We start from the raw sequence: 57,671 nt of genomic DNA, 5'->3' as shown, positions 1-57,671 counted from the left end.
GCCGAGGTCCTCAAGGCATGGAACGGCGAGACCGACGCGCTGTGGCGCAAGCGCCTCACCCGACACGTGCGCGGCTGCCAACGCTGCGCGGAGCTGAGCGCCGACCTGCTGGCGCCGGAGAAGCTGCTGCCCGGCATCGCCTCCTTGCCGGTGCCGGTCCTCCCGATGCACGGGCTCAAGGCCGCGGCGGCGAAGGCGGGCGCTTTCAAGGGCGTCGGGCTGCTCGCGCACCTGCAGCAGTTTGTGCACACCAAAGCGGCCGTGGCCACCGCCGTGGCCGTCGTGGCCGGAGGCGGGATCGCGTTCGCCGTGTACGAGACGCCGACGAACGGCGACGGGCCGAGCGGGACGGCCGCCGCGGTCCGACCCAGCCACGGGGCACTGGCGCTGAATCCGTCGCGGCCGGCCGCGACGGCCGGCACTCCGGCGGCTCCGAAACCGTCCGCGTCGGGGCTGCCGGCGCGGTTCACCGGCGTGACGACTGCCGACATCTTCGTCGCCCCGGGCGGTGACGACGCCAGCGACGGGAGCATCGCCCATCCGTACGCGTCGCTGAGCAAGGCCGCGGCCGTTGTTCGGCCCGGTCAGACGATCGCGATGCGCGGCGGCACCTATAGGCCGACGACGCCGATCACCATCGACACCAGCGGCGACGCCACACACCGGATCACCCTGAGCTCGTACCGCGACGAGCACCCCGTCATCGACGCGAGCCACATCCCCGCCGACAAGTGGACGGTCACGCAGCACGGCTCGTACTGGAGCGTGCAGGGCTTGGAGGTCGAGAACTCCGGGAGCCACGCGTACGTCTGCCTGTCCTGCGAGTACGACGTCTTCCTTCGCCTGTCGATGCACGACAACGTGGAGTCCGGCCTGACTCTGCGCGACGACGGCACGATCGGCAACCAGGTGCTCGACAGCGATTTCTTCAACAACCACAACCCGGCCGACCAGGGTCAGACCGGCATCGGCATGGGCATCAAGTTCGGCTCGGGCGAGGACAACATCGTGCGCGGCTGCCGCGCGTTCGACAACGCCGACGACGGCTTCGACTTCGGCGACTTCGCCAGCGCCATCGACATCCAGCACAACTGGGCCTACGGCAACGGCGTCAACCGCTGGAACGTGGCCGACTGGCACAGCAACGGCAACGGCTTCACCCTTGGCGGCGGCACCCCGCCGGCAAGCGCGAGCCTCAGCATGCGCCACAACGCCGCCTGGGACAACATTCACGACGGCTTCGCCGACGGCGGCAACCCCGCGGAGTTGTTGCTGCAGAACAACACCGCGTTCCGTAACGGCGCCACCGGCTTCGACATGCCGAACAGCCCGGCGACGATGCGCAGCAACGTCGCGATCGGCAACCACACTCCGGTCAGCATGGGCGCCGGCGTGCGGACCAGCCGTAATACGTGGGACGACGGCACCTGGACCGCGTCGATGTTCCGCTCCACCGACGCCACCGCCGCGCAGGGCGCCCGCCGCGCCGACGGCAGCCTGCCCGCCACCGACTTTCTCACCACGGGCAACGGTATGGGCGCATCCATGCCGGAGTCCTGAGGTTCACAAGCTCAGGGCTGTCTCACCATCGTCCGCGGCGCGCTGAATGGCGTGGTCGGCAAAAAGCCGGATCGCCACCGTCAACTTTTCGTTATCCGGCCGCCGGACGGTGCACCTATACATCGATGACTATCACACTCTGCCCTGGAGGATCCATGCATGCAGAAAGACGGCCACGGCGGCGCCGGCACACGGTCCGGGTCGCCGGTACCATCGCCGCGCTCCTGACCGTGCCTCTGACGGTGCTCGCCGTATCGACGTGGCCCTCCGAGGCGGCCAGCACCCCCACGGCCGGCGGCGTCTACACCCTGGCCAGCGGCGCCAGCGGCAAGTGCGTCGACGTCACCGGCGCCTCGACCGGCAACAGCGCCCTACTGATCCAGACCGCCTGCAACAGCGCCGCGACCGACCAGCAGTTCACGGCGGTCACCCAGGGCAGCGCCTTCAAGCTGGTCAACACCAACAGCGGCAAGTGCGTCGACGTCCCCAGCGCGACCACCACATCCGGCACGCAGCTGTGGCAGTACACCTGCGGTACCAGTACCAACCAGCAGTGGACGTTCGCCGCGTCCTCGGCAGCGTCCGGCAAGTTCCTCGTGAAGAGCGTCTCCTCCGGGCTCTGCCTGAGCGACAAGGACGGCTCCACAGCCGGCAACAACCCGATCGTGCAGGAGACCTGCTCCGACATCGCCCGCATGCAGTGGTCGTTCAACTACGTCGCCGGCGCGACCTCCAGCCCACCCCCGACGACCGGTACGCCCACGGTCGCGTCGGACGGCACCGGCCGGTACACGACGGTGCAGGCGGCCATCAACGCCGTGCCGGCGAACAACACCAGCCACGTCACCATCACCATCAAGCCGGGCACGTACCGGGAGATCGTCACCATCCCGGCGAACAAGCCCTACATCACGCTGCAGGGTCTCGGCTCCTCGCCCAACAGCACGGTCATCGTGGACAACCACTGGGCCGGGGGCAACTTCCCCGGCGGCAGCGCCACGATGTTCGTCAACGGTCACGACAGCGTGCTGACGAACCTGACCGTCAGCAACGACTTCGACGAGAGCACCCAGACCAGCGGGCAGCAGGCGGTGGCCCTGCAGTTGGACGCCGACCGCTCGATCCTCAGGAATGTCCGGCTGCTCGGCGACCAGGACACCTTCCAGATCAACGACGACGCCCGGCTGTACGTGGTGAACTCGTACGTCGAGGGCACCGTCGACTTCATCTACAGCGGCGGTACCGCCGTCTTCAACGCCTGCTCGATCTACGAGAAGCGCAGCACCGGCGGCCCCATCACGGCGGCCAGCACGGACCCCGCCAAGACCTATGGGTTCCTGTTCTACAAGTCGACCATCACCGGTGCGGCGAACAACGTCACCCAACTGGGCCGGCCCTGGCGGCAGGGCGCCCAGGTGCTGTACCGCGAGTCGAGCCTCAGCGCCACCATCAAGGTTGCCCAGCCGTGGACCGACATGGGCGACGCCACCTGGAAGAACGCGCGGTTCCTCGAGTACAAGAACACCGGCGCCGGGGCCACCGTCAACAGCAACCGGCCCCAGCTGAGCGACTCGCAGGCCGCCAACTACACCCCACAGAAGTACCTGGCCGGCTCGGACGGCTGGAACCCCATGTGACGGCAGCCGTCCGGGTGCCCCAACCACTACTCCATGGAGAGATGACAACAATGGTTCCCAAGCTACGAGGCCGCAGGCTTGCCCTCCTGATCGCCGCCACGGTGCCCGCGCCTGCCGTCGTCCTGGCACTGGCGGTGTTGCCTTCGGAGGCGGCCACCGCGCCCGTCACCAATGGCGTCTACACCCTGGCCAGTGGCGCCAGCGGCAAGTGCGTCGACGTCACCGGCGCCTCGACCGGCAACAGCGCCCTACTGATCCAGACCGCCTGCGACAGCGCCGCAACCCACCAGCAGTTCCGGGTCGCGGCGCAGGGCAGCGCGTACAACCTCATCAACACCAACAGCGGCAGGTGCGTCGACGTCCCCAGCGCGACCACCACGTCCGGCGCCCAGTTGTGGCAGTACACCTGCGGCACCAGTACCAACCAGCAGTGGACGTTCACCGCGTCCTCGGCAGCGTCCGGCAAGTACCTCGTGAAGAGCGTGTCGTCGGGCCTGTGCCTGAGCGACAAGGACGGCTCCACGGCCGGCAACAACCCGATCGTCCAGGAGACCTGCTCCGACATCTCACGCATGCAGTGGTCGTTCAACTACGTCGCCGGAGCCACCTCGTCGCCGACCTCCGGCGGCGGTCGGACCTGGTCCAACGTGGCGGACGGGTTCGCGAGTACCGAGGGCGGCACCACGGGCGGGGCCGGCGGCACCTCGGTCACCGTGACGACCTACGCCGACCTGCTCAAGTACGCGACGTCCAGCAGCGCCTACATCATCCACATCAGCGGGACCATCACCGTACCCACCTACGGCTACGAGATCCCGGTGACGTCCAACAAGACGCTCATCGGCCTCGGTACCACCGGTGTCATCAAGAACGGTGGCATCTTCCTCAACGTCGGCGTGCACAACGTCATCATCCGCAACCTCACCATCGGCTACACCGCGATGCCCGACGACGACCCGGACGACAAGGTCTACGACTACGACGGCATCCAGATGGACACCGCCAACCACGTCTGGATCGACCACGACAACTTCGTCCAGACCAACGACGGCATGATCGATAGCCGCAAGGACACCACCGACGTGACCGTGTCCTGGACCATCATGTCCAACCACAACAAGACCTTCGGCATCGGCTGGACCGACAACGTCACCGCCCGGATGACCATCCACCACAACTGGATCCACGACACCAACCAGCGCAACCCGAGCGCCGACAACCTCGCCTACGCCCACCTCTACGACAACCTCCTGCAGAACGTCAGCAGCTACGGCAACTACTCGCGGGGCGCCACGAAGATGGTGCTGGAGAACAGCTACTTCGAGAACGTCAACAACCCGTACTACTACGAGACCGACACCGGAGCCCAGCTCAAGCAGTCCGGCAGCATCCTGGTGAACTGCACCGGCTCGCACACCACGAACGGGTCGGCGTTCAACCCGAGCAGCTTCTACTCGTACACCCTCGACCCGGCCGCCAACGTACCCAACCTGGTGAAGACGTACGCCGGCCCGCAAAGCAACATCAGCATGTAGTACCGCACGCGCGAGACGCCGCGCCCCCCGGCCATCCGGTCGGCGGGCGCGGCTCGCCGGTCTGTTTCGTGGACCGTGTTCCCGGCGATCCCATTCTCGTCACCCCCAGCGGCGGTACTGGCCCGCGAGCAGCAGGTCACGTGTGGGGATGGCCGGTGATGCCGTCCAGGACGGTGATCAGGTTGTGGTGGAAGGTTTCCTCGGCGTTGAGGTGGGCGCCGTCGATGACGAGCCGGGCGACGGTTGGGTAGCGGCCCGTTTCGAGCATGCGTGTCACGTAGGGCCCGAGCGCGGACTGCCAGGCGGCCACGTCGGTGCCGGTAGAACGGGCGGTGCGCCGCTCGGTGACCTCTCTGCGGAGCGCCCCGATGATGAAGCCGTTGAGGGCGCCCAGGGCCCGCTGGAGGTCGTCGATGCCGCGTACGCCGGGAGCCTGGCTGAGCGCCGCCGCGGTCGATTCGCCGACGGCGAGCGCGTGGGGTCCCAGGTGTGGCCTTCCGCCGAGCAGGTCGGAGAACCACTCATGCTCAAGGGCGGCATCGCGGGTCCGGTGAACGATGGCCAGGACCGTGGCGCGCCACTCGGAGTGGCGACTGGCCTCGGCGATCTGGGCATAGACGGCGTCCACCATCAGATCGAGCAGTTCGGACCTGTTGATCACGTAGTCGTAGAGCCGCATCGGACCGACACCGAGCTCTTTGGCGAGCTTGCGTACCGACAGCCCGTCGAGGCCGTGTGCGTCGGCGAGCCGGATCGCCGTGGCGGCGATCTTCGCGCGACTCAGCGGCACCGGCGCCGCCCGCGATTGAGGCTCGGGCCGTTCCCAGACGGGCAGCGGTGCGCTACCGTACGGCGTATCCATAAGCTACAGCGTACGGTAACGGAGATGATGATGCGAATCGCGATCGCCGGGGGTGGCCTCGGCGGCCTGACGCTGGCCCGAATCCTGCACCGGCACGGCATCGACGCCGTGGTGTACGAACGCGAGGCGAGCCGATCCACGCGATCGCAGGGCGGAATGCTCGACCTGCACCCGGAGTCCGGGCAACAGGCCCTGGCCGACGCGGGCCTCACCGGCCGGTTTCGATCCGAGGCGCGGCCGGAGGGCGAGGAACTTCGCATCCTCGACCCGGCCGGACGCACCCTCGTGCACCACAAGCCACAACCCGGTTCATTCTCCGGACGCCCCGAGATCGATCGGAGCGTACTGCGTGATCTTCTGCTCGATTCACTCCCCGGCGACGCGGTGGCCTGGCGGCACAGGCTCGTCGCGGCGACGCCACGACCCGACGGAGGCTTCGGGCTGGCGTTCGATGGCGGCCACAGCGCCGACTGCGACGTCCTCATCGGCGCGGACGGCGCACGCTCGGTCGTCCGGTCGCTGCTCACCGACGCGGCACTGTCCCACGTGGCCACCTTGGTAGAGCTGAGCATCGGCGACGCCGACCGGCGCCACCCGGACCTCGCCGAGTTGGTCGGCCCCGGAAACCTGTGGTGCATCGGCGTGAACCAGATCCTTGCGGCGCAACGCCTCGGCGACGGCAGCATCCGAGTCGGAATCTCGTTGCGCGCAGAGGACCGCGACCTCGACACCTACCGCAGCAAGCGCACCCTGCTGGACATGTTCGACGGCTGGGACCCCAACCTCACCGCACTCATCGAAGCCGGCGACAGCGCGCCAATCCCACGCAGGATCGAGGCGATGCCCACCGGCACACGCTGGGCCCACCGGCCGGGCATCACCCTTATCGGCGACGCCGCGCACCTCATGCCGCCGGTAGGCGAGGGCGCCAACCAAGCCATGCTCGACGCCGCCGAACTCGCCGCCGAACTCGCCACCAACCCCGCCGACCCGGACGCGGCGATCCGGAGGTACGAAGAGGCGATGTTCACCAGAACTCACCCGATCGCCGACATGTCCGCACGAGTCCAGGCGATGATGCTGTCCCCCACCGCGGCCGACGACCTCGTTCGCTTCTTCACGCCGCGGCCCACCGAGCCGGCACCCGCGAATTGACAGTCCCCTGCCGGTGGTCCCAGGAGTCCGGCTCGGACCGGGGGTGCGGGGCGCCATTCCGGCAGCCCCGCACCCCCCACCCGTCTCTGTGGCGGTCGCTGCTCAGGAGAGCGACTCAACACACAGGACGAAGTCCTCGGAGTTGACCAGTGGATCGTCTTCGTACAGGGTCTCGGTGTAGTCCGTGTCGGCGCAGGCGTCCTCGCTCGTTGTCCCCTTGACCTTGAGCAGTACCTTGAGCGCGCCCTTGGTGTCGCAACTCGCCTTCACCACGAGGCTGCCGTAGTAGACCAGGCAGTCGCCCTTGTTGAGCTTGTCCAGGTCACCATGGATCGTTTCGTCGGTCGGACTCGGCTTGGCCGCGTCGCCCTGGCTCGGTGATGAGTCGGCGCTGGTGCCGCCGGCCTGCGACGACGTGTCGGACTTGTTCACCAGCGCCGCGACCGTGCCGCCGCCGCAGCACAGAACCAACACGCCGATGACGATGCCGATGATGAGTGGCTTCCGGTTCCGCTTCTCAGGCGGCGCGGCCATCGGCGGCGTGGCCATCGGCGGGTACCCGGGCGGACCCGGGTTGTGGTACGGATTCTGACCGCCGTCCTGCGGCGAGCCGTACGTCGACAACGTGTTCCTCCTACATATACAGACAGCACTTCGGACGCTCGGTCGATGGGCCGGCAGTCCGGACCGCGCCTGACGCGCAGCGGTTTCGGAGGATCGGCGCTGCTGCTGGTGATTTGTTGACGATCCGCTGATGCGGTGTTTTGTCCCGAGCGGAGCCATCCGGTAGCCTTTTCCTCTTTCCGGATGCTGGCATCGTCGCGGGAAGAGGTCGGACGGGGGCGAGATGGAGTTTCGACTGCTCGGTCCGGTCGAGGTGTGGGTTGCCGGCCGGCCGGTCGACCTTGGCTCGGTCAAGCGACGGACCATTCTGGCGGCCTTGCTGCTCGAGGTGAACCAACCGGTACCGATCGATCGATTGATCGAGCTGATCTGGGGCGCGGAACCGCCGCCGCGGGCGCGCAATGTCGTGCAGGGGCACCTCTCCCGGATCCGTCGCATCTTGCTTGACGCCGGTGCCGAACAGGCGGGGGTGGCCGTCGACACGCGCTCGCCGGGGTACGTGTTGTACGCCGATCCCGAGCTGGTCGACGCACATCGTTTCCTGCGCCTGGTGCGCGAGGCCAGGCCGGCGGCCGACCCGGAGGCCGCCGAGCTGCTGTCCCAGGCGCTCGCCCTGTGGCGGGGACCGGCCCTCGTCGGCCAACCGCGGGCGGAGGAGTTGGGCGCGACGCTGGCCGAGGCCCGCCAGCTCGCGATGGAGCAGTACGCGGATGCCGCCCTGCGACTGGGCCACAGCCAGCAGTTGCTCGGCGACCTCACCGAGCTGGCGGTCGCGTACCCGCTGCGGGAAGGGTTGGTCAGCCGGCTGATGACGGCTCTGGCCCGGGCAGGTCGGCAGGCCGACGCGATCGATTGGTACAACCGCACCCGGCGGCGGCTCGCCGAGGATCTCGGCGTGGATCCCGGGCCGGATCTGGCTTCGGCTTTCCAGGCCGTCCTGAATTCGACCGCCGCGCCGTCGAGCCCCCGGCCGGTCACGGTCGACGGTCCGGCCGCCGAGCCTCCCGCGGCGTCCGGCAACGCGCCCGTACCGGCGCAACTACCACCCGACGTGTCGCATTTCACCGGGCACCAGGTCGAGTTCGCGGCGCTGCTGGTATCGGGCGAGCGGACGGGATCGCCCGACGCGGCCCGGGTGTCGGCGATCGTCGGGCCGGGCGGAGTTGGCAAGACAGCATTGGCGGTCCACGCCGCGCACCGGCTCGCGGCGCTGTTCCCCGACGGGCAGCTCTTTCTTGATTTGCAGGGCTTTGCCGAGGCCGAGCCGCGCAACGCGCACGCGGCACTGGGCATCCTGTTGCGCGCGTTGGGGGTACCGGCACGTCAGGTACCGGTGGACACGGCCGAACGGACGGCGTTGTACCGTTCCCGGCTGGCCGGCAAGAAGATGCTGATCCTGCTGGACAATGCCAGCTCCTCCGCGCAGGTCCGGCCGCTGCTTCCCGGCTCGTCGGGGTGTTTCACGCTGGTCACCAGCCGCCGCCAGTTGGACGGGCTGGTCGCACGCGACGGGGCTGTGCAGTTCACCCTCGACACCCTCGACCAGGCAGCCGGCGTGGAGCTGCTCGCCAGGCTGATCGGGCCACAGCGCTGTGCCGCCGAGCCACGTGCCTGCGTGCGGCTGGTCGACCTGGCCGGACGGCTCCCCCTGGCTCTGCGGATCCTCGCGGCCCGAGCGAACTCCGTTCCCGGCCGGCCGATCGCGCAACTCGTCAGCGCGCTCGACGATCAGCGCCTGCACCTCGACAGACTGTCCACTGAGGACGGCGACACGAGTGTCCGCTCGGCACTGCTGTTGAGCTACCAGACGTTGTCGCCGCCGTCCGCGCGGGTGTTCCGGTTGATGGGTCTGCTTCCCGGCGCGAGCCTGCCGCCCTATCTGGTGGCCGCGCTGGCCGGCTGCTCGCCCGCCGAAGCGGAATCCGTGCTGGGCGCTCTGGCCGCGGTACATCTGGTCCAGCGCGGGGCATCCGGCCGGTACGGGATGCACGATCTGGTGGCCCACCACGCCATGGAGCGCTCCATCGAGGACGAGCCCGCGACCGAACGCCGTGCCGCGCTGGCCCGCCTGGCCGACTGCTGCCTGCTGACCATCAGTACGGCGGAGCGCGCGGTCTCGCCGGACCTGCCCATGCCGGAGTATCGCGTCGAGCACGTTCCCCCCGTACCGCTGGAATTCGCCACGCCCGCGGACGCGGACGGCTGGCTCGATACCGAACAGGAGACCCTCCGTGCGGTGATCCGGGTGGTCGCCGAGTACGGGCTGCACGAGCGCGCCTGGCAGCTGGTCCATGCGCAGTGGCCGCTCACCGAACGCAACGAGCTTTGGCAGGAGGCGGTGAGCCTCGGGGAACTGGGCGTCGACGCGGCGCGGGCCACCGGCGACGCGCGCGCCGAGCTTCGCATGCTCCGGTACCGGAGTCTGGCCTACAGCAGCCTGAGCCAACACCAGGACGCCGCCCGGGCCGGCCGGGACCTGGTGACGATCGCGGAACGGTTGCAGAGCCCGGAGGACATGACGGCGGCGCTGCTGAGCCTCGCCGGCATTCACTGGCGGGCCGGGGAACACCAGGACGCGGTCGACTGCCTGCTGCGCAGCCTGTCACTGGCTCAACAACACGAGCTGCGCTACCGGGAGGCACAGGTACTGTCGAAGCTGAGTTGCGTACGCCTGGATCAGGGCCGGCCACATGACGCGATGGCCGATGCCCGCCGCGCGGTCGAGTGCTCGGCCCGCCTGGCCGCCCCGCAGATCGAGGGGCAGGCGCTGATCAACCTGGGCAACGCGCTGCGGCAGCTGGGCGAGTTCGACGCGGCTCTGGTCGAGTACCGTCGCGCGCTCCCGTTGGTACAGCGGGGTGGGATACGGGTGGCCGAGGCCGAGGTGCTGTACATGATGGGTCACGCGCTCGCCCATGTCCAGGGCCCGGCCGCCGCGCAGGTACCGTGGCGCCGGGCGCTGACCCTCTACACCGAACTGGGCCGGCCGGAGGCCGACGAGGTCGCGTACGAGCTGGCCGGTTGTTAGAGCTTTCCGAGTGCCTCGCGGGCCTGCGTGACAAGCTCGGGTACGCCGGTCAGCTCGGCCAGCCGCAGGCCGATCCGGTAGGCGTGGTGCGCCGCGGCCCGGTTGCCGTTCTTCGCCTGTACGTCGCCGAGATCCAACGCCGTCGAGACGATGTCTTCCGTGAAATCGGCCGCGTGAGTCAGCGCGTGCCGGAAGGCCGCCTCGGCGTTGGCCAGATCGCCGTGCAGGATCCACAGCGCGCACGCAGCGAGCGGCTGTGCGTCGGCGGCCGATTCCGGTACCCGACGCCAGGCCGCCCCGGCCTGATCGAAGCTGCCCGTGCGCACCAGAATCGCGCCGAAGAGTACCCACGCGCGGGGAACCAGGCCGGGGAATCCGACCTCGCCGAGTCGGGCGACCGCGGTCTCCGCCCCGGCCATGCCGTGCTGGTACCAGAACATCAGCGCGATCTGGGCGGCGGCCTGCGCGGCATGCCTCGGGTGCCCGGTGCCCATCGCTTTCTCGAAGGCGCCCAGGGCTCCGCCGAGATCCTGTTGTTCCAGGAAGCGCCGCCCCGCCTCCAGCGCGCCTATGGCGACGACCTCCGGGTCGGTCAGGTCCATGTGCTTGATCACAGACTGGAGTTCGTCCAGGTCGCCCAGTCCGGCCAGTTCGTCGAGCATGCGCCGGGCCTTGGCCCGGTCGTCCGGGCCGCCCCGCTCCGCCGCGACCCGCCAGGCCCGACCGGCGGCCACGAGGTCGCCCTGCCGGTACAGCATGATGCCGAGATTCACCGCGGACTTGCCGCTGTGCTCCGGCTCGTTCAACGCCATCGCGCCCTCGTAGGCATCCCGTGCGCCGGCCAGCTCGCCGCCGTCCTCCAGCAGCGCGCCGAGGTTGAACAGCGCGTAGGCCGCTACCCGCGGCTCGGCTCCGGCCGCCACCCGGCGCAGCTCGAGCACGCCGGCCTCGACCTCACCCTGCTGGCGGGCGAGCACCAGGCCGAGGTTCACGCCGGCCATGTCGGCCGCCCAGCCCTGCCCGGCCCGCGCCCGGCGCAGCAGGTCGACCGCGCGGTCCACCTCGCCCCCGGCCAGAAGGACGGAGGACAGGTCGAACGCCGCCATCGGCGCGAACCGCGGGTGCCCGGACGCCATGGCCCGTTCCAGGGACTCGCGCGCACCGTCCTGGTCGCCCTGCAGGGCTCGGACGGAACCCAGGTGGTAAAGACCACCGACGGACACCTCCGGTACACGGCAGGTCGTCGCCTGTTCGAACGCCGCGGCGGCCGGGCCGGGTTCGCCCTGGGCGAGCCAGATCCGTCCCCGACCGATCGCCGCCCGCCCGACCACCTCCTCGGCCGTCGCCGGTACCGGTCGCGGCGCCACCCCATGCTGGGCGAGCGCCCGGATGTTTCCGGCCGCTACCGTGGTGACCTGCCCCCGGCCGTGATCGGCCGCGTGACGCAACGCCGCCTGTGCCGCGTCCATGTCCTCGTCGACGAGCAACGTGCCGATGCGCAGCGCGGCGTGTGGCGCCAGCTCGGGTTCCCCGCCCTCAACGATCCGGGCGAACCAGTCCAACGCCTCCGCGATGTACCCGTGCGCCGTCAGGTCCTCGGCGGCGTCGGCCATCATCTCCGCGCTGACCCGCTCGCCCGGGATGTCGGCGGCCATCGCCAGCAGCCCGAGGTTGACACCGCTGCCGGGTGACAGCTGCGGTATCTTCTCGACCTTTCTCGCCATCCGAACGCCTCTCTCTATCCGCCGATTCGCCTGGCGGCTCATCGGTCGGCCACCGGCTCACGTACCGGGCCGGTGCTGGATGGTCCCGGAGTTCGTTGGCGTTTCGTTGACGACCGGCTGACGGCCGGACGGACGTGTGCATGATGGCGGCCAGGACGCCTTCACTGTGACCGGCGACGGTGACTGGCGCGCGCCGACCGCTCAGCGGGCGACCTTGGTGCGGCTCATCGGGAAGTCGCCTGGGATGGCCGACCAGACCGGAACCAGGTCCCAGTTGAGGAGTCTGACCGGCGAGCTGGCCAGCACCCACATGACCGTACCGCCGTTGTCGAGCATGCCGATGAGTTCACCCTCGCCATCGCCGTCGATGTCGGCGGAGGTGATGACCGACCGGGTGAGCACAGCGCTGTCGCTGGGGTACTCGAGCGGGACCACCCACGGCGTCGAGTACCCGTAGATTCGCTTGTCGGTACCGTTGAATATCCTGATCTCGGCATTGCTGACCACCGCGATGTCGTCCATGCCGTCGTTGTTCTGGTTGAACGTCGTCAACTGGGCAGGCTGGCCGACATTCGGCTCCCAGTTCGGGTCCCAGTAGATCTGGTACGGCTCGCTCGGTCCCCCGGACGGGTGGTTGGGCCAGACCCAAATGATGGAGAGCGAGTTGGTGTAGTCCGTCAACCCGACGAGTTCGTCGCGGCCGTCGCCGTTGATGTCGCCGGCGGTGAACCCCCACACCTCCGAGGGCGGGTACCAGCCCCTGAGCGACTGCCAGCTCTCGTAGGGCTCGCTCGAGCCGTCGCCGACGCTCGCGGTGCCCGGGAACACCCAGACCCCCATGGTGTCGTCGGGATAGTGGTACACGGCGATCAGGTCGTCCTTGCCATCGCCGTTGACGTCGCCCGCGGCCACCTTCACGTCGCTGAGCCAGAAGTTGCCCGGCGGGGTGTACCAGACGCGGTACGCGTCCGTCGCGGTCGGTCCGGAGCCGCCCGTGCCGGGAATGACGAACAGCCCCGCGGCGCCGTTGCCGTAGTCGTACAGGCTCATGATGTCGGTGCGCCCGTCGCCGTTGAAGTCACCGGCGACATTCTTCGTCGCGCTGATCCAGTAGTTGCCGGGCCCGGTCTCCCACGCCTCGTAGGCCCCGATCTGCCCGGGCTGCCCGTCCGGCCGGTTCGGCGCGCCGGGGAACACCCACAGCCCCGTGTCGCCATTGCCGTAGTCGAACAGCGCGAGCAGGTCACCACGCCCGTCGCCGTTGAAGTCCCTCTTCCCGTCGGCCCAGGCCGGGGCGGCGACCATGACAACACCGAGTGTGGCGAGTACCGCGGCAAGTGTGGCCGACACCAGTCGACGTGCACGACGGCTCCACCGAAATCTCATGATCGCTCCCGGCATCCAAGAGATCGAGGAGAGTGACTGTAGCCGAGGTTCGACACAGACCGCCAGGGGGCGCTCACCACCGGTCACACGGCGCCCGGGTCTCCGCGACCCATCGCTCTCAAGCCTGGACGGCCGCGGGTTACTGCACGGACAGGTGGACGTGGTTGTAGTGATCGCCGGCCGGAGTTCCATCACCCTGGTAGGCACGCCATCCGCTACCCGGCAGCCAGATGCGCTTGTACCAAATCACGTAGAGCACGGCGAGCCGGTCGGCGTTGGCGAGCAACCAGGCGGCCAGCCGGTCACCGTACGCCTTGTCCGCCCCGGTCGCCTTGGCGTCGACGAAGGTGGTGGCGTTGGCGGAGAAGTCGCATGCCCGCCCCAGCGGGTGCTCGCCCGACCCGCCGTCACGGTGGCACGAGACGTAGTGGGTGAATCCCGCCTTCTTCACCTCCTGCAGAGCATGCAACATGCGCGGCGTGATGCAGCCCGAGGTGGTGGGGTCGTCGATCGAACAGGATTCCTTGGGCCAGCTGCCGTCGGCATTGCGAGGCGCCGGGGTGGCGGACGCGGCGCCACCGGAGGGACCGGCGGTCGCGTCTCCCCCACCTGCCGCCTTCAGCGCCGCCTCGGCATCTTTCTTCTGTTTGTCCATGATGGCCAACTGGGTCTGCTGCGCGGTGATTTCTGTGGTGATGGCAGCCTGTTGCCGGTCGTACTGCGCCGCTACCGCATGCAGTTGGCGCAGGGCTCCGTCGTCCCGGCGGATCTGGGCCTGCACGCTGGTCGCCCGGTCGAGGAAGTCGCTGGTCGACGCGGAGCCCAACAGGACACCGAGGCTGCTCAGTCGCCCGGTCTTGTAGACGGCGACCGCGGTGGCCTGCACCTGTGTGGTCAGCGCGGTCAATTGTGCCTTGGTTGCCTGAATCTGCGTCTCGAGTTGGGCTTGGTGGCTTTTCGCCGCGGTCAGGCGCCCTTGCGCGTCGTTGTAGCCGCGGGATGCCGCGTCCAGTTGCTTCTGCAGGGTGGCGCTGGTGCCGCCGTCAGATCCGGCAGGCCCGGCAGAGGCCGGAACCGGTCCGGCCACCACCAGCACGGCGCCCACCATCGTGGCCAGAACACCCGCCAGGATACGGCGTGTCACCAGGGTCCTTGGGGCTCGACGCATTCCGGCAGGCTACTACCATTCTTCGTAGCCGGACGAGGCCCGATCCGTAACCGCCACCCACCCGGTTTTCCCTTTTCGCCGCGTTATCGGGCCAATAGCGGCGAACCATCCGGCGTCTGGCGCGCGGCACACGCTCGTTTCTCGGACGGGGTCTGCCGGTGCGGTCGCACCGACAGACCCACGGGCCGGATTCCGGATGGTTTCGCCTCTTGGCCGCTACCGCCAGTCGCCGAGCTGTTCGACGTATGCCTGCCCGGTCACCGGCTTGCCGCGGTACTGCCCGGTGACGCTGCTCGCGCCCTCGAAAATGCCACCGTCGGCCTGGATCTCCTGGCCCTGCGGCCGGGCGACGACGGTGAGGCTGGCGTTCAACGCCGGGATGCTGACCGCCCACCGGGTGCCGTACCGCTTTGCCGTGGTCGGGCTGGTCCAGAAGCCGGATGTGCGGTCGGCCAGCGGGTTGACCGCGACGATCTCCTCAGTCCCGTCGGGGTGCAGCACAGTCGCGTAATGGACCTCGTCGCCCTGCGCGAACAGGTCCCAGAGGTTCACCCGGTCGCCATCGGACAGCTGCAGCGCCATCCAGGTCCACTTCTGCGCGGTACTCCAGTCCCAGGTGCCCCACTGGCGGTCCAACCACGACTGGCCGGTGACCGGGTAGGTGTGATTGTTCTCGGTCAGCGTCCCCTTCGACGCGAGGCTGGGCAGCGAGTAGTAGTAGCTCGTGCCGCCGAGGAAGGGCATCAGCCCGGTGCCGTTGTTGTACAGCGCGGGTCCCTGGGAGTCGAGCGTCAGGTCGATTTCGCCGACCGGCAGGGTGGCGTGCAGGCGCATCGCGTCCATCGGTCCGGACAGCGTGGCCGAGGGCGCGCGCACATCGAGCGTGGTGCTGGAGAAGCTGGTCTGGTCGGGCGAGTAGGTCTGGCTCTGGGTGTAATACGCGCCGGTGGTCTCATCCGTGATCGCGATCAGGGTCTGCGGCGCCTGGCTGGCGACGATCTGCACCTCGTAACCGAACCGGTGGCCGCCGGCGCTGAGGTGGCCCACCACGTACCACCATTCCTGCGGCGCGTCCGGATGCGCCGCCTGGTCGGCCGGCAGCCGCACGAACGCCGGAAACGCGGGGGCGTCCGCGGCCTTGCTTGTCGCGACCGGGTCGGGACCGGCCTTGGCCACCGCGGGCCCTGATGTCGCGCAGGCCAGCACGGCGCCTAGTGTCAGGGTGAGAATGGCCGTGGACCGACGTCGCTGTTGTCGCATGTTGTTCCCCGTCTACTACGGTTGCCTGGAGTTGTTTCTCGCCGCGGATCGTGCGCACGTCCTGACGGACATGAAGAAGCCGCCGACCCGACCCCTGTGACAGCACGACCGTGTGACGCGCACCACCGCGAGCCGCCCAGAAAGATTCCGCACGACTGTCGAAACGCGGACGCCACGTTCGACGCGTTGAACAGATGCCGAGCCTTGTGGCCACACAGAGAGGAGCTCTCCATGGCACTCGTGATCTGCGACATGTCCATCTCGCTCGACGGGTACGTCACCGGCCCGAACGACAGCCGCGAGAACCCGTTCGGCGACGGCGCCGGAATGCTGCACGACTGGATGTTCGACGCGGCGACCGACGACGACCGGGCCCTCCTACAGGAGATGATCGACGGCGCCGGCGCGGTCGTGATGGGCCGCACGTCGTTCAACAAGAATGAAGGCGGCGGCGGTTGGGGCGAAGGTGGCCCGCTCGGCGACATCCCGTGCTTCGTGGTCACCCACCACAAGCCGACCGAGTCGTACCCACCGGTGTACACGTTCGTCACCGACGGCGTGGCCAGTGCGATCGAGCAGGCCAAGAATGCGGCGGGCGACAAGGTCGTCGGCCTGCACGGCGCAACCGTCATGCAGCAGGCACTGCCCCTCGGCCTGGTTGACGAGATCCGCGTACACGTGATCCCGGTCCTGCTGGGCGGCGGCACCCCGCTGTTCGCCACGCTCGACTCGTCGATCGCTCTGGAACGCACCCGGACCCTGGTGACCCCGGCCGCGACCCACATCGGATTCCGCGTGGTCTCGTGAGCCAGCGGTCAGCACGAGGCTCGTGGATCTGTTCGGCGAAGCTTGGCACTCCGCCACCCTCTCGCCGCGGTCAGTACGGGGGGAGGATGCCGCGCCGCAGCGCCGCGGTGACTGCCGCCGTACGGTCCGAGACGCCCAGCTTTCCGAACGTCCGCAGCAGGTGCGTCTTCACCGTCGCCTCGCTGACTAACAGCTCCCGGCCGATCTCCGCGTTCGTCCGGCCCGCGCCGACCAGGCGCAGCACCTCAATCTCGCGCGGGGTCAGGTCGAGCGGCGAACGCATCCGGGACACCAGCCGCGCCGCGACCGCCGGGGCGAGCACCGTCTTCCCGCGCGCCGCCGCGCGGATCGCTCCGGTCAGTTCACTCCGGCCGGCGTCCTTCAACAGGTATCCGGTGGCGCCGGCCTCCACCGCTCGCAGGATGTCCGCGTCATTCTCGTACGTGGTGAGCACCACCACCCGGCAGTTCGGGTCTCGCGCCAGCAGGTCCCGCGTCGCCTGCACCCCGTCGCCATCCGGCATCCGCAGATCCATCAGCACCACGTCCGGCTCGTAGGCTCGGGCCACTGCGACCGCATCCGCCGCCGACCCGGCCTCGCCCACTACCTCGATGTCGTCCTCCGCACCGAGGATCCCGCGCAGGCCCTCCCTTACCACCGGGTGGTCGTCCACGAGCAGCACTCGGATCACGTTGGCACCTCCACGGTGAGCACGGTGCCGGAGCCCGGTGTACTGCGGATGGCCAGGCGGCCGCCGGCATGCGTGACCCGTTCACGCATGCCGGTCAGGCCGAAGCCCGCCGCGGCGGTCGGGTCGAAACCCGCGCCGTCGTCCGAGACCTCCAGCCGGACCGCGCCGGGCAGGTACCGCAGGCGCAGCGCCGCCCGCGCCGCCTCCGCGTGCCGCCGGACGTTCGTCAATGCCTCCTGGGCGCACCGCAGCACGATCACCTCCGTACCGGCGTGCAGCCCCCGCGGCTCGCCGGTCAGCTCCCACGACGTCGTCACATCGGTCTCCTCGCCGAGCCGGCCGACCAGCCGACGCAGCGCGTTCGGCAGCGAGGAACCGGCCAGCTCCGTCGGCGGCTGCGCTGAGACCAGGGCGCGTGCCTCGGCCAGGTTCTCCCGGGCGGCGCGCGCTGCCCGCTCCCGGTGCATCCGGGCCTGCTCCGGCGGAGCCGACTCTGCCGCCTCCAACAACATGAGGATGCTGGTGAAACCCTGCGCCAGCGTGTCGTGGATCTCCATGGCCAGCCGCTGCCGCTCGGCGAGCATCCCCGCCTGCCGTTCCGACTCGGCCAGCTCCGCGCGGGTGGCGACGAGCTGCGCGATGAGGTCGGCGCGCTCCCGGCTCTGCTGGATGATCCGCTGGATCCACCAGCTGAACTGCGCCCCAAACGCCATGCACAGCGCCACCACGCCGACCACCGCGACGACGCCGACGCTCGGCGAGCTGACCGCCTCGACCACCGGCACCACGTTGAACAGTGCCAGCGCGAGCATGCCCCAGCCGATTGGCAGCAGCATGAACGACTGCGGGACCAGCGCGAACAACACCACCGAACTGGTCAGCGTAGCCACCTGCGCGGTCATCAACAGGCCCAGTACCCCGAGCTGGTAGCAGACGGTCCGGGCGGGCACCGGGCTGTCCCGGCGAGCCCGGCGCCCGACCAGGCAGTACCAGGGGACGAGCGCGCACAGCGCGGCGATCGATACGACACGGCCGATGCCGGCGCCCGTACTCCACACTGCGGCGAGCGACCCGGCCAGGACGATCCCGCAGTACGCGTCGCGCATGATCATGCCCCGTTTCCAGGCATGCTCGGCTGGTACATGGGGCAGGGTCTCCGACACGCGGACAAGCATGCCGTACGGATCAACCCGCGCGGCGCTCCCGGTACGCGGCGGCCAGCGCGTGCGCCGCCCCCCGGCCCTCGACCTCGATCTTCTCCCCCTCGGCCAGCACGAGCGTGACCTGCTGCCAGGTCCGTCCCGGGGTCACCGTGATGTCCGTGATGCGGTCCAGCGAGACCTGACCGACGTGCTCGCCGACCCGGTTCAGCATCGGGTCCGCGCGCCAGACGTGCAGCGCGTCCGCCGTGATGCCGAGGATCATCGCCGCGTCCAGTGGTACGTCGGTGCGTTCGGTGATCCGGTGCGCGGCGGCCCGCGCCGCCGGCCGGGCGATGAGGTAGTTGCCCAGCGGGGACAGCATCCGGGCCGGGCCGAGCACGGTGTCGACCCGGGCGTACACGGCGGCGCGCAATTCCTGGCCGAGCTCGGCGGACAGCGCGGGAACCAGTTCGTCGTCCTTGAGATGTTTCATGCCGGAAGCATCGCTGCCGGCGCGGCCATCCGCCGTCCACCGGTCGTTGACGCCCGTGTCCACCGATCGATGGACGGCGGGCACAGGTCCGCTAGACCTTCACGATGCGACGCATCCACGATGTACGGGCCGCCTTGGCGGCCTGGGACACGGCCGCCTGCGGCGCCATCAGGTCGAAGCCATGGAACCCACCGGACCACACGTGCAACTCCGCCTGCCCACCGGCCCGCCAGATGGCCGACGCATAGGCCACGTCCTCGTCGCGGACCGTCTCCACGGAACCCCCGTAGATGAACGCCGGCGGCAGGCCGGACAGGTCCGTCGCTCTGGCGGGCGCGGCGTACGGCGAGACGTCCGGCCCTCCGCGCGCGTCGCCGAGCAAGGCCGTCCAACCGCTATCCATCAACGTGTGGTCCCACATGTCCCGGCTCGCCATCTGTCGTACCGACGGCGTGTCGTCGCGGTCGTCGAGCATCGGCGCCAGCAGCAGCTGTCCCGCAAGCTCCGGACCGCCCCGGTCCCGAGCGAGGAGCGCCACCGCCGCCGCGAGCCCGCCCCCGCTACTCGCACCGGCGACGACGAGGCGGCCTGGGTCGATGTTCAACTCCGTCGCGTTCGCCGCGACCCACACCAGACCGGCATAGCAGTCCTCGATCGGCGCGGGGTGAGGATGCTCCGGTGCGAGCCGATACTCGACGGAGATCACCGCGGCGCCGACCGATGCGGCGAGGTCGACCATGTCAGGCAGGTTTGTGCGTCGATCGCCTAAGATCATGCCGCCGCCGTGCATGGCATAGATCGCCGGGGTCGGCGCCGAGGCACCCGTCGGTCGGCATACCAGGAGGGTGATGTCGGATTCCCCGGCCGGTCCGGGCACCGTCCGTTCGAAAATCTGGAACTCGCCGCCGCGGCTGAGCTCGTCGCCCGACGATGGCTCCACACCCGTGGGCCCGGAACGGAACGCCGAGATCAGGTTCGGCGTTGTCGGCGACGGCATCACCTCAGCGAATACCGCGGCTGACTCCGCGAGCTCTGGGTCGTACGGCGGCGGAGGGCCGATCTGGTCGGTGGACGCGGTGGTGTCAGTCACGAGTGTTCTCCCGTTTCGTGGTCCCGGCGAGCAATCCATCGAATGCAACCGAAGGATTGCACGTGTGAGTTCGCAGGCGCAACCTTACGTTTGCACTTCCAGTGCTCGACGCGAGCCATTGGCCCGATAGTCCAGCGGCTGAGCGCGACCGATGCCTCCGCCTTGACGCAACTTGCCGGTTGCGCGTTGGTATCCCGTCATGCAAGACTCTAGTTGCATGACGGCGAGGACGGACGAAGGAGTCATTCGATGAGTGAAGACCGCATCGAGCGCGACACGCTGATCGCGGCACCACTGGAGCGGGTGTGGTCGCTGGTGGCGGAGCCCGGGTTCTGGGTGTCGCAGGAGGCGAGCATCTGGGCGGGTGACGAGGCGGGCCTGGCCGGCGTGGTGGCCAGCGAGGGCTCGTCGACAATGACGAAGAACCCCAATGTCGGTGAGGTCGCGGTGCGGGTGGAGAAGGTCGAGCCGCCGACGTATGTGGCGTACCGCTGGTCCAGCGCGTTCCCCGGTCAGGAACTGCACGAGAACAACAGCACCCTCGTGGAGTTCACGTTGAGCGCGGAAGGTGACAAGACACGGCTGCGCGTCGTCGAGAGTGGCTTCGCAGCGCTGGCCGGATCCGAGGGCCTGCGCGAGGAGGCGTTCCGGTTCAACACCGAAGGCTGGCCTTACGTGTTCGAGGCCGTCAGGAACCGCGCCGAACAGGCCCGATGAACACTCAGGAACGTCTCGGCGCCGTCGAGGCGGTTGACAGCGTTCTCGTCGCCCTGGCCGACCCCACGCGACGTAACCTGCTCGACCTGCTCGCCGCGAAGGGCGAAGCCACCGCGACCACGCTTGTCGAAGGGCTGACCGTCTCGCGGCAGGCGATCGTCAAGCACCTCGCCGTCCTGGACGCCGCCGGGCTCGTGTCCTCCACGAGGGTGGGACGGGAGGTTCGGTACCAGGTGCGGCCGGCCGCGCTGGATGCGACGGCGCGGTGGATGTCCGCGGTCGCGGCCGGGTGGGATCGGCGGCTGGCCAACATCAAGCGCCTCGCCGAGGCGGCGGAGCGGGACTCGCGTTAGCGACCGCGCCGCGAATCCGTCCTGTCCACTGAGGACAGCGGGAAAGCGCGGCTGTTCGCAACTGACCGGACAAAGGGACGGGAGGCGAACGAGTCGATCGATGGAGGAGCCGATGGAGCCATCAGGCACCGTAGGGACGGAAAGCCGCACAAGCGCTCCTGGCGCGAGGACGAGCAGCACGACGACCGCGACGGTTGCCGCGATGACGGCGACGCTCGGGCTCGCCGCCGTGTCCTGGGTCGTCGCGGTCTGGCAGATGAACAACGGCATGGACATGGGTGTCGCGACTCGGCTCGGTCCGTTCGCGTCCTTTATCACTCTGTGGATGCCGATGATGGCGGCGATGATGCTGCCGGGCGCGGCTCCGGCGGTGTTGAGACGCCTTCGCTCCGGCGGCCGCATGCACACCGTGCCGCTGTTCGTCGGGTCGTACCTCGCCGTGTGGACACTCGTGGGCGTCGCCGTTTATGCACTGTACCGACCGCACGGACCCTACGCCGCCGGTGCGATCGCCATCATGGCGGGATTGTTCGAGCTCTCGCCGTTCAAGCGACACTGGCGCCGACGCTGCCGGGAGCGTGTCCAGTCTGGACTGATGTTCGGGCTCCACTGTGTCGGGTCGTGCATCGGGCTGATGCTGATGGTGGTGGCCATAAGCGTCATGAGTGTCACCTGGATGTCCGTAGCAGCCGTCCTCGTTCTCACCCAGAAACTCCTACCCGTGAAAGCCGCCATCGATGTGCCGCTGGCACTGGCGATCGTCGGACTCGGAATTCTGATCTGGGTCGCGCCCTCGTCGGTTCCCGGCCTCATGCCGACGATGTGAGAAGTCACGGGCGACGGCGCACGCCGAGCCGTCGCACCAGACAACAATGAGAGGAAACAATGACCAGTCACAAGGTAGGAACGCGTGACGAGTGGCTTGCGGCCCGGCTGCAGTTGCTCAAAGCCGAGAAGGAGCAGACACGACGCAGCGATGAACTCGCGCAGCGGCGCCAGGAACTGCCCTGGGTCCGCGTCGAGAAGGAGTACCGTTTCGAGACCGAGGATGGCCCAGCGTCCCTGCCGGATCTGTTCGCTGGACGCTCGCAACTCCTCGTGTACCACTTCATGTTCGGACCCGACTTCGAGGCAGGGTGTCCGTCCTGCTCGGCGATCGCGGACGGCTTCGATGGCTCGGTCGTCCACCTGGCCAATCACGACGTGACACTCTGTGCGGTCTCGCGGGCTCCTGCCGCGAAACTACATGCGTACAAGCAGCGGATGGGTTGGAGTTTCCCTTGGGCTTCTTCGTTCAATAGCGACTTCAACTACGACTACGGAGTGACGCACACCGAGCAGGACTGGAACGCGGGGGCCGTCAGGTACAACTTCCGCGAGATGGACCTCCGAGCACCAGGCGAACAGGAGTCGACTGCCACCGGGCCGAGCCTGGAAAGCGGTGGCTCGGTTCTCGACCAGTTGGCGTCGTCGGCCGGAACCGACTGGCCGACGTACAGCAAGGAGGGGCCCGGCGTCAGCGCGTTCGCGCTCGAGGACGGGGTCGTTTACCACACCTACTCGGCATACGAGCGTGGGATCGACGAACTCTGGGGCATGTACCGGTGGCTGGACCGCGCGCCGCTCGGTCGCAACGAGACCGGCTTCTGGTGGCGCCACCACGACATGTACGACAAGCAGTAACCGGACGCGGTGAGGCCGGGACACCATGCGGTGTCCCGGCCTGGCGCCGCGCGGCCAGCAAGCCGCTCCACAGGGAAGAGTTCATATATCGAAAGTCATCATTGCGAAGGTGGTGGGCGCCGGGATCTAATGATCGCGCCCGGTACGGGTGCCGTCCAGACGATGGGAGCGTGCAATGAACGCAAGCGTCAACAGATCGGCCGACAGCCGGCGGGTCCGACCCGGCCGCGCGGCGACCGCGCGGCTCGCCCTGCTGTCCCTGGTGACCACCGCGACGCTGGTGCTGCCGTCCCACCCGGCCGCGGCCTACTATCCGGATCCGTACGCCTACGTCCCCAGCTGCACGAACTACGGCACGTCGGTGGTCTCGCTCGCCACAAACACGGTCGTCAAGACGCTGGCCATCAACGACTATCCCGGCGCTGCGGCGATCAACCCGGGTGGCACCCGTGCCTACGTCACGGTGCCGAACACGCGCCAGATCATGGTGTTCGACACCCTTCATGACACGCTGCTGACCACCATCAACAACGCGGGATCGAGCCCCAACGCCATCGCGATCGACCCGTCCGGCTCATTCGCCTACGTCACCAATTCCAACTACCACACAAACAGCCCAATGACCGTCGTCGACCTCGCGACCAATGCCGTCGTGGCCAGCATTCCCGTCAGCGGCGACCAGGGATACCTGGCCTTCGACCCGACGGGAACCCGGGTGTACGCCGGCAACTGGACCAATGGCGTGTCCGTTGTGGACACCGCCACGCACACCGTCGTCGCCACCATTACCGTGGGCTGGAGGCCGACCGGAGTCGCGGTCGACCCGACCGGCACGCGGCTCTACGTCGCGAACGGCTTGGACGACACCGTGTCGGTCATCGACCTCGCGACCTACGCCACCGTCGCCACGATCGCGGTCGGCTTGGATCCCGAGGGCGTGACGCTCAATCCGGCCGGCACCCGGCTCTACGTCGCGAACAGCTCGAGCAGCACGATATCGGTCATCGACACCGCGACCAACGCCGTGGTCGCCACGTTCACGGCCGGCTACGGCGTGCAGTCGATCGCGTTCAACCCGGACAACCCGGCGGTCGGATACTTCGTTCGAGACGCCTCCGGCATGGCGCTGTACCGCTTCGACACCGCGACGAACACCACGACCGGGTACGTCGGTGTCGGCAGCAACCCCTGCAACCTGGCCGTCAGCCGCGGCTACGGCGCCTGACGGACTCCCCTGGGGCCGCGTCGCCGGAGCCGACGAGGTCCTCCATCGATCGCTGGGCAGGGCGCGCAAGGCCGCGGTCCGACACACGCCGTCGGGCCGCGGCCGATCCTCGTCGGAACGGTCGACAACCTGCAGGCTAGGCGTCCGCGACGGCCTCGACCACGAGCTCGCGCAGTTCACGGTCGAGAGCGGGCAGGCAACAGGTCGGTGAGCAGCTCAGCGGCGCGCTCCACGGTCAGCGCCTCGGGCACCCGAGCAGCATGCGTCAGACATCCGGAGTGTAGAGCAGTTGTCGTGCTACCGAGGCGCATGTGTTGGCGCCCTGCTGCAGGCCGGTGTACGTCTGCGAGCCGGCGAACTGCATCTCCACTGTGAGTACCCAGTCCGGATGGACGGCCATGCAGTTGATGTGCCACCGCGCGTCGGCGTAGATGTAGGTCCAGCCGTTCTTGATCGCCGTGTCCTTCGCCAGCGACTGTGGAAGGGCGTCGATGATCCCCCAGTGCCCGCCCTGCACCTTCACGTTGGACGGGTTGTTGTCCCTTACATCGCCCCGGACATGCCGCATCTTGTCCAGCAGCCACGGCGTCCATTTCGGGCCGGCGGCCGTGCCGTCGGCGATGCATCTGCCGTAACGCACCGCGTCGGCCGGGGTGATCTGGGTGTAGCTCCAGCTCTGTCCGGCATGTGTCTCGGTCAGTTTGCACGTGGACACGAGTCGCCTGATCGACCCCAGCCCGCCGTCTGCGCCGTAGACCGTGGTCGCGGCGTCGTCATTGCTGTCCTCGATCATCAAGGTGATGGTGCGCAGCATCGCATCGGTCGGTTGGGCGCCGCCCAGACGGGTGAAGTAGTCCGCGGCCAGCCAGGGTTTGACCATCGACTCGGTGGTGTTGACCATCGTGTCCTTGTTGGTCGATCCGATCAGCTTCTTGGCTCGCAGGTCCAGGAACGCCCAGCCGAACCGTTCGAAGCTCGGGCTTGTGGGGATGGTGACCTGGCCGGCTCTCAGGGTCGGCGGTGGCGGCGCGGCCTGCATCGCGATGTTGGCCCGGCCCGGGGTCGGGGAGGTGGCGCCGTACGCCTGTGCGGCGACGTTGTAGAGCCTGGACCGAGTGGCCGGTACCAGGATGACCAGCGCCCCCGACGCGACCGCCACGATCAGACCGCTGAGCATGAGCAGGCGAAGACGCGTCATCCGGGGGCTCCAGGAGGGTGGGTGGGGCGCGTGGCACTGGTCAAGCGGCGCGCCGCCCACCCGGCGGACGGGCGGCGCCATCCGCACGGTCAGCCCAGCTGACTGATCACCGAACTGGCGTTGCCCGGAACCGGGTTGAGTCTCGGGTACACGCTGCGGCACCCCTCTGGGCCCAGCAGCCCGGCCACCCCGAGGGTACTGGCCTCGACCTCAAGGTTCATCAACCCTATGTGGTAGACCGTCAGGTCGCTCGTCGGCCCGCTCGGTGGTATCTGGCTCGTCGGGTGCCCGTCGATCGTGGTGTTCGGCGTGTCGAAGCCCTTCCCGCCGACCCTGTCCTGGTCGCGGTATGCCGTCGCGTTGACGATCAGCCTCTCGTCTTCCCGCTGCTGCTCGGTCCGACCGGCGCTGAACGCCATCTCGGCGTACCAGGGCGAGTCGTCGGACTGCGTCGAGGAGTTGATGCTTGTCGAGACCCGCCGGAGCCCGGAGGGCAACGCGCCGACCCGGAACGGCACCGTCACCGAGGTGGTCGTGCTGACCTGGAGCTTCTCCGCGACCCGTACCGCGATGTCGGCCACGTCCGCGTTGGCGTCGGTCACCTGTATCCGGGCCCACCCCTGCGGCGCGTACCGCCAGTCCAGAAACGCCTCGGGTATAGTCGCTCCACTGTAGACGGTCCAATTCGCGTCCTGCCCGTTCACCGACGCCGGGATGGTGCGGGTCACCGTGGCCCGGCCGACCAGGCGCTGCGGTGGCGGCGGGGTGACGCCGCGGGGGTACAACGTGACCGACACACCCTGCCAGTCGTGCCCGACAACCGGGTACGCCATGAGGACTGCCATCATGCCCTGCCCCGTGGCGCCCACTTCGTACGAGCGCTGGTCGTAGCGGCCGGGAACCCAACCGAACTTCAGGTACAGCTTGAGCGGGTCGAAGCTCGGCGGCGCCACATCACCGGACATGGTCGGCAGTGCCGACACGGCCGGCAGGCCGGCGACGTCGTACCCTGCCGTACCGCGGGCCGGCAGCACCCTCGGTACCGTGACCGCACCCGCGGCGAGCACCGCCACCACGAGTCCGGCGCAGGCCGCCCGCCCGTACCGGCGCTGCCGCCGGCCGACCGACATCGCCCGCTTCACATCTAGAACGCTGGACGGCGGCTCATCGGTCGTCGCCTCTGCGTGCAGCAGAGCGGCGATCTCCACCTGTTCGCTCAACGCCGTGTGCCTCCGTCACTGTCGATTGCCGTGGGTACCGCGTTCATCGCGCACCTGCCTTCACCGTGAGCGAGCGGCGCAGCGTCGCCAGCGCCTTCGATGTCTGGCTCTTCACCGTGCCCGGCGAGCAGGCGAGCGCATCCGCTGTCTCCTCGACGGTCAGATCCTGGAAGAAGCGCAGCACCAGCACGGCCCGCTGCCCCGGCGCGAGACCGCGCAGCGCCGCCATCAACGTGACCCGGTCGTCGGGATCAGAGCCGGCCGGCGCCGCACGGTCGGGCAGTTCGGTGGTCAGCCGTACGCGGAACCAGCCCAGCCGGCGCTCGTCCAGCATCCGGCGCAGCAGCATGGTGCGCACCAGCGCGTCGAGGTTGTCGGCCCGTCGGGCCTTCGGCCACTTGCGGTACAACTCCGTCATGGTGCGCTGCACGACATCGTCGCCGCGATCCCAGTCGCCGCACATCAGGTACGCCGTGCGCCGCCACACCGTCATGCGGGACCGCACGTACTCGGTGTACTCGGCGTCGGCGTCCAGAGTCCCGTCGGTCGCGGCACTCATCGAGCGTGCCGGCACGGTACCCGCGTCCCGGCCGTCCCGCGCGAACCGCCGGCGGCACCCCGGGCCTGCCGCCGGCGCCACCCACGTCTCTGCTCAGCCATCCATCGCTCCCGTCGATTCGAAGGGTCCACAAGAGTGGTCGATCGCGGGTCGGCGTGGCGTTGCCTTGGCGGGCGCTATTTCTCGGCCGTGCCGGATTTTCCGCTGATGGACTCCTGGTAGATGTCCGCGTAGGTGCGCGAATCCTTGACCAGGTCGTCGCAGAAGGCGGCGACGTCGTTGCCGATGAGTTCCAAGACTCCCTTGCCGGCCGTGACGCCCTCCTCGAAGAAATCGACGATCCCCGAGAGCAGGCGCCCGTCGGCCAAGTCGACCGGTCCGACCTTGAAGAGGTACCTCTGCATCTCCTTGTAGACGATCTGGTAGTCCGGCGGGAGTGCCTTGACCCGCGCCAGGTGCGCCCGCCACTGCTTCTTGCCCTCGATGATGTCCTGGATGCCCACGTCAGCCTCCCAGCCGGCCCAGTTTCCTCGCGACGTTCCTGTTCAGCTGCTCGCGCCACCGGTCGCGGTAGGTGCGAGCCCCTTCTCCGCCGGCCAGTGCCGCGCAGAAGCCCTTGATGTCGTCGCCCAGCACCTCGTGAATGCTCTGCCCGTCCGCCGCTGTCTCTTCGAGCAGGCCCAGAGCGCCGTCGAGGATCGGCATCAGGTTGCGACCCGTAAAGCCCGAGTAGGGAAAGAGGTGAGCCTTGATCTGTTCCCACGCCGCCCGGTAGTCGGCCGGCAATGCCTCGGCGCGGGCTTCGAACGCCTTCCATTCCCTGGTGAGATCGCTGCCCGTGATGGTCTCCCAGAAGTTCATCTCCCACCCTCCTTAAGCTTGTCGATTCGTGACGAGAGGTACTCCCACTTCGTCCAGAACGTCGCGAGTTCTTCGCGTCCCGCGTCGTTGAGCGCGTAGAACTTGCGCGGTGGGCCCATCCCGGATGGTCGCTTCGTCACCTGGACGAGCCCGTTCTTCTCCAGCCGCAGCAGGATGGTGTACACCGTCCCCTCGATGACGTCGGCGAAGCCGAGCTCGTTCAGCCGACGCGTGATGGCGTACCCGTACGTCTCCTCGCTGCGGATGATTTCCAGCACGCAGCCCTCGAGCGTGCCCTTCAGCATCTCCGTCAGGTCGTCCATCGCGGGCCCTCTCCGGTCCTCCCGGTACTGAGTGGCACCGAGTACCGCTATACGGTATCACCGAGTAGTGGGCTCTGGCCAGCGACTGGCGGGCAGCCCGCTCCCCCGGGCAGTCGTTATCCGGACTTCGTTGTCCGGCGTCCACCTATCGACGCCTGACAACGTTTGTGCGGTACAACCAGCACGCTGCCCCACCCCGGCAGCATCAACGCGGATGCAGAGGAGCCCGTCATGATCAGGTTCCAGACGGAACACCGGAGAACGCGGAGCTGGCGCAGCGCCGCGATCGCGACCGTGGCCGCCGCGGCGGCGGTCGCGGCGATGGTATTCAGCCCTGGCGTGTCGTTCGCGGCGACCGACGTCCAGACCGCACAGACAGACCTCAACGGACTGAACTACAACGTCGGTTCGGTCGACGGCGTCGTCGGGCCGAAGACCCAGGCGGCGACGTCGGCCTTCCAGAGCGACCGGTGCCTGAGCGTGGACGCCGCCATCGGAGCGGGGACGCTCGCCGAGTTGAAGACGGTGGTCCAGCTCGTGCAGACCAAGGCCGGCATGGCAAGTCCCGACGGGAACTACTCGTCGGCGACCACGAGCGCGGTCAAGAGCTACCAGAGCGCGCACGGTCTCTCCGCGGACGGCGTCGCCGGGGCGGACACCATGACCTCGATGGGCATCGCCCGGATCGTCGCGAGCTGCCGTCCCGCCGGGGCGACGCAGGGCGAGACGATCGTCAACATCGCCAAGGCCGAGGTCGGTACCCGCGCCGCCAGCAACTGCGTACCGGGCAAGGGGTACAACATCTGCGCCGACTGGTGCGCCGCCTTCGCCACCTGGGTCTGGCGCTACGCCGGGGTCAGCATCCCGTTCGAGACCTATGTGCCGACGGTCTACGACTGGGCGGTAAGCCACAACAAGTGGTACGGGACGAGCCAGCTCAGCCTCGCGCAGCCCGGTTACCTGATCATCTTCGGTAACGCGACCGACCGGTACCACATCGGAGTCGTCGACCATGTCAGCGGCTCCACCGTCTATGTCATATCCGGCAACACGACGAACAGTTCCGGGATCTGGGGCGCGTGGGACAAGTCGTACGCGTTGTCCAGCTCGAACTTCTACGGCCTGGTACACCTGTGACCCGCCGGTCGCGCGGCCTTGCCGGCGTCACTGCCGGCATCGCCGCCGTCGGCTCGCTGCTGCTGGGAGGGGTGTCGGCCTCGGCCGCCACCCCGTCCTCGACCGGACAGCGGGATTTCGCCGTGGCCCAGCAGAGTTCCGCCTCGAGCCAGGGGAACAAGGCAGCCCAGCAGGAGGATGCCGACCACGCGGGATCGGGGCTCTCGGCCCGCGTACCGGCGCCGGCGGTCAAGCCGTTCTCGACGGGTACCCTCAAGGGCCTCGACGTGAGCGGGTACCAGGAGAACGTCGACTGGCCGTCGGTGGCCACGAACGGTGCGACGTTCGCCTACATCAAGGCGACGGAGAGCACCGACTACGTCAGTAGCTACTTCGGCCAGCAGTTCGACGGCTCGGCCGCGGTGGGGCTCATCCGGGGCGCGTACCACTTCGCGCACCCCGACGCCTCCAGCGGTGCCACCCAGGCCGACTACTTCGTCGACCACGGCGGCGGCTGGACCGCTGACGGCAAGACCCTCCCCGGTGCCCTGGACATCGAGTACAACCCGTCCGGGAGCACCTGCTACGGGCTGAGCCCGGCGTCGATGGTCAGCTGGATCGCCTCGTTCGTCGACGAGTACCGGGCGCGTACCACCCGGTACCCGACCATCTACTCGACGGTGGACTGGTGGGCCTCCTGCACCGGCAACAGCACCACTTTCGGCGCCCACGATCCGCTGTGGGTCGCCACCTACTCCGGAGCGTCGACCCCGCTGCCCACCGGCTGGAACACCTACACCGTCTGGCAGAACGACGACTCCGGGACGTTCCCCGGCGATCAGGACCTCTTCAACGGAACCCTCGACGCTTTGAAGTCGTTCGCGCTGGGCGACTACAGCCCGCCCCCGCCACCGCCCGGCACCGGCTGGCCGATCGTGCGGCAGGGGCAGAAGGGCCGGCAGGTGACCACGCTGCAGTACCTGCTCGACGCGAACGGTGCGTCGTTGACGGTGGACGGGAAGTTCGGTCCGGGTACCCGTAGGGCCGCGGCGTCGTTCCAGTCGGCCCACGGGCTGACCGCGCACGGGATCGTCGGCGCGAACACCTGGCAGTGGCTGATCGTCACCGTGCGGCAGGGCAGCACGGGGCTGGCTGTCAAGGCGTTGCAGGCCGAGCTGAACGCGCGCGGTGCGTCGTTGACGGTGAACGGGCAGTTCGACGCCGATACCGGTGCGGCCGTGCTGTCGTTCCAGGCCGACCAGGGGCTGGAAGCGGACGGGATCGTCGGTCGTAACACCTGGCGGGCGCTGGTCTCCTGAAAGCTGGTGGCTCTCCGGGAGTCGGTGACCTCGGGAGAGTCGCTCGGTCCTACTGAACCCCAGAGGGTCGTTCAACGTCGAACGGCCCGTGCACATCGACCGGCGGTGACCTGCCCTGGCAGGTCACCGCCGGCGGTGCTGATGGCCGGAAAGGCCATGACCCGCCGGCGAAGGCGGTGCTCCGGCGCTCGTCGAGGGCGTCCGGGCGGTCAGCGCCGCGGGCTGTCGGACCAGCCGGGACTCACCAGCCCCGACTCGTACGCGGCGACGACCAGCTGCGCCCGGTCCCGCGCGTACAGCTTGGTCATGATGCGGGAGACGTGAGTCTTCACGGTCAGCGGGCTGACGAACAGCCGCTCGGCCAGCTCGGTGTTCGACAGGCCCGTGGCGACCAGCGCCAGCACCTCGCGTTCGCGGTCGGTGAGCTGGTCCAGCTGGCGCAGCGTCGCGGGTGCGAGCTTGGCCCGGGTCGCGTACTCGGACATCAACCGCCTCGTCACCGCCGGCGACAGAAGGGCATCGCCATCGGCCGCCGCGCGCACCCCACGGATCAGCTCCTCGGGTTCGCTGTTCTTGACCAGGAACCCGGCGGCACCGGCCCGGATCGCCTCGAAGATGTACTCGTCGATCGCGAACGTCGTCAGCATGACTACATGCACGCCGCCCAGCCGGGGGTCGGCGACGATCCTGGCGAGCGCGGCGAGGCCGTCGAGGCCCGGCATGCGGATGTCCATGAGTACGACGTCGGGCCGCAGCCGCGCGATGAGCTCCAGCGCCTCCTCGCCGTTGCCGGCCTGGCCGACCACCTCGATGTCGTCCTCCAGGTCGAGCAGCGTCGCGATGCCGATCCGCACGAGTGCCTGGTCGTCGACGAGCACCACGGAAGTCACTTCGGGGCCTCCCTCATGAGTTGGGTCCGATCGGCAGCGTCGCCTCCACCGTGAAGCCGCCCCGCGGGTCCGGCCCGGCGTCGAACCGCCCGCCCAGCGCGCTCACCCGCTCCCGCATGCCCACCAGCCCGATGCCGCTGGACCGGCGCGCCGCCGGGGCGCTGGTCGCGGACGCCGCCACGTCGGCGGGTTGCCGCGGGCCGGCGCCGACGTCGTTTGTCACGAGTACCGACAGGCTGCGCTCCGCGTACGTGATCCGCACCAACAGGCTCGCGCCCGCCCCGGTGTACCGGATCGCGTTGGTCACGGCCTCCTGGACGATCCGGTACGCGGCACGGTCGACGGCGAAGGGAACCAACCGCGGCGGCCCGACCGAGTTCAGCGTCGCGCGCAGCCCGGCCGCGTGCGCGCCCTCCAGCAGCCGGGCGAGGTCGACCGGGGACGACACCAGTGGCGCCGGATGCCGCGCCTCGTCGTCGCCGGGGCCCGGATATTCGGCGCCCTCGTCGGTGGAGCGCAGCGTGTCCAGCGCGAACTGCAGGTCGGCGAGCGCGGCGTTGCCCGCCTCCTTGATGGCGCGCAGCGCGTCCGCCGTACGGCCGGGATCCCGCGCGACGAGCCCGAGGCCGGCGTTGGCCTGGACGGTGATCAGTGCGAGCTGGTGGCCGAGCGTGTCGTGCAGTTCCCGCGCCACCCGCAGCCGTTGCTCGCTGGCCCGGCTGCGGGCCGCGTCCGCCTCGGCGCGCGCCGCCTGGGCGCGCCGTCCCGCCTCGGCACGCCGGGCCCGGGTGCGGATCCGGATTATCTCGGCGGCGCCGGCGAGCACGAGCAGCCAGGCGGCGAGACCGAACTGGGTACCGGCGGCCGAGTCGCCGACGAGCGGCCGGACCGCCAGCAGGTACCCGCACGCGAGGACGGCGTACGCGACCCAGCGGCGGCCCCACAGGATGGCGGCGAAAGTACCCATGATCGCAGGCAGGTACGCCGGACCGGGCGGGTACTTGGCCAGGTTGTAGCCGGTCACCGCGAAGAACGTGACCAGCAGGGTGACCGTCGGGGCGCGGCGCCACCAGGCCAACGCGCCCCCGGCGACCAGCAGTAGGGCGACGCCGCCGGCGTCCAGCGGCCGCGCCGCCAGGTCGGGCCGGCCCTCGTGCCACCCGTTGACTCCGATGCTGACCGCGACCGTCACTCCGGTCACGGTCGCGGCCAGCACCCCGTCACGGACGGCCGGTCGAGCTACGTTCACGCGGCTCCTCCCACGGCTGCACGCGCCCAGTGGCGATCACTCCGACGCGATCGCGACCAGCGGATCGAGTCGGGCCGCCCGGCGCGCCGGTCGGGACCCCGCGACCAGTCCGGCCAGCGCACCGATCAGTACGATCAGCGCGATCCGTACCCACGGTACGGCGAACACCTCGCCACCGCCGGAATTCGAGGTCGTCGACGAGAGCGCCCAGCCGAAGAAGACACCGAGCACGGTGCCCGAGACGGTACCGAGGGCGGCGGTGAGGAGCGCCTCCCACTGGATGATCCGCCGTACCTGCGCCCGGCCCGCGCCCACGGCGCGCAGCAGCCCGATCTCCCGGTACCGCTCCGCCACCGCCAGGGCCAGCGTGTTGGCGATGCCCAGGATCGCGATCACGACGGCGAGGGCGAGCATCACGTACACCACGTTGAGGAGCGTGCTCGCCCCGGCGACGGTGTCGTCGACGAATTTCGCACGGCCGGCGACGGCGAGGCCGCCGTACTCCCCCGCGATCGACGTGACCGCCGCGCGTACCGCGCCGGTGTCGGCACCGGGGGTGGTCACCACGTACACCGCGGAGACGAGTTGCCGGGGATTGTGCGCGGACCAGACGTCGGCCGGCACGATGTAGTCGCTCAGCGGCGCGGTCGGCCGGTACAGCGCGCCGATCGGCAACGTCTCGGTACGACCGTCGACGAAGGTGACGTCCACCCGTGAACCGGTGTGCCAGCCGTGCTCCTCGGCGACCGTCCGCGACACAGCCAGCCGCCCCGCGCCGGCCGCGATCGTGAACGCGCGGGCGAGCGCGACCGGGTCGGCGACCGTGACCGTCTGCGCGGTACCGGCGATGCGAGCCTGGCCGGTACCGACCCCGGCGGCCGTGCCAACCCCGGGTACCGCGGCGACGCGCGTGGCGACCTGGGGACTGAAGCCGCTGTTGCCGTACGCGCTGCCACCACCCGAGACGACGAGGTCCCCGGTGAACATGGCGCCCAGCGTGCCGGTCGTCGACGCGGAGATGGACGCCCCGATGACCGCGAACATCGCCACGAGCGCGACACCGACCATCAGCGCCGCCCCGGCGGACGCCACCCGTGCCGGCGACCGCAACACGTTGCGTTGGGCGATGCGGGCGTTGACCCGGTTCGCGCCGCCCAGGAACCGGCCGGCCGCCCGCGCCGCCCACGCGCACGTCGCGGGACCCAGGATGATCAGACCGACGAGCGTGGCGACGGCGGCCACGCCGGTCACGACGTCCGAGGAGCCGGCAGCGCCGAAGGCCGTGCCGGCAGCACCGGCGGCGGTGACGGCGAGCCCGGCGACTGGCCGGGCGCGCGAGGCTGCGGAAGTGTCCACCGCGACGGCCGTCAACGCGGCCAGCGGCGGGGTCCGGGAGGCGCGTACCGCCGTCGAGAGCGTCGCGACCACGGTGACCACGACGCCGACCCCGACGGCGATGAGCGCATCCGCGACGGTAAACACGACGCCGTGCAGCGGCAGCGGGAGCCCGAGGCCGGCGAACGCGCCCTTGAGCCCGGCGGCCATGCCGTAGCCGGCCGCGACGCCGGCGACCGAGCCGACCAGCCCGAGCACGGCGGCCTCGAGAACCAATCCGCGCAGCGCCTGGCTCCGCCGCGCGCCGAGCACCCGCAACAACGCCAGCTCGCGCGCCCGACCGGCGGCGACGACGCTGAACGTGTTGTGGATACTGAGCGCGGCGACCAGCAGGGCGATGCCGGCGAAGATGTCGAGGAACGCCTTGAAGAACTTGAGGAAGCCGTCGTCGACCGTGGCGATCTGGTCGCGGGTCGCCTGCCGGCCGCCGACCGCCTCGACGCCGTCCGGCAGCGCGGCCCCGATCGCCGCGACGAGTGAATCCTCGGCGACACCGGTGTCCGCGCGTACCACGATGTCGGACACCGCCCCCGAGTCACCCAGCAGGTAGCGCTGCGCACCGGCGAGGGTGAACGCCACGTAGGAACTGCCGCCGTTGGCGTCCTGGCCGCCGTAGGTGGCGATGCCGGTGACGGTCACCCGCACCGGGTCGGGGGCGTACACGGTCGTCGTGCTGCCCGGCGTCAGGTGGCCCGCCGTCGCCGATGCCCTGTCGATGACGATGTCGGCGGGTCCGCGCGGAGCCGATCCGGCCACGATCCGCCACGGATTCAACGCGGCGTCGGCGATCCACGTACCGGCGTCGCGGGGGCCGAGGCCGGTGACCAGTTTGCCGTCCGCGCCGGTGATCGTCGCCGCTCCCTTGGCTTCGGCCTGGGCATCGGCCACGCCCGGAGCGGACCGGACCGCGTCGAGGACGGACACCGGAATCGGCCCCCGGATCTCGTCCGCGCCGCTGGCTACCTCGGTCCCGCTGCGTACGATCGCGTCGACGCCCCGGTTCGCCGTCTGGTACGACGTGTCGATCGCATCCGTCATGGTCGCGGACAGGCCCAGAATTCCGGCCAGGAACGCGACGCCCAGGAACACGGCGACGAACAGCCCGACGAGGCGACGACGGCGAAACCACAGACCGCGCAGGGTCACCCGGACCACGGGGGCGCTCATCGTGCCACCTCGCTGCGCTCGCCGGCACGATGAGGCACGACCGCACTGCGCCCCATGACTCGCTCGCTACGCTCACTCATCGTGTCAGGCCCTTCATCGCGTCGAGCACCCGGTCAGCGGTGGGCTCGGTCATGACATCCGCGATCCGGCCGTCGGCGAGAAAGACGACCCGATCCGCGTACCCGGCCGCGCCCGGGTCGTGGGTGACCATGACGACGGTACGGCCGAAGTCCGTGACCGCCGACCGCAGCAGACCGAGCACGTCGCCACTGGCGCGGGAGTCCAGATTGCCGGTGGGTTCGTCGGCGACGATCAGGTCGGGGTCGGTCACCAGCGCCCGCGCGACGGCCACGCGCTGCTGCTGCCCGCCGGAGAGCTGACTCGGCCGGTGCGCCGACCGCCCCCGCAGCCCGACCGCGTCGATCACCCGATCGACCCGCGCGGCGTCCAGCCGGATCCCCGCCAGCTCGGCCGGCAGCGAGATGTTCTCCGCCGCGCTGAGCGTCGGCAGAAGGTTGAAAGACTGGAACACGAAACCGATCCGGGTACGGCGCAGCGCGGTGAGGCGCCGTTCGTCGAGGGTACCGAGGTCGACATCGCCGAGGTACACCTTCCCGGCCGTGGTCCGGTCCAGCCCGGCCAGGCAGTGCATCAGTGTCGACTTGCCGGAGCCGGACGGCCCCATCACCGCGGTGAAGGCTCCCGCGGGAAAGTCGACGGTGACGCCGTCGAGGGCGGTCACCGCGGAGCCACCCCGGCCGTACACCTTGCTGGCAGCCTCGGTCCGGGCGGCGACGTCAGCGACGAGCGTCGCCTGGCGGCCCGAGGGTCTGGTCTGTGACATCGAAGATCTCCTGATGAGGTACGGGCGCGGTTCGTCCGGTGCCCGTACCAGCACACCTCGTCACCCGCGCGCCGGCGTCGCACCGGTGGAGACAATCGGCGGTACTCCCGCCGGAGTACCGGGCACCGCACCGGCGGCCGGCGCGTAAGACCGGCGAGGTACCGCGATCGCCTTCCCGAGTCGCACGCGCCTGCCCGGCCGCGCCGCGATACTGGGCCGGTCAGGCGAAGGATCGAGGAAGGTACGCGACAATGACGCCAGAACGTGCGGTGGAATCCGGTGTCCCGCGGGGCGGCGGGTTCCCGAGACTGCGGCCGCTCACCCGCAAATCGGTACTCGTCCTGCACATCGCGTCGGCCGGTTCATGGCTGGGCATCGACGTCGTCATGGGCGTGCTGGTCTTCACCTCGCTGGTGCGCAACGACACCGCGACCGTCGCGCTGTGCTACCAGGTGCTCGGCCTCGTCGCCGTATGGCCCCTGTTCGTCGCCGGCCTCACCTGCCTGGCCACCGGCATCGTGCTCGGGCTCGGCAGCCGGTACGGGCTTGTACGGTACTGGTGGGTCGCCACCAAACTGGTGCTGAACCTGATGCTCACCGGGCTGGTGCTGGTCGCGCTGCGGCCGGGCCTGGACGAGCTGAGCCGGGTGGGCCGGGAGTTGGCCGCCGGCAAGCAGGTGGACGCTGCCCTGCACGGAATGCTGTACCCGCCGATCGTCTCGCCGATCGCCCTGATCCTGGCGTTGCTGCTGGCGGTGTTCAAACCGTGGGGCCGCATCCGGGCGGCCGGCGAGCCGACCGCGACCAGGAGTGGGGCGGCGGAGCAGCGAGCGTTGGATGCTCCGTGACCAACCTCACGCATCCGTGCGGCCAGCCTGCGTCATCTGACGTATGGACGGACGAGGCCGGTCGATGTTTCGACCGACAGGTCGCGTCATCGCGCCAATGTCTGGCCCGTGGTGCTGCCGGCACGATACTCGAATGTTGAGTAGCAGAAGACCGTCAAGAGCCATGGCGACAGTCCGCCACCGCATGCGGGCATTGGCAAGATCTCTCATGGTAGTGTCCGGCCTCGCCTTGTTCGCCGTGTCCGGACCCGTCAGTCTGGCCCGTCCCGCCGCGGCGGCCACGACGGCCACGACGATTCCGTCCACCGCGTCAGAACGTGCCGAACTCGCCCAGTGGTGGGCGCCGGTGCATTTCCAGGACGTCGACACCAGCGGCGAGACCGCATTCGGTGGCGAGTCCGACTACCTGACCTCGTACGACTTCGACGGCGACCTCAACGGCCGCAACAACTGGGAGAACGCCAGCGAGTTCCCGCTGAAGGCCCACGTGTACTACTCGGTAGTCCAGACGCCGAGCTTCTCCTACCTGATCTACATGTTCTTCCATCCGCGCGACTGGGCGGACGCCGCCCTCGACGACTTCGAGGAGGACGCGACCGAGCACGAGAACGACGCCGAAGGCGTCCTGATCGTCGTGGCCAACGACGGCTCGGCGCACGGAACGTTCAAGGCCGCCATCACCGTCGCGCACAGCAATTTCTACTCCTGGGTACCCGAAGGCAGCGACTTCTCCAGCGGCGCCGAGGACGTCGACGGTGCGATCGCGACGACGAGCAGCCCGCACGACGACGGTCATCAGCGCCCGTGGACGGCCCAGCAGGCCAGCACCCACGCCGCGTGGGCCATGGGGGCTACCCGGAAACCCTCCCCGGACCTCGGAGACCAGTACCGGAACGGCGACGGCATCCTCTACTACCCCGGCACCACGGCCGAGGTGCCCGACGGACCCAACGACCGGGACGTGCAGTACACCCTGACCGACATCTTCGCCCCAGGTGGCATGTGGGACAGCCGCAACCTGACCACCCTGTTCGCCACGCCGAACAACTTCGCCGGCGACGACAGCGGCAACCCGTACGGCGCGGCCTGCGGCGAAGGCGCGGTGGCAGGACCGGCGGACGGTGACTGCGCAACCGATGCCGCCAACCCGGCGTGGGCCTGGGACGACGCCGATGACTTGCCGGGCAAGGGGTACCTGGCTACCAACCCCGCTGATCTCGTCTACAACTACTTCAACTGGCCGGGCAAGCCCGCCTCCGCCGACCTCGACTACACCTGGAACGCGTACAACGGCGTCACCCCGCCCGACCCCACCGCGATCAACGGCGGAGCGGGCGATCCGATGGAGGCGCAGCCGGGTGGCGACGACGGCGGCACCAAGCCGCCGACCGGCGCCCAGAACACCTGCCGCCCGGACGGCCTGACACCGACGCCAGGCGTGAACACCCCGTACTGCGACGTCTACGACTCCGATGGCCGGGAGTGGCTGGGTCAGGGGCGGTCCCGGCGGGTGATCGGCTACTTCAACGGCGACCGCACCGGCGCCGACGGCAGCCCCTACTACCTCGTCAAGAACATCCCGTGGTCGCAGGTGACGCACATCAACTACGCCTTCGCCCAGGTCGAGAACAACCGGATCTCCGTGGGAGCCGCCGGCCCGAACAACCCGGCCATCGGCATGACCTGGCCCGGCATACCTGGCGCCGAAATGGACCCGAACCTGCCGTACCAGGGGCACTTCAACCTGCTGACCAAGTACAAGCGGCTGCATCCGCGGGTCAAGACGCTCATCTCGGTGGGCGGCTGGGCAGAGTCCGCCGGCTTCTACGCGATGACCACCAACGCCAACGGCACCGTCAACACCGCGGGCATCGCCACGTTCGCCGACTCGGTCGTGGATTTCCTCCGCCGGTACGGCTTCGACGGGGTCGACATCGACTTCGAGTACCCGACGGCGCTGGACCAGACCGGCAACCCCAACGACTGGCCGACCGCGCAACCCCGCCGCCTGGGGCTACCCGCGGCGTACGTCACGCTCATGCAGACCCTGCGGGACCGGCTCGACCGCGCCGCCGTCACCGATCAGCACTACTACCTGCTGACCTCCGCCGCGTCCGCCTCCGGCTACCTGGTACGTGGCATGGAGAACCAGAAAGGCCTGCGCTACCAGGACTTCACCAACCTCATGGCGTACGACTTCCACGGCACCTGGAACGACGTCGTCGGACCCAACGCGCCGCTCTACGACGACGGCAAGGACCCCGAACTGTCCGACCTGTACACCACCCCCGAATACCAGGGCATCGGTTACTTCAACACCGACTGGGCCGTGCACTACCTGCGCGGCGCGGTCGCGGCCGGCCGGATCAACATCGGCGTGCCGTACTACACCCGGGGCTGGCGCAACGTCACCGGCGGCGACGCCGGCATGTGGGGCACCTCGCAGCGCACCGGCTGCGAACCCGGCACCGGAATCACCCGGCGGTGCGGCGACGGTGCCGTCGGCATCGACAACATCTGGCACGACAGCAGCATCCGGGGCGGCGAACTCGGCAGCGGCACCAACCCGATGTGGCACGCCGAGAATCTCCAGGCCGGGGTACTCCCCAGCTACGCCGGAGCCGTCGGACTGGACCCGAACTCCGACGCCGACGACAGGCTCACCGGCACCTACGAGCGGCACTGGGACCCGACGACCAAGTCGGCGTGGCTGTGGAACGCCACCAAGAAGACCTATCTGTCCATTGAGGACGAGCAGTCGGTCGATGCCCTCGTCGACTACGTCAAGGCCAGCGGGGCGGGCGGCGTCATGATCTGGGAGCTGTCCGGCGATTACGACTGCCCCGCGACCGTCACCGCCGACCGGCCGTGCACCATGGGATACACCCTCACCCGGCGCATCCACGACCGGCTCGACGGCGCGGCAGCACCCGGCGCCAGCCGCAGCGACGGCAGCACCGTCAAGCCGCCGAGCACGACCGCCAACCTCACCGTCGACCTGGTGCAGTACAAGGACGGCCTCGCGGACCTCTACCCCATGCAGTCGGTCGTACGCATCACCAACAACACCGGCGTCACCATAGGCGGCGGCAAGGGCAACGTCCTGTCCTTCGACCTGCCGACGTCCACCTCCGCCCTGGTCAAGGACGGCAACTGGCAGACCGCCGCCACCGGTGGCGCATGGACGCTGACCGCCGGCCGCAGCGGCCCGAACGCCGGCACCGGCCTCGGCGCGACCTTCCACCGGGTCAGCACCACACTCGACTACTGCCAGATCATCCCCGCCGGTAAAAGCCTCGACCTGCCGATCAAGTACTACCTACCGGTGACCGGCCCGGTGAACACCACGCTTCAACTGGCCGGCAAGACGTACACACCAGCCTCGGAGAACCTCCACGCCGCCACCAACACGACCCCACCGGCCGGCGGCTGCTCCGCACCCGCCTGGGACTCGACCAAGGTCTACGATCCCTCGAAGCAGCCGGTCGAACAGCTCACCGTGAAGTACCAGAACAACATCTGGCGCGCCAAGTGGTGGACACAAGGCAACATCCCGGGTACCGGGGTGGACTCGGACCACGAGCCTTGGAAGCTCATCGGCCCAGCCAGCTAGCCCCACCACCATGATCTGTGAGGGCGTCCCTCAAGCCAGCTGCTTGAGGGACGCCTTGATCATCCGAAGGCATCCGACGGGACTCGTCAATCGGAGAGATAGACCAAGGTTTGAGGCTGCGATGGTCGGGGGTTCAAACCGTGGGGCCGCATCCGGGCGGCCGGCGAGCCGACCGCGACCAGGACGGGTACACCAACGTGTCCCAACTGACCCTCTCCGGCGACCGGATCGGGTGCTCGCGACTGATGGGCACGCACTGGTCAAGGAAGGCGCACTCGACGCCCACTGGACCGACGAATATGCGAATGTCACTGACCTGTCCCTGAACTAACCACGTCGACGCGACAACCGGATCGTCGTGAGAGAGTCCCTTTGACGGTGCCATCATGTGACCGATCGCGGCGAGCAGGGCGGCCCTGAGATACAACAGCACCACACGGGGTGGCGACCGGACCAGGTCGCCACCCCGTGGACTCCCACGCATGGTTTCACCAGATCATCGCCGCCATCAGCGTCCTTCAAGCCTCAAAGAATCGACTACCCCGCTGGCTGCAGGCGACGGTCCAACCATGGGTTGACGTTACGCGACCAATTGGTCACTAGCCTCATCACCATACCGTCCGGCGCGTTCAATGCTGCCGGTTAAACATGTAACCAGGAAAGGACGAGACGGAACGAAGATGACGCATGTTCTAGGCACCTTAAGACGGACGCTGACGGTGGGTTTAGCGATAACCGTTGGTGGTTCTCTTGTGGCACCCATAGCGGCCTCGGCCGCGCCAGTAGAGGCGCGGACGGTATCGGACGGCGCGCCCTGCACGATGAGTACGCTTTCGTTGCCGAGCGGGCTGCGTGACGGACAGCTCAGCCTCATCGACCCCTCCGGTCGCTGGGTGGTCGGCGAGGCATGGGACGCCGCTGGGTCCCAACACCTGCTCCTGTGGGACTCCGGCGTGGTGCGGGACCTCGGCGACGCGGAATACGGGTTCGCGGACATCAACCCCAACGGCGAAGCGATCGTGGCCAGCTACGACGGTTCCGCGTCGGTTGGCTGGCGCTACCACGACGGTCAGCTCACACGACTGCCACCGCTGCAAAGCGGGGACGACGTCGTGCTATACGGCATGAACGACAACGGAGTGGTCGTCGGCCTCTCGACGGGCCAGGAGGGATACCGCCAGGCCGGATTCCACCAGACACCGGTTGTATGGTCGGCGGACAACAACCCGACGGCGCTGCAGATGCCGCCCGGCGACAACAGCGGATGGGTCGCGGACATCGACGACGCGGGTACGGTCGTGGGCGCCGTCGGCTACGATCCCCGCGACCTGTCCGAGCCAACCTGGGAGCCCGTGGAGTGGCGTGCCGATGGCAGCATGCGCGTCCTGCCCGGCCCGGAGGATGGGCAAGAACACGCCATCTGGCCCCGGGCCATCACCCAGACGGGCACGATCGGGCAGGAAATGCCGCCCCAACAGTACGGCAAGGTTTGGCGCTGGGGCTCTGCCGCCGCCGCGCCGACCTACGTGACTGACGGGCGTGTGGATGCAATCAGCACAACCGGTTCGATTGCCTACTCCACCCTGGCAAGCGACGGCGCCGGCGCAGACTATTGGCTTCTGCACGATGGTGTCCGGCATCCGTTGCCGTATCAGCACGATGAACCTATAACACCGCTAATGATAGTGGGCGTGTCCGATAGCAACGTCGTCTATGGCTGGTACAGGAGCGTCCCGATGCGCTGGTCCTGTCCCTAGGCCGCGTCTCCGACGTGGCCCCGGGTAATTCGGGGCCACGTCGAGGAACCACGGTCTCGCCGTGGGCTCCGCCGAAGTCCTGGTCCTGAACTCGCTCACGGGATTCAACGCACCGGCTGGCCATCGGATACCGGCAGGCGCCGGGAACTGTCCCGCACCGTCAACGTCGCCGGCAGGGTGATTCGACGGGCCGGCGAGCGCTCCCCCTGCACCCGGCCCAGCAGCAACTCCGCGGCCCGCCGGCCGATCTCGTACGTCGGCTGGTCGACCGTGGTGATCCGGGACCGCGCGTTCAGCGCCCAGCTCAGATCGTCGAAACCGACCAGCGCCAGATCGGTCGGGACCCGCAGCGCCAGATCGTCCAACGCGTTGACGGCGCCCACCGTCATCAGGTTGTTGGCCACCAGCATGCCGTCCGGGCGAGGATCCTGCGCGAGCAGCCGCAGAGCGGCCTCGTGGCCACCGACCACCCGGAATCCACCGTCGGATACCAGGCCCGGTTCGATCGGCAGCCCGGCGCGGCGCAGGCCCGCGTGGTAGCCGGCGAGCCGCTCGCTGGAGGTGGAGATGCCGGGCGGCCCCGAGATGAACGCGATGCGCCGGCATCCCTGCTCGATCAGGTGCTCGGTGGCCTGCTCGGCCGCGCGCCGGTTGTTGATGGTCACCCGGTCCACTTCGGCCGTACGCAACCGGCGGTCGAAGGTGACCGCGGGGATCCCGCGACGAGACAGCACGTCGATACGGGTGTCGGTGGCCGAGGCCGGGGACAGCACCACCCCGGCGATCTGCTCGGCCGCGAACACCTCCAGGTAGCGCTGCTCCTTCGCGAGGTCCTCGTCGGTATTGGCCAGCATGACGGAGTATCCGGACTTCTGCGCCACGTCTTCGACCCCGCGCACCATCGAGGTGAAGAACGGGTTGGTGACGTCGGAGACGATGACGCCGAGCACTCTGGTGGCCCGGGTGCGCAAGCTCCTGGCCGAGCTGTTCGGCCGGTAACCGAGGGCGTCGATGGCCTCGATCACCCTCTGGCGCAGTTCCGGCGACACCCCGTCGGGATTGTTGAGCACCCGGGAGACGGTCGCCGCGGACACGTCCGCGGCGCGCGCGACGTCCGTGATCGTCACCGTACCCATGAAGCCCGCTTTCCGGAATGTCCCACCGTCAGGCGCTCGATCGCCCACGCCGTACCGCCGTCATCTCTCGATCGGGACCAGAGTAAGGAAGCGCCGCTAGCCGATCGCGTTCAGGCCAGCGTAGAGCGCTTCGGCGAACGCGGTATCGGCCGGATGCGGGCTGACTCCCAGCCGCCAGGTACCGCCCGGATAGTCGCCGACCGGCCACGCCGTGCCGCCGTTGGCCCACAGCGGTTGCCAGGAGATCGCGCCGTCGCCCGGGTCGTACCACCGGTTCGCGGTCGCCCACGCCGAACCCTGCCGGTACGCGGCGACGAGGCTGACCGACGCGTCGCCGGCCAGTGTCCAGCGAGGGAAGCCGGCCACGTCGCCGGAGCGGGACGCCGCGGTGTCGTCACCGACCCGCGGCAGGGTGGTGTCCAACGACCAGCCGACCTCCCACGCCGGTGCGTGCACCGCACCGGTGACGTGCCAGGTGAAGGACTGGTCCAGCCAGCCGGTCGAGGCATCCAGTCGCCAGTCGACGGTCACCGGCTGGGTGCCGACCGGGATGCCGGACAGCGTGATGGTGCGCCGGTCCGCGGAGGTGCTCACCGTCGCGGCCGCGCCGGGCGGGTCGGTGGCGCCGAATCCGCCGATCCCCGAGTACGGCAGCGTTCCACGGAACTGCGCATCGAGCAGCTCCCGCCAGGACCCACCAACCGGCACCTGCATCGAGGCCAGCGCGGCGCGGGGCGAGGTCTGCACCGTCGCCCGGTAGCTCGGGGTCGAGATGCGGTACCCGGCGGTGACCACCGTGCGGGACCAGTCCAGCGGGGCGAGCCAGACGCCGCCCTGCTCCCAGCCGGCCGAGGTGACCCACCACGAGCCGTCGGTGTCCGCAACGACCTCCAGCGCGTGCGAGGCGATGTGCCCGACCAGCTCGCTGGGATCGAAGTGCAGCGGGTCGCGGCTGCGGAACACGTCGGTGCCGACGTACCCCCCGCGCGGGCCGATGAACAGGTAGTAGTAGTTCTGGTAGTGGACCACGAACGGGGACTCCGTCGGGCCGCCACTGGTGCCGGTGCTCGGGTCGGTGAAGGCGAATCTGCTCGGACCCCAGTGCAGCAGGTCGGTGCTGGTGCGGTAGGCGACCACGTGGTTGCCGCCTGCCGGCTGGCTGGTCGCGTCGTAGTACATGACCCACTGCTTGCCGATGCGGGCGATGTACGGGTCGCGGGCGTCGAAACCGTCGCGGAACAGCGGGTCGCCGTTGTACCGGGTCCAGTGCCACAGGTCGGGCGAGATGGCCAGGCTGATCTCGGACTGGCTGTGGTCGGGTCCGCCGCCGGCGTAGAACATGTAGTACAGCCCGCCGCTCTCGATCACGTGTGGCGCCCACAGGTGGCTCTCCCCGCGGGTCGGATCGACCGCCAGCGCGAAGGGCTGCTTGGTCCACGGGCCGTGCAGGGACGGCGCGGTGGCGTGCGCGAAGTCCACCTCGTTTTCCGGGTCGGCCGGCTCCTGGTGGGTGATGCCGAAAAGGTGCCAGGTGCCGTCCGGGCCACGGATGATCGTGTGATCGTTGATGTACCACGGCGAGGTCTCGCCGACGCTCGGGTCATAGATGTTGGTGAAGGTACCGGCGGCCACGACGTGCGAGGTGGTGCTGAAGTCAGTGACCGTGAACCCGCCGGCGGGGGCGGCCGGATGCGCGCCGGCGCCGGCCGGTGCGCCGAGTACGGCGATCGCCACGGCCACCAGACCGGCGGCCAGCCGCATCGGCACGCCGGACGCGGGGCGAGTACGGGCAACGGGGACGGACATGACGGTCCTCCTGAAGGGGTCAGTGCGCGCCGGAGGTCGGTGCCCGATCGGCGCGGTCGCCGCGACGGTGTGCTCGCGCACCGCGATGGCCAGCACCGCGCCGGTCCGGAGCCGCGCGGCCCCGGACCGGCGCCGGGTCAGCTCTGGAACTTGCTGTCGTCGTACTGTGCGTACAGGCTGGCCGCGTTGTCCGGGGTCACCGGCGTGACCTGCAACGTCTGCGTCTTCTGCACGGGCTTGCCGGAGACGATCGCCTCCGCCGTCTGAGCGGCCTGCTCCGCGCAGGTCGGGTAGATGAATGTCCCGGCCATCTGGCCCTGCTGCACGGCGCGGATGCCGCCGTCGGGTATGGCCAGACCGTCGGTGCCGATGAACTTGATCTGTCCGGCCCGCTTGGCGCCGGCCGCGGCGAGGTAGGCGCCCAGCGCCATCGGGTCGTTCTCGGAATACACCAGGTCGATCTTCGGGTACTGGGCGAGCCACTGCTGCATGATCGGAGTCGCTGACTCCTTGAGCCACTTAGCCTCGCGCTGGGCCACGATGTGGATGTTCGGGTTCGCGGCGATCCCCTCCCGGAAGCCCTTGTCCCGGTCGATCTGCGGTTGGTCGGACAGGATCCCTTGTAGCTCGACGACGTTGCCGCCGTTGGGCAACAGCTTGACGGCCAGGTCTCCGGCCTGCTTGCCGGCTGCCACGTTGTCCCCGCCGATGAACGAGGTGTAGCAGTCGTTGTTCACCGACCGGTCCAGAATGATCACCGGAATCTTCGCGTTGCACGCCTGCTGCACCGCCGCGGCCAGCGGCGCCGGCTCGTTGGGCGAGATGATCAGCACGTCCACGTGTTGGGCGATGAAGTTCTGCACCTGGCTGACCTGCTTCGCGCTGCTCTGCTGCGCGTCGGTGATCGGCAGGAGCTTGAGGTTCGGGTACTTCTTGACGAAGTACTGCAGCTGGATGTTGAGCTGGGCCCGGTACGGCTCGGCGTTGTTGGACTGCGAGTAGCCGATGACGAACTGGGATTTGCTGGCCGCACCGGTAGCGCCGCTGGTCGGCGCGGTCGAGGCGCACGCGGTGGCGGCGGCGGCGAGCGGGGCCAGCATGGCGGCCGTCAGGGCCAGCCGCCAGCGTCGGGATTTCATCGGGATTCCTCCAACGGGGGTGTGGCGGATTGCGGTTGCGGCGAACCGCTGGCGACCTCGCCGGGCGGGTCACCGGTGCGGGTGCGGGTCAGCCGCCCGAGTCTTCGCACGGCCGGCCCCAGGGCGCGGAAGAAGTCGGGCCGTTGGATCACCACGGCGAGGATGACGATCAGCCCCTTGATGATCAGCTGAGCGTTGTCGCTGATGGCGTTGAGCCCGAGAACGTTGTCCAACAGGGTGAGGATGAGCGAGCCGACCAGGGTGCCCACGATGCTGCCCCGGCCGCCGGCCAGGCTCGCCCCGCCGATCACCACGGCGGCGATCGCGTCCAGCTCGTACGAGCTGCCGGCCAGCGGGTCGGCCGAGGCGCTGTAGGCCGCGTCGATCGGCCCGGCGAATCCGGCGAGCAGGCCGGCAAGCATGAACACGGCAATCTTGACGTAGGTGGTGTTGACACCGGACAGCCGCGCGGCGGTCTCGTTGCCGCCGACGGCGTAGATGTGCCGGCCGAACTTCGACTTGGACAGCAGCAGTTGGAAGACCACGACGACCACGACGAGCGCGAGCACCGGATAGTAGATGCCGGCGCGGCCGACGAACGGCAGCGGCAGGCCGGTGAAGACGTTGTGACCGGGGGTTCCCAACACCTGGAACTGGGCCGATCGCGGGGTCAGCTGCCCCTGCGCGTTGATGAGCTGGGTACCGACGCTGACGTTGTCCGACAGCATCCGGTCGATGCCGCGCACCACGTTGAGCATGGCCAGCGTCACCACGAACGACTGGATCCGCAGCAGGGCGGTGGCCGCGCCATTGGCCAGGCCGAAAAACGCGCCGACCACCATGCACAGCGGGACGATCTCGTAGATGTTCAGGTTCTGGTGGACCAGCAGCAGCGCGGAGACCATCGAGGCGATGCCCAGCAGCGAGCCGACCGACAGGTCGATGCCGGCGGTGAGGATGACCAGTGTCTCGCCGACCGCGAGGATGCCCCGGGAGGCGAAGGCGCCCACCGCGTTGGTGAGGTTCTGCTGGTTCCAGAACACCTGTCCCTTGGTCAGCATGCCGGCCGCGATGACCAGTACCAGCCCGATGTAGCCCTGAAGCGAGCCGAGTACCGGCAGCACGCCGCGCAGCCGGGCGCGCAGCGACCGCCGACCGGGCGGCTCGGAGGGCGCCAGCACCCCGGGGCTCGCCGGGGTCGTCCTGCTACTCATCAGATACCTCTCTTCGGGCGGGCGCCCGCGACGGCGACGCCGCGTCGATGCCGAGCACGGCCTGGCGGTCCATGGCGGCGTCGAGGATCGCTTCCTGGGATCCCTCACCGCGGCGGAATTCCGCGGTGACCCGTCCCTCGCAGAGCACGACGATGCGGTCGCACATGGCCAGCAGTTCGGGCAGTTCGGAGGAGACCATGACGATCGCCGAGCCCCGGCGTGCCAGCTCGGTCATCAACTGGTAGATCTCGGCCTTCGCGCCGACATCAATGCCCCGCGTCGGCTCGTCCATCAGGATCAGCGACGGCTCGGTCAGCAGGCACTTGGCCAGTACCACCTTCTGCTGGTTGCCGCCCGACAGGTTGGCCACGGCCGTGTTCAGCCCGGGTGTCTTGATCCGCAGGTCGGTCACCATGCCGGCGACCGCCGCACGCTCCCGGGCGGCGCTGACCGTCCCCCGGCGCATGAACCGCCCCAGCGCGGCCAGGCTGGCGTTGAACCGCACCGAGTTGGTCAGCACCAGGCTCTGCGCCTTGCGGTCCTCGGCGACCAGGGCGATGCCGTTGCGGATCGCGTGGCGCGGCGACCGGGGCTGGTAGCGCCTGCCGCGCAGGCGCACGTTGCCGTGTACCGCACGGCGGGGGAACACGCCGTAGATCGCCTCCAGCGTCTCGCTGCGCCCGGCGCCCATCAGACCGGCCAGGCCGACGATCTCACCGGCCCGGGCGATCAAACGCACGCCGTGCAGCGCCGCGCGGCCTTCCCGCCTGTCCCCGGCCAGATCCAGGCCCTCGACCCGGATCACCTCCTCGCCGGGCCCGGTGGGCGAATCGCTGCGCGGGAACAGTTCGTCCAGGGGCCGGCCCACCATCATGGAAATCAGTTCGCCGCGGGTGGTGCCGGCCATCTCCCGCCGCCCGATGTACGCGCCGTCTCGCAGCACGGTCACCGAGTCGGCGATCTCGTCCAGTTCCTCCAGCCGGTGGGAGATGTAGACGATCCCGACGCCCTGGGCCGCCAGCCGGCGGATCACGGTGAACAGCCGGCGCACCTCGGCATCGGCCAGCGCCGAGGTGGGTTCGTCCATGACCAGGACCCGCAGGCTCGCCGACAGCGCCTTGGCCACCTCGATGAGCTGCTGCTCGGCGACCCGGCACTGGCGCACCGGCCGGCGCGGGTGCAGGGTCAGCCCGACCTCGGCGAGCAGCCGCGTCGCCTGTTCGTCCATCCTCCTGCGGTCGATGGTGCCGCGGGCGGTGCGCGGCTCCCGGCCGAGGAAGATGTTGTCCACAATGGACATGTCCGGTACGAGATTCAGCTCCTGATGGATCATTGCGATGCCCAGGTGCTGCGCGGCCTTCGGCGAGTGGATGGCGACCGGCACGCCGTCCAGCTCGATGACGCCGCCGTAGTCGGAGAAGACGCCGGCGAGGATGTTCATCAGGGTCGACTTGCCGGCGCCGTTCTCGCCGAGGATGGCGGCCACCTCGCCGGCGCGTACCGTCATGTCGACTCCGGACAGCGCCCGTACCCCGGGAAAGGTCTTGGTGATGGCGTTCATGGCCAGGATCACCCGCCCCGGCCCCGGCGCGGCCGGGGCCGAGGACCCGGAAGCGTTGTCCGGCTGTGTTTCGTGGATCTCTCGGCCCACGGCCACACCTCCTTCCAGTTCGTCGTCGTGATCGGTTGGGCCGGCCGGCGACGGTTCGGCGCCGCCCAGCGGGTCACCGCCGCCGGGCGGCTAACCGACCAGGTGCAGATCGAGGTAGTCCAGCCCGACCAGGTAGTTGGTGGCGGCGGCGTTCTTGCCGGTGAGGGTGAGCGTCAGCGTGTGCGCGCCGGCGGCGAGGTTCAGCTGGCCCTCGTCGACCGGCGGAGCGACCACGACTCCGGTGGCGTACCCGTCGAAGGCGTTGCCGACCCCGGTACCGTCGACCGCGGCGGTGACGATGCCGTAGTCGGGTGCCTTGGTCAGCACGCTGGTCAGGTCGTAGCGTCCGGTGGTCGGTACGGTGAACCGCAGCGTCGCGGTGTCACCGGCCTTGGTGCCCTTGAACCACAGCTGGGCGCCACCGGACCAGGTCACCCCGCAGCAGGTGCCCTGCGTGACGACCGGCGCCGTCGAACTCAACGCGGGCACCATCGACTCGCCTTCGACCCGGACCGTGTCGCCGGTCGTGGCGCTGACCGTCGCGGAGGCGGACGAACGGTTGCCGGCCGCGTCCACCGCGACCACCCGGTAGTGCCAGGTCTCCGACAGCGCCAGGCCGGCGTGGGTGAAACCGGTGGTGGTCGTCGTGCCGACCAGTGTGGCCGGCCCGTCGGTGAAGGTGGCGCTGCGGGAGGCGTACACCTCGTAGTGGTCGATGCCCACGTTGTCGGCGGGCTCGGTCCAGGACAGCCGCACCGAGTTGTCCTGCCCGCCGTTTGCGGTCAGGCCGCCCACCCTGGCCGGGGCCTGGTGGTCGGCGAACGCCGGCACGGTGGACAGCGCCTGGTAGCGGGCCGCGGTCCAGGCCGGTGCGCCGGCCACCGGGGTGAGCGTGACGGTGATCGAGTCCTTCCCGCTGGTCAGCGACGCCGGGACCGCGAAGGTGTCGTCGAGCCACCGGTGGGTGGAGTTGCCCAGCGGCTGCAGCCACGTACCGGCGGGCCCGCCGTCGACGCTGACCGTCACCGACTGGCCCGCGTTGGCCTGGTCGGAGCGGCGGCGCAGCGTCACGCCCTGGTTGTCACCGGCCACGGACAGCCGGAAGCTGACCGCTGTGGTGGCCGGGCGCAGGTCGTCGGTGACCGGCGCCGGGGTGCCGTTGTTGCCCTCGTAGGTGCCTGTGAGCGTGGTCGCCGTACCCAGCTGGGTCGAGGTGTAGCTGTGCGCGTTCTCGCTGGCCTGGTTGCCAACGTCCACGGTGTCGGACAGCCGTTGGGTGTCGGTGTCCTGGCCGTACCAGAACGCCGTCGACGAGTAGTCGGCCGCCACATCATCGACGCCGCCGTGCTCGATGCCGAAGGTCAGCTGCGTGCTGAACGGCACCGCGTCGGCGATCATTTGACGGTACGTGCCGGTGCAGTCGGCGTTGGCCGGGCAGCCGTCGTTTCCGGTCTCGTGGCCGGGCTCACCGTTGAACGGGTTGGTGAACACGTCCCGGTTGAAGTACCAGCCACCCTCGTAGAAGTCCTCCGTACCGGTGCCGTGGATCTGCGGGCTGGCGTTGCCGTCGGTGTAGACGCGCTCGTCGCCCTCCAGGTATCCGCGGCCCTGGCCTGGCAGGCCCCGCATGGTGTCGGTGACGCCGACGAACTTTCCGTGCCCGGAGGCGGACACGAAGATGTGGTCGGCGCCGGCCGTGGTCGGCCCCGCGTTGGAGGTGGTGTGGAAGTAGCCCTCGTCGCCGGCCGGTGCCAGTCCCAACGCCGAGGAGGCGGAGGGCGCCGAGGTGACCTGGGAGTCGCCCGAGGTGATGCGCTGCGACGAGCCGTTGTAGAGGGTGACCGTGGCGCGGTCCCGGTAAGGCATCGGCCACCAGGCCGAATACCAGCCGTCGGCCGCGGTGTCCATGCCGTACATCAGGGCGTGGACCGGGTCCTCACCGAGCCCGGAGCCGAAGAACTCGCCCAGCGGAGCGTCGACGGTGCGCTGCCCGTCGAACGTGATCCGCACCCGGGCGTTGCTCAGCACGTCGTCCGACGCGGTGATCGCCGACTCGTCCGTACTGGGCGGCGTGTAGCAGAAGTTGTTCGAACCCTCCCAGGTCTGGCCGGTGATCGAGTACCCGTGCGCCGCCTCGTCGGCGGTGTGGCTGGGCCCGACGTCCACAGTGTCGGTGCGAACCGGCTGGCCGCCGACGGTGCTGTCGGCCCAGTACACGAACTCGTTGAAGTCCAGGTCGGAGGAGGTGAACTGGTTCCGGATGGTGATCGAGGACTTGCCGGCGGTCGCGGAGGCGGGCAGGTCGACGCTCTGGTCCACCCAGCGGCACGAGCCGGCCACCGGCAGCGGCGCCCAGGTTGCCACGGCGACGCCGTCGACGAGCACCTGCGCGCTCTGGTGGCCGATGCCCGCGTCGAGCCGGCGGGTCAGGCGCACGCCGGTGTTGTTCGGGTCGATCTTCACGGTGAACTGGCTGTCGCCGCCGGAGCCGAATGCCCGGCCGTCGTCGCTGGTGTTGTCGGGCGGAGGCGCGCCGACCAGCTGCGGGATGCGCAGCCGCAAGGCGGAGATGGTGCCGGGACCGTTCAGGTTCGCCAGTGTGGTGGACTGGCCCGGCTTGAGGGAGAAGCTGTCCGAGGCGGTCCGGGCGCCGGGTGCGGCGGGCTTCGGGTCCTTGGTACCGGCCGCCCGCAGCATGGCGATGACGTCGTTGGCCTTGTCGTTCGGATCGAACGTGGAGACTCCGACGGCGTCGGCGAAGCCCCGGTAGGTCACGTGGTAGTAGTTCGGATCCTGGTCGGTGTAGACCAGCATGGAGGCGCGGTAGGGCATGGGCACGTTGATGTTCACGCCGCCCGAGCTCTGGTCGGCGTTGGCCACCAGCGGGTAGACGAACGGGGCGCCCAGCTTGCCGTCGACGACGTCCTGGAACGCGGCGTGCACGACGGTCCGGCCGTCGAGCACGATGCTGATGTTGCCCGTGCTGGTGACGTCGCCGCCGTTCTTGGTGGACCAGATGTTGTCGATCTCGCCGGCACCGTCGGCCTCGGCCAGCACGCAGCCACCGCCGGCCATCGTACGCAGGCAGCGGTTGAAGTCACCGTTGCCGCCGGTGCGGTCGAAGCTGGAGAACTGCTTGGTGGTCACGCCGGACGGGATCTGCGCGAGCTGGTCGAGATGGCGGTAGATGTCCCAGCCGACCGGGCCCTTGTCGCTGCCGGAGCCGGTGTTGGTCGATGCGGCACCGCCTGCCGGTGCCGCGCTGGCCGTGCCGGCCGCGAGCGGTGCCGAAAGCAGTAGGGCGAGCGCGAGGCCGGAGCAGACCAGGCCGCGGGGCCAGGCTCTCTTCTTCCGGTGTGGCATGTGCTTGTCCTCTCTGGTCGCGGGACGAGTCGGACAGGTGCGGTCACCCACGGGACGAAGACACGTTGAGCTGATCTTCAAGTAATCGATTTTGTAATCGATTTCTCGGAGCGTATGAGGGTTGATCGTGACCCGTCAACCCCTCACATGTATCGATCCGTCTATGCGGGGGCTAGTGGTGATTCGGGGTCATTTGTCGCGGCACCGCGCCCGCCCCGCCTCGCATCCTTTCTCCACAATGGACAGCCGGCCGAAACCCCGGCAACCGTCCCCATTGGACGGTGCATGCCGGCGGGTGCGACAGACGCCGTACGACCGCCGTGCGGAATGCCGCCTTGAATACCGGAGCCACAGCATCTAGGATCGTGAATTAGATCTATGAAATCGATTTCACAGCTCCAGCCCGGAAGCCAGATCTGGCCACACCCACCACACACCACCCACAGCCGTCTGCCTACGACCGCACATCCGGCCGCCCGGAAACCGGCCGGCCCATGACGCCTGAGCACCTGTCGGTGTTCGGCGTGCGCGGTCCTGCCTGGCGTGGATTCCGCACCCCTGGCGAGCGGTCGGCGACACCCACTGCTGTCGCAACGGGAAGAGAACTGCCATGAAATCCCCACGCCGGTTCGTCTCGGCGCTCCTGGGCACACTGACACTCACCGCGGGCCTGCTCGTGGTGACCACACCGCCCGTGAGCGCCGCGGACATCACCGGGCCCACCAGCTGGAATTTCGAGGACGGAACCCAACAGGGGTGGACCGCGCAGCCCGGATCCCACTTCGGACCGCTCATCACCGACCGGGTGTACTACCACAACAACCCCGACCAGAAATGGAACAAGGAGGGGACCTACTTCCTGTCCACCGAGGAGGATCCCCAGGGCAACTACAACGACTCCTACACCGGCGTCCTCGACTCCCCCAGCTTCACACTCACCAGACCCGATATCACACTGCTCGTCAATGGCGGCAACCTGCCACAGACCTACCTGGCGGCGTGCCTGCCGGACGCCACCGCCACCAACGGATGCCGCGTGCTCGCCAAGACCCAGGGCACTGACGCCGAACCGTTCCTGTACCGGACGCTGGACCTCTCGGCGTACCTCGGCCAGTCCCTGTTCCTGCAGCTCGTCGACGAATCCACCGGCGGCTGGGGACACCTGACCATCGACGACGTCCGAGTCAACTATCCGTCGGTCCCCACCGGTGTCACGGCCGACCGATCGGGCGCCGCGGTCTCGCTGCGCTGGAGCGCTGTGCCGGAGGCCGGGCTCACGGGCTACGACGTGTACCGCTCGCTGAACGAGACGAGCGGCTACACCCGCATCACCACGCAGCCCACCACGGCGACCTCGTACACCGATCGCAGCGCCGCGCCGTCGACCGGCTACTTCTACCGCGTCGTCTCGGTCTTCGCCGACGGTTCCCAGGGAGAGGGCCCGAACACCGCGTACGCCGGGCCGTACCAGGATCCGTTCGCCCGCGGCAGCACGGTAACCTACACCGGCGACCAGTTGAGCGGCATCGAGTTCCCGGTGGGGCCGCTGGGTGCCGGCGGCATCCTCCACTTCGGAGACGGCACGCGCAACGAGTCCTGGATTTTCAACCACGACGACACCTTCCGCGACCGTCACACCGGTACCGTGCCGAACAGCTTCTTCGCCGTCCGCGCGGTCACCGACAAGGGCCAGCTGGTGGTGCGCGCGCTGCAGACCAGCGGCGAAGGGGCGTTCCCCGGCATGCGCGACCTGTCGTTCCAGGGCGAGTACCCGATGGCGCACTACCGGTTCGACGACTCGGCCCTGCCGGTACAGGTCAGCGAGGACGTCACCAATCCCACCCTCCCCGGAAACCTCAAGGACTCCGCCATCCCGACCGCCATCTACACCTTCACCCTGAAGAACCCGACGAAGCAGCCGATGGTGGTGTCCCTGATGGCCACCCAACAGAACGCGGTGGGCTTCGACGGTGTCGGTACGATCGGCGGGCCGACGAACGACTCCAACGCCGGATTCGTCAACAACGCCAACGCACTGAGCCTGGGCGCCCAGCAGGGTCGCCTGCTCATGAGCGGGACCCCGGACAGCTACGGCAACTCCGCCGCCGTCGACCCCGACCCGACGGGGCCCAAGCTGGCCCTGACCATGCTGGGCCCGAACGTGACGGGTACCGCGTCCTGGTCGGGCCTGGACAAGCTCTACGCTGACTTCTCCGACGACGGCGCCGCCAGCGGACCGGCGAACGCGACGAGCCCGAGCACCGGCACCACGGTCGACGGAGCGCTGTCGACCAGCCTGCGGCTGAAGCCGGGTGCCGAGGTGAAAATCCCGGTGGTGCTCAACTGGAACTTCCCCGCGAACCCGGTGCGCAACTTCGGCGGCGAGGGTGAGCAGTACACCAATTGGTGGCCCAACGCGGCCTCGGTGGACGCCTACACCGTGGCGCACCTGCCGTTCCTGCTGCAGCAGACCCAGCAGTTCCACGACAGCGTGTACCACTCGAACCTGCCGCAGTACGTGCTCGACCGGCTCACGTCGGGCATCGCCGTGCTGCACACGCCCTCGGTGTTCTGGGCGCGCAACGGGTTCTTCGGCGGCTGGGAGGGCTACGGGTGCTGCTGGGGCATGCCCAACCACGTCTGGGAGTACGCGCAGACGGCGAGCGCACTGTGGCCCCAGGTCGGGCAGCTGTGGGTCCAGCAGTGGCTCGACGCGGAGAAGCCGGACGGGCTGCTGCCGTACCGGTACGACACCGGCACCGACAGCTACGGTGCCGCCTTCGACGGCCAGGCCGGGGTCATCCTGTCCGCGTACCGCACGTACGAACAGACCGGTGACACGGCCTGGCTGAAGCGGTACTGGAGCAAGATCGAGGGTGCGATGGACTATCTCGTCACGGCCAACGACCCCGACCGCGACGGCATCCTCACCGGCGCGCAGTACACGACGCTGGACTCGTCGGAAAGTGGCACCGGCTCCTGGCTCGGCAGCCTCTACCTCGCGGCGGTGAACGCCACCGCGCAGCTGGCACAGCTGGCCGGCGACGGCGCGGCGGACACCCGCTACCGGACTCTGTACGACACCGGCCGTGCCAACCAGGAAAAGCTGCTGTGGAACGGCGACTACTACGAGGAGAAGCCGCAGAATCTGCCCGGTACCGTTGCCTACGGCCCGGGTTCGGACATCGACATGCTCCTGGGGCAGTGGTGGTCGACGCAGCTGGGCCTCGGTGACATCTACGACAGCGGGCACCTGGACACCGCCGCCCGCAACCTGTTCGCGAACAACTTCCAGACCAGCTTCGTCGGCGGCCCGCCCGACGGCCGTGACTACGTGGAGCCGACCGACGCCGGCATGAAGAACACCACCTGGCCGCGGGGCGGCAAGCCGGCCAACCCCTTGCTGTACAACGACGAGACCTGGACCGGCACGGAGTACAGCTCCGCCGCGCTGATGATCCAGCGCGGTGACGTGGCCGACGGGCTGCGCGTGGTGCAGGCCGCCGCCGACCGGTACGACGGGCGGCTGCGCGACGATCTGGCCCTGGGCGGGTGTGCCGCCGGCGACGGGGCCGGGAACCCCTTCGGCGACGTGGAATGCGGCCAGTGGTACAGCCGGAGCATGTCGGGATGGTCGGTGCTGACCGCGTTGCAGGGCTTCACCTACAACGGCGCGAGCCATGACCTCGGATTCGCACCGCAGTGGCGGCCGGACGACCACGTGTCGTTCTTCACCGCCGGCACCAGCTACGGCACGCTGAGCCAGCGCGTGAACGGAGCCAACCAGACCGACACCGTCCAGGTGTCCACCGGTTCGCTGCGGCTGGATCGGGTGCAGCTGGCGGTCGGGTCGCACGGGGTACGCCAGATACGGGTGAGCGTCGACCACCACCCGGTCGACGCGCACTGGTCGGCCACGGCGGGCGGCCTGTCCGTCGAGCTGCCGGCCACCACGGTGCGCGCGGGCACGACGTTGTCGATCACAGTGACGCTCGCCCACTGATCGCGGTCTGGGCCGCCGGCGTCGTCGGCGGCCCAGGCCAGCCGACCGGGTGCGGCGTCTCCGTGGACGATGAGGTCAGCATCGGGCCAGACGCGGCGCCGCGACGGCCGCCGGCCGGCGGTCGATCTTGGCCAGCCGAGCGTACGAAAAAAGACCGGCACCCGATGTCGATTCGCGGCACCTGCCTTCGACGTAGTGGTAGCGGACCACGATGAGCGGTCCCCACCACAAACGGAGGCCAGCATGTCCAGCACCACAGCCAAGGCAACGACCGCACCGGCAGCAACCACAATCACTGGCGTTTCGGCCGCTTCGGGCAGCCACCGTCGCCCCGTCGTACTACACGGTGTCCTGGCCAGCGTCGGCGCGGCGGCGGCCACGACCGCGGCAGCCACCATCGCCTCGGCCATGGGTGTCAGCTTCGCCGACCGCACCGGATCGACGATTCCGATCATGGGGTTCGCCCAGCTCACTCTGCTGTTCTCCCTGATCGGCGTCGCCCTCGCCGCGGTGCTCGCCCGCCGGGCCAAGCGACCCCGCTCCACCTTCGTGCGCACCACCGGCACGCTCGTGGTGCTCTCGTTCGTCCCCGACCTCGTCGTCGGATTCGACGCCACGTCGGCTACGACCCTCATCCTCATCCACCTGCTGGCCGCCGCCATCGTGATCCCCACACTGACGAAACGACTCGCACCGGTCGGGCAGCCGAAGCAGGGCCACTGAGAGCCGTCCTCCTGGAACGAATTTCCGGGGTCATGGCCCCTCGCGTCGGGGATGCTCGGACGAAGTCGTCCGGGCATCCCTCGTTTCGCTCCGACGCCGGCGGTTGTGACGCGTGCACTCCGGCTGCGCGGAGCACG

Annotated in this window: 44 protein-coding genes (1 of these 44 running past the window's edge); 18 read left to right on the top strand and 26 right to left on the bottom strand. The window is 69.2% G+C overall.

Features of this window, described 5'->3' with window-relative positions; translation table 11 throughout:
* The 3 genes from Raf01_RS24705 to Raf01_RS24695 all read left to right on the top strand — a co-directional run.
* A protein-coding gene (locus Raf01_RS24705) for a sigma-70 family RNA polymerase sigma factor (RefSeq protein ID WP_203920379.1) crosses the window boundary here: on the top strand, positions 1 to 1,560 show its 3' portion. The gene continues 621 nt to the left of window position 1, outside the view; the window shows 1,560 of its 2,181 coding nt (coding positions 622–2,181); its start codon lies beyond the left edge, outside the window; it ends in the stop codon at positions 1,558 to 1,560.
* A 155-nt stretch (positions 1,561 to 1,715) separates the two neighbouring features.
* A complete protein-coding gene (locus Raf01_RS24700) occupies positions 1,716 to 3,197 on the top strand; it encodes a pectinesterase family protein (RefSeq protein ID WP_203920378.1) in 1,482 nt (493 codons plus the stop codon).
* Between the two features lie 41 nt (positions 3,198 to 3,238).
* Positions 3,239 to 4,732: an RICIN domain-containing protein gene (locus Raf01_RS24695; RefSeq protein ID WP_239133875.1), complete on the top strand. Its 1,494-nt coding sequence runs from the start codon at positions 3,239 to 3,241 to the stop codon at positions 4,730 to 4,732.
* A gap of 136 nt (positions 4,733 to 4,868) precedes the next feature.
* On the opposite strand, the gene Raf01_RS24690 is transcribed toward Raf01_RS24695, so the two are convergent.
* Positions 4,869 to 5,594 carry a TetR/AcrR family transcriptional regulator gene (locus Raf01_RS24690; RefSeq protein ID WP_203920377.1) on the bottom strand — a complete coding sequence of 242 codons (726 nt, stop codon included), beginning with the start codon at positions 5,592 to 5,594 and terminating at the stop codon, positions 4,869 to 4,871.
* Between the two features lie 24 nt (positions 5,595 to 5,618).
* On the opposite strand from Raf01_RS24690, the gene Raf01_RS24685 reads away from it, so the two are divergent.
* A complete protein-coding gene (locus Raf01_RS24685; RefSeq protein ID WP_239133874.1) occupies positions 5,619 to 6,749 on the top strand; it encodes an FAD-dependent oxidoreductase in 1,131 nt (376 codons plus the stop codon).
* 102 nt (positions 6,750 to 6,851) lie between these two features.
* On the opposite strand, the gene Raf01_RS24680 is transcribed toward Raf01_RS24685, so the two are convergent.
* Positions 6,852 to 7,373, bottom strand: a complete 522-nt coding sequence (locus Raf01_RS24680; RefSeq protein WP_203920376.1) for an LppU/SCO3897 family protein — start codon at positions 7,371 to 7,373, stop codon at positions 6,852 to 6,854.
* 223 nt (positions 7,374 to 7,596) lie between these two features.
* Between Raf01_RS24680 and Raf01_RS24675 the strand changes: the two genes are divergently transcribed.
* Positions 7,597 to 10,401, top strand: coding sequence for an AfsR/SARP family transcriptional regulator (locus tag Raf01_RS24675; RefSeq protein ID WP_203920375.1), 2,805 nt, complete (start codon positions 7,597 to 7,599; stop codon positions 10,399 to 10,401).
* Here the strand turns inward: Raf01_RS24675 and Raf01_RS24670 are convergent.
* The 4 genes from Raf01_RS24670 to Raf01_RS24655 all read right to left on the bottom strand — a co-directional run bounded on the left by Raf01_RS24670 (position 10,398) and on the right by Raf01_RS24655 (position 15,855).
* On the bottom strand, positions 10,398 to 12,125 hold the full coding sequence (locus tag Raf01_RS24670) for a hypothetical protein (RefSeq protein ID WP_203920374.1): 1,728 nt from the start codon (positions 12,123 to 12,125) through the stop codon (positions 10,398 to 10,400). The two genes, Raf01_RS24675 and Raf01_RS24670, sit on opposite strands and share 4 nt — an antisense overlap.
* A 201-nt stretch (positions 12,126 to 12,326) precedes the next feature.
* Positions 12,327 to 13,475, bottom strand: a complete 1,149-nt coding sequence (locus Raf01_RS24665; RefSeq protein ID WP_203920373.1) for an FG-GAP repeat domain-containing protein — start codon at positions 13,473 to 13,475, stop codon at positions 12,327 to 12,329.
* Between the two features lie 175 nt (positions 13,476 to 13,650).
* Positions 13,651 to 14,655 carry a coiled-coil domain-containing protein gene (locus tag Raf01_RS24660; RefSeq protein ID WP_239133873.1) on the bottom strand — a complete coding sequence of 335 codons (1,005 nt, stop codon included), beginning with the start codon at positions 14,653 to 14,655 and terminating at the stop codon, positions 13,651 to 13,653.
* A gap of 240 nt (positions 14,656 to 14,895) precedes the next feature.
* A complete protein-coding gene (locus Raf01_RS24655) occupies positions 14,896 to 15,855 on the bottom strand; it encodes a lipocalin-like domain-containing protein (RefSeq protein WP_203920371.1) in 960 nt (319 codons plus the stop codon).
* A gap of 315 nt (positions 15,856 to 16,170) precedes the next feature.
* On the opposite strand from Raf01_RS24655, the gene Raf01_RS24650 reads away from it, so the two are divergent.
* Positions 16,171 to 16,746: a dihydrofolate reductase family protein gene (locus Raf01_RS24650; RefSeq protein ID WP_203920370.1), complete on the top strand. Its 576-nt coding sequence runs from the start codon at positions 16,171 to 16,173 to the stop codon at positions 16,744 to 16,746.
* Positions 16,747 to 16,816: 70 nt separating this feature from the next.
* Here the strand turns inward: Raf01_RS24650 and Raf01_RS24645 are convergent, their stop codons facing one another.
* The 4 genes from Raf01_RS24645 to Raf01_RS24630 all read right to left on the bottom strand — a co-directional run bounded on the left by Raf01_RS24645 (position 16,817) and on the right by Raf01_RS24630 (position 20,162).
* On the bottom strand, positions 16,817 to 17,437 hold the full coding sequence (locus Raf01_RS24645) for a response regulator (RefSeq protein ID WP_203920369.1): 621 nt from the start codon (positions 17,435 to 17,437) through the stop codon (positions 16,817 to 16,819).
* Positions 17,434 to 18,600 (bottom strand): sensor histidine kinase, encoded by a 1,167-nt coding sequence (locus Raf01_RS24640; protein WP_203920368.1) that lies wholly within the window; start codon positions 18,598 to 18,600, stop codon positions 17,434 to 17,436. The genes Raf01_RS24645 and Raf01_RS24640 overlap by 4 nt, the downstream gene beginning before the upstream one ends.
* Positions 18,601 to 18,622: 22 nt before the next feature.
* Positions 18,623 to 19,072 carry a hypothetical protein gene (locus tag Raf01_RS24635; RefSeq protein ID WP_203920367.1) on the bottom strand — a complete coding sequence of 150 codons (450 nt, stop codon included), beginning with the start codon at positions 19,070 to 19,072 and terminating at the stop codon, positions 18,623 to 18,625.
* 91 nt (positions 19,073 to 19,163) lie between these two features.
* On the bottom strand, positions 19,164 to 20,162 hold the full coding sequence (locus Raf01_RS24630; RefSeq protein ID WP_239133872.1) for an alpha/beta hydrolase: 999 nt from the start codon (positions 20,160 to 20,162) through the stop codon (positions 19,164 to 19,166).
* 249 nt (positions 20,163 to 20,411) lie between these two features.
* On the opposite strand from Raf01_RS24630, the gene Raf01_RS24625 reads away from it, so the two are divergent.
* The 5 genes from Raf01_RS24625 to Raf01_RS24605 all read left to right on the top strand — a co-directional run bounded on the left by Raf01_RS24625 (position 20,412) and on the right by Raf01_RS24605 (position 24,140).
* Positions 20,412 to 20,879, top strand: a complete 468-nt coding sequence (locus tag Raf01_RS24625) for an SRPBCC domain-containing protein (protein WP_203920366.1) — start codon at positions 20,412 to 20,414, stop codon at positions 20,877 to 20,879.
* Entirely contained in the window at positions 20,876 to 21,232 is a 357-nt protein-coding gene (locus Raf01_RS24620; protein WP_203920365.1) for an ArsR/SmtB family transcription factor, read from the top strand. Before Raf01_RS24625 ends, Raf01_RS24620 begins: the two co-directional genes overlap by 4 nt.
* Before the next feature lie 202 nt (positions 21,233 to 21,434).
* Positions 21,435 to 22,058 (top strand): copper chaperone, encoded by a 624-nt coding sequence (locus Raf01_RS24615; RefSeq protein ID WP_203920364.1) that lies wholly within the window; start codon positions 21,435 to 21,437, stop codon positions 22,056 to 22,058.
* A gap of 59 nt (positions 22,059 to 22,117) precedes the next feature.
* Positions 22,118 to 22,915, top strand: coding sequence for a DUF899 domain-containing protein (locus Raf01_RS24610; RefSeq protein ID WP_203920363.1), 798 nt, complete (start codon positions 22,118 to 22,120; stop codon positions 22,913 to 22,915).
* A 175-nt stretch (positions 22,916 to 23,090) separates the two neighbouring features.
* A complete protein-coding gene (locus Raf01_RS24605; protein ID WP_203920362.1) occupies positions 23,091 to 24,140 on the top strand; it encodes a YVTN family beta-propeller repeat protein in 1,050 nt (349 codons plus the stop codon).
* Between the two features lie 265 nt (positions 24,141 to 24,405).
* Here Raf01_RS24605 and Raf01_RS24600 read toward each other — a convergent pair whose 3' ends face one another.
* The 6 genes from Raf01_RS24600 to Raf01_RS24575 form a co-directional block, all read right to left on the bottom strand.
* Positions 24,406 to 25,338: a hypothetical protein gene (locus Raf01_RS24600; RefSeq protein ID WP_203920361.1), complete on the bottom strand. Its 933-nt coding sequence runs from the start codon at positions 25,336 to 25,338 to the stop codon at positions 24,406 to 24,408.
* Between the two features lie 89 nt (positions 25,339 to 25,427).
* A complete protein-coding gene (locus tag Raf01_RS24595; protein WP_203920360.1) occupies positions 25,428 to 26,558 on the bottom strand; it encodes a hypothetical protein in 1,131 nt (376 codons plus the stop codon).
* A 43-nt stretch (positions 26,559 to 26,601) separates the two neighbouring features.
* Positions 26,602 to 27,117: a SigE family RNA polymerase sigma factor gene (locus Raf01_RS24590; RefSeq protein ID WP_203920359.1), complete on the bottom strand. Its 516-nt coding sequence runs from the start codon at positions 27,115 to 27,117 to the stop codon at positions 26,602 to 26,604.
* Between the two features lie 176 nt (positions 27,118 to 27,293).
* Complete coding sequence (locus tag Raf01_RS24585; RefSeq protein ID WP_203920358.1) at positions 27,294 to 27,620, bottom strand: DUF1048 domain-containing protein; 327 nt, start codon at positions 27,618 to 27,620, stop codon at positions 27,294 to 27,296.
* 1 nt (position 27,621) lies between these two features.
* A complete protein-coding gene (locus Raf01_RS24580; RefSeq protein WP_203920357.1) occupies positions 27,622 to 27,978 on the bottom strand; it encodes a DUF1048 domain-containing protein in 357 nt (118 codons plus the stop codon).
* Entirely contained in the window at positions 27,975 to 28,301 is a 327-nt protein-coding gene (locus tag Raf01_RS24575) for a PadR family transcriptional regulator (RefSeq protein WP_203920356.1), read from the bottom strand. The genes Raf01_RS24580 and Raf01_RS24575 overlap by 4 nt, the downstream gene beginning before the upstream one ends.
* Positions 28,302 to 28,532: 231 nt before the next feature.
* Between Raf01_RS24575 and Raf01_RS24570 the strand changes: the two genes are divergently transcribed.
* Positions 28,533 to 29,438, top strand: a complete 906-nt coding sequence (locus Raf01_RS24570; RefSeq protein ID WP_203920355.1) for a peptidoglycan-binding protein — start codon at positions 28,533 to 28,535, stop codon at positions 29,436 to 29,438.
* Positions 29,435 to 30,736, top strand: a complete 1,302-nt coding sequence (locus Raf01_RS49770) for a GH25 family lysozyme (RefSeq protein WP_239133871.1) — start codon at positions 29,435 to 29,437, stop codon at positions 30,734 to 30,736. Before Raf01_RS24570 ends, Raf01_RS49770 begins: the two co-directional genes overlap by 4 nt.
* A 209-nt stretch (positions 30,737 to 30,945) precedes the next feature.
* On the opposite strand, the gene Raf01_RS24555 is transcribed toward Raf01_RS49770, so the two are convergent.
* The 4 genes from Raf01_RS24555 to Raf01_RS24540 form a co-directional block, all read right to left on the bottom strand.
* On the bottom strand, positions 30,946 to 31,626 hold the full coding sequence (locus tag Raf01_RS24555; RefSeq protein WP_203920354.1) for a response regulator: 681 nt from the start codon (positions 31,624 to 31,626) through the stop codon (positions 30,946 to 30,948).
* A 13-nt stretch (positions 31,627 to 31,639) separates the two neighbouring features.
* Positions 31,640 to 32,875 (bottom strand): sensor histidine kinase, encoded by a 1,236-nt coding sequence (locus tag Raf01_RS24550; protein ID WP_203920353.1) that lies wholly within the window; start codon positions 32,873 to 32,875, stop codon positions 31,640 to 31,642.
* 36 nt (positions 32,876 to 32,911) lie between these two features.
* Positions 32,912 to 35,437, bottom strand: coding sequence for an ABC transporter permease (locus tag Raf01_RS24545; protein ID WP_203920352.1), 2,526 nt, complete (start codon positions 35,435 to 35,437; stop codon positions 32,912 to 32,914).
* A gap of 76 nt (positions 35,438 to 35,513) precedes the next feature.
* A complete protein-coding gene (locus Raf01_RS24540; RefSeq protein WP_203920351.1) occupies positions 35,514 to 36,281 on the bottom strand; it encodes an ABC transporter ATP-binding protein in 768 nt (255 codons plus the stop codon).
* A 251-nt stretch (positions 36,282 to 36,532) separates the two neighbouring features.
* On the opposite strand from Raf01_RS24540, the gene Raf01_RS24535 reads away from it, so the two are divergent.
* From Raf01_RS24535 to Raf01_RS24525, 3 genes are all read left to right on the top strand, one after another.
* Positions 36,533 to 37,129, top strand: a complete 597-nt coding sequence (locus tag Raf01_RS24535; protein ID WP_203920350.1) for a hypothetical protein — start codon at positions 36,533 to 36,535, stop codon at positions 37,127 to 37,129.
* A 208-nt stretch (positions 37,130 to 37,337) separates the two neighbouring features.
* Positions 37,338 to 40,742: a glycosyl hydrolase family 18 protein gene (locus tag Raf01_RS24530; protein WP_203920349.1), complete on the top strand. Its 3,405-nt coding sequence runs from the start codon at positions 37,338 to 37,340 to the stop codon at positions 40,740 to 40,742.
* Between the two features lie 821 nt (positions 40,743 to 41,563).
* On the top strand, positions 41,564 to 42,499 hold the full coding sequence (locus Raf01_RS24525; protein ID WP_203920348.1) for a hypothetical protein: 936 nt from the start codon (positions 41,564 to 41,566) through the stop codon (positions 42,497 to 42,499).
* Between the two features lie 104 nt (positions 42,500 to 42,603).
* Here the strand turns inward: Raf01_RS24525 and Raf01_RS24520 are convergent, their stop codons facing one another.
* The 6 genes from Raf01_RS24520 to Raf01_RS24495 form a co-directional block, all read right to left on the bottom strand.
* A complete protein-coding gene (locus Raf01_RS24520) occupies positions 42,604 to 43,626 on the bottom strand; it encodes a LacI family DNA-binding transcriptional regulator (RefSeq protein WP_239133870.1) in 1,023 nt (340 codons plus the stop codon).
* Between the two features lie 105 nt (positions 43,627 to 43,731).
* Positions 43,732 to 45,441 (bottom strand): glycoside hydrolase family protein, encoded by a 1,710-nt coding sequence (locus tag Raf01_RS24515; RefSeq protein WP_203920346.1) that lies wholly within the window; start codon positions 45,439 to 45,441, stop codon positions 43,732 to 43,734.
* Positions 45,442 to 45,578: 137 nt separating this feature from the next.
* Positions 45,579 to 46,580, bottom strand: a complete 1,002-nt coding sequence (locus Raf01_RS24510) for a substrate-binding domain-containing protein (RefSeq protein WP_203920345.1) — start codon at positions 46,578 to 46,580, stop codon at positions 45,579 to 45,581.
* Entirely contained in the window at positions 46,577 to 47,794 is a 1,218-nt protein-coding gene (locus Raf01_RS24505; RefSeq protein WP_203920344.1) for an ABC transporter permease, read from the bottom strand. Before Raf01_RS24505 ends, Raf01_RS24510 begins: the two co-directional genes overlap by 4 nt.
* Positions 47,787 to 49,445 (bottom strand): sugar ABC transporter ATP-binding protein, encoded by a 1,659-nt coding sequence (locus tag Raf01_RS24500; RefSeq protein ID WP_203920343.1) that lies wholly within the window; start codon positions 49,443 to 49,445, stop codon positions 47,787 to 47,789. Before Raf01_RS24500 ends, Raf01_RS24505 begins: the two co-directional genes overlap by 8 nt.
* Positions 49,446 to 49,535: 90 nt before the next feature.
* On the bottom strand, positions 49,536 to 52,808 hold the full coding sequence (locus Raf01_RS24495) for a DUF2961 domain-containing protein (RefSeq protein WP_203920342.1): 3,273 nt from the start codon (positions 52,806 to 52,808) through the stop codon (positions 49,536 to 49,538).
* Between the two features lie 610 nt (positions 52,809 to 53,418).
* Here Raf01_RS24495 and Raf01_RS24490 point away from each other — a divergent pair.
* The gene (locus tag Raf01_RS24490) at positions 53,419 to 56,811 is read left to right on the top strand and encodes a GH116 family glycosyl hydrolase (RefSeq protein WP_203920341.1); all 3,393 of its coding nucleotides are present in this window, start codon (positions 53,419 to 53,421) and stop codon (positions 56,809 to 56,811) included.
* Positions 56,812 to 57,054: 243 nt separating this feature from the next.
* The gene (locus tag Raf01_RS24485; RefSeq protein WP_239133869.1) at positions 57,055 to 57,534 is read left to right on the top strand and encodes a DUF6069 family protein; all 480 of its coding nucleotides are present in this window, start codon (positions 57,055 to 57,057) and stop codon (positions 57,532 to 57,534) included.
* The last annotated feature ends 137 nt before the right edge of the window (positions 57,535 to 57,671 follow it).

This window comes from Rugosimonospora africana, assembly GCF_016862975.1.
GTDB lineage: Bacteria > Actinomycetota > Actinomycetes > Mycobacteriales > Micromonosporaceae > Rugosimonospora > Rugosimonospora africana.
This window is presented reverse-complemented; position numbering and strand designations above follow the sequence as displayed.

Bases quoted from the DNA above. Each gene is read 5' to 3' on its own strand.
- Raf01_RS24485 (WP_239133869.1), top strand. From the start codon at position 57,055: ATGTCCAGCACCACAGCCAAGGCAACGACCGCACCGGCAGCAACCACA.
- Raf01_RS24535 (WP_203920350.1), top strand. From the start codon at position 36,533: ATGACGCCAGAACGTGCGGTGGAATCCGGTGTCCCGCGGGGCGGCGGG.
- Raf01_RS24505 (WP_203920344.1), bottom strand. From the start codon at position 47,794: ATGAGTAGCAGGACGACCCCGGCGAGCCCCGGGGTGCTGGCGCCCTCC.
- Raf01_RS24685 (WP_239133874.1), top strand. From the start codon at position 5,619: ATGATGATGCGAATCGCGATCGCCGGGGGTGGCCTCGGCGGCCTGACG.
- Raf01_RS24515 (WP_203920346.1), bottom strand. From the start codon at position 45,441: ATGTCCGTCCCCGTTGCCCGTACTCGCCCCGCGTCCGGCGTGCCGATG.
- Raf01_RS24650 (WP_203920370.1), top strand. From the start codon at position 16,171: ATGGCACTCGTGATCTGCGACATGTCCATCTCGCTCGACGGGTACGTC.
- Raf01_RS24570 (WP_203920355.1), top strand. From the start codon at position 28,533: ATGATCAGGTTCCAGACGGAACACCGGAGAACGCGGAGCTGGCGCAGC.
- Raf01_RS24670 (WP_203920374.1), bottom strand. From the start codon at position 12,125: ATGGCGAGAAAGGTCGAGAAGATACCGCAGCTGTCACCCGGCAGCGGT.
- Raf01_RS24580 (WP_203920357.1), bottom strand. From the start codon at position 27,978: ATGAACTTCTGGGAGACCATCACGGGCAGCGATCTCACCAGGGAATGG.
- Raf01_RS24700 (WP_203920378.1), top strand. From the start codon at position 1,716: ATGCATGCAGAAAGACGGCCACGGCGGCGCCGGCACACGGTCCGGGTC.
- Raf01_RS24635 (WP_203920367.1), bottom strand. From the start codon at position 19,072: ATGAAACATCTCAAGGACGACGAACTGGTTCCCGCGCTGTCCGCCGAG.
- Raf01_RS24530 (WP_203920349.1), top strand. From the start codon at position 37,338: ATGGTAGTGTCCGGCCTCGCCTTGTTCGCCGTGTCCGGACCCGTCAGT.
- Raf01_RS24575 (WP_203920356.1), bottom strand. From the start codon at position 28,301: ATGGACGACCTGACGGAGATGCTGAAGGGCACGCTCGAGGGCTGCGTG.
- Raf01_RS24540 (WP_203920351.1), bottom strand. From the start codon at position 36,281: ATGTCACAGACCAGACCCTCGGGCCGCCAGGCGACGCTCGTCGCTGAC.
- Raf01_RS24625 (WP_203920366.1), top strand. From the start codon at position 20,412: ATGAGTGAAGACCGCATCGAGCGCGACACGCTGATCGCGGCACCACTG.
- Raf01_RS24675 (WP_203920375.1), top strand. From the start codon at position 7,597: ATGGAGTTTCGACTGCTCGGTCCGGTCGAGGTGTGGGTTGCCGGCCGG.
- Raf01_RS24545 (WP_203920352.1), bottom strand. From the start codon at position 35,437: ATGAGCGCCCCCGTGGTCCGGGTGACCCTGCGCGGTCTGTGGTTTCGC.
- Raf01_RS24695 (WP_239133875.1), top strand. From the start codon at position 3,239: ATGACAACAATGGTTCCCAAGCTACGAGGCCGCAGGCTTGCCCTCCTG.
- Raf01_RS24605 (WP_203920362.1), top strand. From the start codon at position 23,091: ATGAACGCAAGCGTCAACAGATCGGCCGACAGCCGGCGGGTCCGACCC.
- Raf01_RS24615 (WP_203920364.1), top strand. From the start codon at position 21,435: ATGACGGCGACGCTCGGGCTCGCCGCCGTGTCCTGGGTCGTCGCGGTC.
- Raf01_RS24610 (WP_203920363.1), top strand. From the start codon at position 22,118: ATGACCAGTCACAAGGTAGGAACGCGTGACGAGTGGCTTGCGGCCCGG.
- Raf01_RS24510 (WP_203920345.1), bottom strand. From the start codon at position 46,580: ATGAAATCCCGACGCTGGCGGCTGGCCCTGACGGCCGCCATGCTGGCC.
- Raf01_RS24490 (WP_203920341.1), top strand. From the start codon at position 53,419: ATGAAATCCCCACGCCGGTTCGTCTCGGCGCTCCTGGGCACACTGACA.
- Raf01_RS24600 (WP_203920361.1), bottom strand. From the start codon at position 25,338: ATGACGCGTCTTCGCCTGCTCATGCTCAGCGGTCTGATCGTGGCGGTC.
- Raf01_RS24620 (WP_203920365.1), top strand. From the start codon at position 20,876: ATGAACACTCAGGAACGTCTCGGCGCCGTCGAGGCGGTTGACAGCGTT.
- Raf01_RS24690 (WP_203920377.1), bottom strand. From the start codon at position 5,594: ATGGATACGCCGTACGGTAGCGCACCGCTGCCCGTCTGGGAACGGCCC.
- Raf01_RS24590 (WP_203920359.1), bottom strand. From the start codon at position 27,117: ATGAGTGCCGCGACCGACGGGACTCTGGACGCCGACGCCGAGTACACC.
- Raf01_RS24495 (WP_203920342.1), bottom strand. From the start codon at position 52,808: ATGCCACACCGGAAGAAGAGAGCCTGGCCCCGCGGCCTGGTCTGCTCC.
- Raf01_RS24525 (WP_203920348.1), top strand. From the start codon at position 41,564: ATGAGTACGCTTTCGTTGCCGAGCGGGCTGCGTGACGGACAGCTCAGC.